Below are 57,671 nucleotides of genomic sequence, written 5' to 3'. Positions count from 1 at the left end.
ATGGCCGCTTATTTAAAAGGTGTGCGTGATTACAACGATGCCTTTATTAAAGGAGAAGGCAAAGAGGAAGTCATTAATATCATGACCAAACATACGGCATTGAAAGACCCTGATCTGTGGGAAAAAGTAGCTATTACCGGACTTGATCCTAATGGCCGGATGTTTACAGAGGATATTAAGAAACAGTATGAAATGTATAAAGAGAATGGCGCCATACGCGGCGAGTTCGATTTTGAAACCTCAATAGATACATCTATGACTGAAAAAGCGGTCGAAGTGCTTGGAGAATATAAGTAAATAGCTGAAATGAGAGGAGATCTCCTCTCATTTTTTGCTTTATAAGATAAGACATCCTTTATCGATTCCCTTATAATGGATCATACAGAGAGGTAGAAAGGAGAGAATCTAATGACGTTACAAAAGCTGACCGATTTTAAAGCATTCACTGATCTTTGCGGCCGCTGTTATCCAGGAATGAAGCTCGATTCCGAGGAGGCGAAAGAAAATCATAGCAAACGGCAGAAGAAGTTGGACAAAGAAGCCAATGTCCAGCATTTTGGTCTTTATCAAAATAACCGGTTAGTCGGAGGGTATGTCCAATATGATCATACCTTGAACCTCTATTCCCGGAAAATGGATGCCCGCGGCGTAGGTATGGTAGCTGTGGACCTGCCTTATAAAAAGCAAGGATTCGCCAAGCAAATTATTCAAGCCTTTATTAAAGATGCCCGTAACCAGGGCATACCGCTCGTGCAGCTCTATCCTTTCCAGCCTTCTTTTTATAGAAAGATGGGCTTTGGACTAGGACCATTTTTACATACATTTCATTTCCATCCTTCACAGCTTCCTGTTTTTCCGAAAAGTTCATCCGTTACTATGCTTGATCCAGCTGATAAGTATGAGATGACCTCTTGCTATCACCTGTGGGCTGAGCAAACGCATGGATCATGTGAGAAGCCATTGTACGAATTTAGATCATTGGAAACGGATGGTTATCATGTGGTTGGTTTGAAAAAAGAAGGGAAATTAGACGGGTACATGGTTTTCCAGTTCAAGCAGGCTCCAGGGGGCCACATGCTTCTGAATGATTTACATATTGTTGAATTTATCGCATGTACAACCGAAGCCTATCAATCGCTGCTTCAATTCTTGCATAATCAGAAGGATCAGGTGCGCTCCGTTTATTTCCCTACCTTCAACCAGCAATTCTCTTATATGCTGGAAAACCCTTGTCATACAGATGACGCACTTATCTTCAGGATCTATCATAAAATAAGTGAGCAGGGGCAAGGGCTGATGTACCGGATTGTGAATGTCCCATTATTCTTGGAAAATCTTAGCCACCATTCTTTTGGAAAGGAATCTATTCGAATCGGATGGAAGATATCCGATAGCTTTATGGACGAACAGCTTTCCTATGTATGGGAATTTACGGAGGGGGTTCCGAGGGCAACGGATCAGCTGGCTGACGTAGAGATACACCTTGGAATAGCTGAATTTTCATCACTTATGATGGGATGTGTAACCTTGGACAATCTTCTGCTGGCAGGTTATGCAGAAGCGGAACCAGGAGAGTGCCTTGATCAGGCTGTTACGCTATTTCAAAACCCTAAACCACCAGAAAGCTGGAGTTTCTTTTAGATGAACGAATGGACTCCCTTTTCTGTGGATACATGCGGGAAGGGAAAGCGGGGTCTGCCCGTCAATCCGGTTAATTATTCGAATTCAGGGAAAAATCAGGATAGAATGATTTCTGTCATGGAGGTGCTTCAATGGATAAGAAAGCAGGAAAAACTTTATTCGAATGGGTGGAGAGTCTTCCCTTATTAGATAAAGTTATGAAATGTGAGCCCGTGTTTTGGATCAATACATCTGCCTTGGAGATGGATAAGGTACCTGAGTTTGCGGTAACTAAAGATGACATCTATGAAGCGGAACAACTGTGGAAACGGTTTGCCCCTTTTCTTAAGAAGGCGTTTGCAGGAACGAAAGATGGGGCAATTGAGTCGCCTGTAATACCAATAAAAGAAATGAAAAAAGACCTGAGCGCCTATTATGGTCAGCCATTTGAAGGAGAGTATTATTTAAAATGTGACCATGATCTTCCTATATCGGGATCTATTAAAGCACGTGGCGGGGTGTTTGAAGTCCTGAGCTATGCAGAGAAGCTGGCGCTTGAAAATAATATGGTCTCAAAGGAAGATAACTATGAAGTGTTTCTTGATCCTTCTTTCAAAAAGTTCTTCAGTCAGTACACGATCGGAGTGGGATCGACAGGGAATCTTGCGCTGAGTATCGGCACCATTAGTGCTAAACTCGGATTTACGGTAGAGGTGCACATGTCGGCTGATGCAAAGCAGTGGAAGAAGGATCTGCTCCGGGAAAAAGGGGCCAAAGTTTACGAGTATAAAGGAGACTTCAGTGAAGCCATTACGCAAGGGCGTTCGATTACGATGGACGATCCTCTTGGCTATTTTGTAGATGATGAGGACTCAAAGGCCTTATTCCTGGGATATAGTGTAGCTGCCCTTGAATTAAAAAGACAGTTGGATGAAGAGGGGATTATGGTAGATAAGGATCATCCGCTGTTCGTTTATCTTCCGTGCGGCGTAGGAGGATCTCCGGGAGGGATTACATTTGGTTTGAAGAAAGTGTTCGGGGATGATGTCCACTGCCTGTTCGTAGAACCTACGCATTCTCCGTCCGTACTGCTCGGGGTAATGACTGGAGAACACGAAAAAGTGTCCGTTCAGGATTTTGGTCTTGATAATCTTACAGAGGCAGATGGGCTGGCGGTTGGACGTCCTTCCAGGTTTGCGACAGAAATCAGTCAGTATTTGGTTAGCGGTTTTTATACTATGGAAGATGATGAAATGTACCGTCTGCTTGCATTGCTGGCTGATTCAGAAAACGTGTACGTAGAACCATCCGCAGCTTCGGGACTTTCCGGACCGTTAAGACTTAAAGAGTCGGGCATGCTCGAAGAAAAAGGTTGGCAGGACAAAATGGGCCGTTCGGTTCATTTAACCTGGTCCACCGGCGGTTCCCTGGTGCCGGAACAGGATAGAGAAAGATATTATCAAAAAGGAAAATCACTGCTCACACCCATAACCGAATCCTGATTAAAAGGAATAAATATCCACCTCAGGTCATCCAAAATATGGATGACCTGAGGTGGTATTTTTTTACATGTTCATAGGAGTGACTCGGCGCCGTCGATGAACACCTCGGTCCCTGTAATGTGGGAAGAAGCATCAGACAGCAGGAAGTGTACCAGATCGGCCACTTGTTCAGGTGATCCTACTTCTTCATTCAGTGGTGAGCCTTCTACTTCTTTTTTTACTGGTATATCAATTTTTTCAAGCTCCTGCTCATCGGGACGCGTGTTTTCACCAATATTGGTATCGATGAAACCAGGGCACATAATGTTAACGCGAATTCCCTGGGAAGCAAGCTCCACAGCAGCCATCTTGCCGAAGGCCATAATCCCGGCCTTAGAAGAACTGTACGCAGAAAAACCTTTATTCGTAAAGGTACGGTTACCATTAATAGAACTGGTAAGTACCACACTTCCTCCTTTTTCCTTCATGTGGGGGATGGCATATTTCAGAGTCAGGAAAGACCCCTTTAAATTGTTTTCAATGGTATGGTCCCATTCTTCTGGAGGCATGTCTTCGATAGGCATAACTTTACCGTTGACTCCGGCATTGGCGAATACCCCATCAATTCGGCCCCAGTGTTCTTGGACCATATCTATACTTTTTTTCACCTCTTCCGGAGAAGACAAATCAGTGGTCAGGGACAGCGTGCGATTGGCTCTGACTTGAAGCTGCTGTTCAGCTTCTTTTAATCGATCTTCATTAATATCTAATAGGGCTACATTTGCCTGTTCATTTACAAGTCTGCGAGCAGCCGCATATCCCATACCGGAAGCAGCGCCTGTAACGATGAATACTTTATCCTGTACAGTTGTCAAACCTTCCACCTCTTTCTATTGTCATACTTCTCTTTATCCAGAAAACCTCTATAAAAAACCTGTTCATTCCTTAAAATTCCATAAAATGGATGACCTGAGGTGACAATAAATGGGATTATTTAAGGGGGGTGGTGTCGATTTCTACCTTGGCTTCCAAATCTATGATAGAATTTGTTAATATATGAGAATATTCTTGCAATACTAACAAATTTGGATGGGAGGCATCATAATGCAGGAACAATCCGGAATAAAAAATTTCTGGAACTGGATGTGGCAGTTGCATGATCAAGCCAAAGATTTAATGAGCTTTGCTGTGACGGGAAATCCTGAGAAAGTGAAACCGAAAGAAAACGATCGTAAGCAGGCGGGGAATGATTCGGAATCGAATCAGCCGGAAAATGGGAGCGGCGGCTCCGGTTCTTCCTTTGATACCCGTCAAAAAGTTGGTATCATCTTAGGCCCTCTTTTATTTATTGTGACCCTTTTATTCTTTGATCCAGAGGGACTTTCCGGCAGTGCAGTAGCGATTCTTGCAAGTACCCTTTGGATTGCTACGTGGTGGATCACCGAGGCTGTACCGATTCCAGCTACGTCTTTATTACCTTTAATTTTGTTTCCGCTTACAGGAGGGCTCTCCGGTGATGCAGCGGCATCATCTTATGGAGATAACACCATTTTCTTATTTATGGGTGGTTTCCTTATTGCCCTTGCGATGCAGAAGTGGAACTTACATAAACGCATCGCCTTGTTTATCATTTCACTGGTAGGGACAAGCACTGAGATGATTGTGCTTGGATTTATGCTTGCGACCGGACTGCTTTCTATGTGGATTTCCAATACAGCCACTTCTATGATGATGGTACCGATCGGCCTTGCGGTTATTTACCAGGCATCTGAACAATTAAAGAAGGAGGGGGAAGGTCAAGTCGATCACTCTTCCTTTAACTTTGGAAAAGTCATTATGCTTGGAATAGCCTACAGTGCTTCGATAGGAGGTCTTGCCACGTTAATTGGTACACCTCCGAATACTATCTTTGCAGCTGTCGTTTCAGAAACGTATGGGCTTGAGATCTCCTTTGCCCGGTGGATGATGTTTGGTGTACCATTAGCTCTTCTTTTCTTAGGAATTGCCTGGATATATCTTGTGAAAGTAGCCTTTCCTATGAAAATTAAGCAGCTTCCGGGAGGAAAAGAAGTTATTAATAACGAGCGTCAAACGCTTGGTGATATGTCGACTGAAGAGAAAATTGTGCTTTCTGTCTTCAGCTTAACGGCTCTTGCCTGGATTTTAAGGTCATTTGTTTTAGTTCCTTATGTGAATGAGAACATTAATGATACCGTTATTGCCATGAGTGCCGCCATCATTCTTTTCCTCATTCCATCAATCAGTAAAAAGGGAGACTTCATACTGGATTGGAACACGGCGAAAGGGCTCCCGTGGGGCATATTACTACTTTTCGGTGCAGGTCTTGCAATTGCAGCAGGCTTCCAGGAAACTGGACTTGCAGAATGGATCGGTAACCAATTAACTATCTTAGAAGGGGTCAGCTTGTTCCTGATTCTCGCATGCGTCATTGCTATGGTTATTTTCCTGACCGAAATCACGTCAAATACGGCTACAGCCACCATGATGTTCCCGATTATGGCTTCGCTTGCTTCTGCACTATCTGTGCACCCGTACAGCCTGATGATTGGGGCAGGAGTTGCAGCCAGCTGTGCGTTCATGCTGCCTGTCGCCACACCGCCTAACGCGGTTGTGTTTGGATCAGGATATTTACGTATACCAGATATGGCTAAGGCCGGGTTTTTGCTAAACGTCTTTGCCATTGTACTGGTCACCTTGGCTATTTATTTCTATTTACCATTCGCATGGGATATCGATCTAACTACGTTCCCTCAAAAATTCAGCCAATAAGTAAAGGATGAACACCATGGATTCAAGTCAGCCGGCTATTAAGCCCTATACCCCGGACGAGTCCGGATTCTGGCGCGTTACAATAGCTTTAATGCTTGCGTCCTTACTCGTCTTTTCAACTTTGTATGTATTTCAGCCGCTACTGCCTATTTTTGTAAATGAATTTCAAGTATCGGCTACCGAGTCCAGTTTTCTTATGTCTGCTGCTGTTATCGCGATGGTTGTTGGGCTTTTCCTTCTTGGCTTTGCAGCGGATCGTTACGGACGAATGCGGCTGATGCAAATATCTCTTGGAGTGACGGTATTGCTGCTTGTAGCAATGCCGTTTACTTCTTCTTTTGAATGGCTGGTAGTATTACGATTGCTGCAAGGCTTCTTCCTGGCCGGAATTCCTGCAGCAGCTATGGGCTATTTAGGAGAAGAAGTAGACCCTAATCATTTAGGTATGGCTATGACGCTGTATATATCCAGCAACGCACTTGGCGGTATGGGAGGGAGAGTGGCCGGGGGTTATTTAACCGATGTATTTGGGTGGGAGAAAACCTTGTTCATACTCTCTGCATTTGGTTTAACTGCTGCTTTTCTTTTCTTCTTACTGCTGCCTGCCGAACGTTACTTTACAAAAGGAGACCAGCCGCTTCGGGAGGATTTTCAGGGAATGCTTGTCCACTTGAAAGATCGCTATATGCTAGTGTTGTTCTTAATGGGATTGCTACTTCAAATTGTTTTTACAGCAATATGGACATATATCCCTTTCTACTTGCAATCAGACCCATATCAGTGGCCGTTAAAATGGATATCCTTTACGTATTTTGCTTATGTTCTAGGGGTGCTTGCTCCTCCACTTGCCGGCCGTCTGTCTAATCTGTTTGGTTTAACAAAAGTGATGTTCTCTGGATTATTTATTCTGATTGCAGGAGCTGGTTTCACCTCTTTACAATCGGTATCATGGATTATGGCAGGGCTCGGTGTTCTTTGTTCCGGCTTTTTTATTGCTCATTCCATGGCTGCTGCTCTTGTGAGTAAATCAGCGAACCATCACAGAAGCGGAGCCTCAAGTTTTTACTTGATCAGTTATTATGTAGGTGTTGCAGTAGGAAGTACAGCTGTCGGAACCTTATGGGAGACATGGGGCTGGCTGGGCGTGATCAGTACCGCTCTTGTCTTTATCTTAATTTTTATCTCTTTGCCGGTATTTAAAAGGAATCAGGAGGGTAAGTATGAACAGAATTAAGGTGAAAGGCACAGGTGTAGATGAACATACGCGATGTGCACATTATCATAGTAACGTCGACATCGTCGCGGTCAAATTCTACTGCTGTCAGGAATATTATGGATGCTACTATTGCCACAAAGAAAAAGCGGATCATAGTGCGAGGAAATGGCCTGAGGATCATTGGGAAGAAAAAGCAATTTTGTGCGGAAATTGCTGGACTGAATTTTCTATTCAAACATATATGAAGGTGCATCAATGTCCAGAATGTACCCATCCCTTTAACGAAAAATGCAGCTACCACTATCCATTATATTTTGAAGGAGTATAAGAGTAAGCTTTACTCAACAATATGGCCGATTAGTTGAAGACTCAGTTTGGAGATAACTTGGGTCCGTTGCCTAAAATTGATGAGGGCAGCTGCGGAAACAACTCGCTTTCCTACGGGGGAACTGGCAAGCCTCCTCGGTCGCTTCACTCCCTGTGGGGTCTCGCCTAGCTCCTTCTCCCGTGGGAGTCTCGTCGTTTCCTCCGCCACCCCAACAATATCTGGTCAACGGACCCTTCTATAGGCGGTGGAGAGGTGTTTGGATCTGCCGCAAATGCTTCTATAGCGGGAATTATCCACCCATGTACGCTTATTTTTAATAGTTAATCTCCACCATAAACCGGTGCGTTTCGAACAAGATTTCGAGCTCCATATATCGCAAGGTCCGGAGGGGGACGATGAAGACTCCCAGGTTAAAAGCGGAAGCACCTCGGTCAGCGGCGTATGGACTGGACTGAGCTGGCGGAGATAAAGAAAACACGAAGAGCGGAGCGATTTTATGTTGCCTTATCGTACAGAAGTGAGGGAAGTCTCACTAGCCGCTAGGTGCTGGAGCTGGATAGCATTACATGTCGTTTAGGGCATAATTGACATTTGCAACTTACTAAAGGGTAAGCAGGGATGAACATGATCGGTAAGATCCCGGAAGGCGAAGCCTGAGGAAGCTTACCACATATACGAAGTTCGACTAAGATCGCCACGTCCTGTGACAACGTCGAACGACCCTGCATCGTGCAGGGCCGAAAAGCGAAATCGTCCCCCGCAGGACCTTCCCCCTCTTCAAATATCTCGAAACTGAGTCTTCCACAAACGGAAGCTTTAGTTTAGGATTATGAAATTATAAGAACCTACACAAAAACGGAGCCTGGAAGGCTCCGTTTTTTATGATCAAGTTGCACCCATGCCGCCATCAACACGGTACTGGCTGCCGGTAACAAATCGGCTGTCGTCAGAAGCAAGGAAAAGGACGACTTTTGCGATGTCTTCCGTTTCACCATAACGATTCAATGGAATGGCGCTAGTCTGTTCCTCTTTAGCTGCTTCTGCATTTTTAGGGCTGAATCCCTTTTCAAGAGAACGCATCATACGAGTGTTAACAGGAGATGGGTGAACGGAATTAACCCGCACACTGGACGGTGCCGCTTCTAAAGAGGCTACTTTTGTCAGTCCAACTACTCCATGCTTGGAAGTGACGTAAGGGGCCACTCCTGGAGAACCCATTAAGCCGGCAACCGATGACATATTAATGATACTGCCATCCTGCTTTTCAGTCATCACAGGCATCACATGCTTCAAGCCAAGGAAAACTCCTCTTACGTTTACATTCATGACTTTATCAAAATCTTCGACTCGCTGCTCGGTAATCGGACGAACCTCTCCTTCAATTCCTGCATTATTAAAGAAGATATCGATTGTACCAAATTGGTCGAGCGTCTTTTCTACATAATTTTGTACATCTTTTTCATCCGTGACGTCAGCGGTGATGGTAATCAATTCACCATAGGAGTCAAGTTCAGATTTTGCATCCTTCAAAGCCTCTTCATTGACGTCTACGAGTGATACTTTGGCTCCTTCTTGTAAGAACAAGCGCGCCGTGGTCTTTCCGATGCCGCCGCTTCCACCAGTAATAACAGCAGTTTGGCCATCTAATCGACCCATGCTAGAACCTCTCCTTATGAAGTATTTGTAGAAAGGCAAACGAAGTAAAACGTTTGTCAGAAATCTTCTTCCACTTTATCCCAGTAGTTAAACAGAAGGAGAAAATAAACTGGTTCTTGATCAGATGCTTAACAAAGATAAGTCTTCAAAAATGAGGAGATTGGATGTTTACTGGTTGAATACATAATAACGGGTTTTATTCATTCCTGACTTTTCAGAGGCTACTTCATTTAATATTTGAAGAGCTGCCGTACTGGAGTCAAGCTTAAGAAAGGCGCAGGCCTGCTGGTTCGTAATTCGTTCACCGAAAAGAAACTGGTAGTCTTTTAAAGCTTCTACATGAGCATTTCTTGATGTATGATGACAGGCTTTACAATACCATCGTCCGTGAAGTCTTTTCATTGGAAGAGCACTACATTCCGGACAGATAACACCTTGCAGGACATCTGCTTTTTTAAGATGAAACCGGTCTAAAATAAACGGCTGATAGGGGACATCTCCGGTTACCAGCTGATCGCACAATCGGTTTAACTCAGATTCTTCTAAGGGAGAGGAAGTGTAGACTTTATTAAGTGAATGGTAGGCTGTTAACAACTGGTCTAAATGTACCACCTGACTGTTACATCCATAAGATGGATGGCTGTAGGAGGCTGGACTGGTTAAAACGACAAAATAGTTGATTGGTAAACTTTGAAATTCGGTCCTTGATAACCAGTATGTTAATTGATGGGCCTGAAGTTCTGCCTGAGACAGAGGGTCTGGCATCCTTGCTTCCATCCGTTCGTTTACATGCATAAATCTGTAGTCCTTTGGCAAGCTTTGTAAAGGTGAATGGTTTACTTCTAAAATAAGGGCAAAATTTCGAGTGATAATAAGTACATCGATCTGACAATAGGAGTGATCAGGAAGCGGGAGACGCAGGTCAAAAAATATGCGGGATTCTTTGGAGGGTATATGGGTCAATACAGGTAAAATCTTTTTTTCCCCATAGAAATTGGAGGATAAATGGGTTCGCCAATGTACAATTTCTGAATGTTTATGATGAGTCATCGCGATGCGTCTGGAAGCAGATTCCAATTGATCGAGATAATAAGGTTTTGATAGATGTTTAGTAAACAAAAACATCAACTCCATTCAAAATGTTTATTTCTATATTCCATGAGGTTCATGGAAACTCCTTCCTGTAGTACAAAGTTCTAATTTTTCCACTTTTTATATTGAATTTCTGCAATTTTATCAAACATTTATATGTAAATTACTTAAATTGGTATAGACAACTATATAACATAGTGATATTCTCTAATTATAAAGCGGTTACAAAATCGACAACTTAAATATAGAGGAGGAAGAAACATGTTAAGTTTTCTGCAACGAATTGGGAAGTCATTAATGTTTCCAATCGCTACACTGCCGGCTGCCGCGTTACTTGTTCGATTAGGTATGGAGGATTTGTTTAATATTCCGTTTATGACTGCAGCCGGAAATGGGATCCTTACTAACCTGTCCATTATTTTTGCCATAGGTATTGCGATGGGGTTTGCTAAAGATGGAAGCGGAGGAGCAGCTTTATCCGGAGCAATTGGAGTTCTTGTTCTGGAAGAAGGAATTAAGGCGATTAATAGTGATATTGATATGGGAGTCTTTTCGGGAATAATTGCCGGCGTGATTGCCGGAATGCTTTATAATCGCTTCTATGATATTAAATTTCCAGAGTTCCTGTCTTTCTTTGGAGGGAAGCGATTTGTGCCAATCATAACCTCGCTGACTATGGTCGCTCTTTCTTTTGTGCTCGGGTACTTATGGGTTTATCCCCAGTACGTTCTTGACGCTACGGCGAATTGGATATTAAATGCTGGAGAATTGGGAGTAGGAGTGTACGGCGTACTTAACCGGCTGCTCATCCCTGTTGGGCTGCACCATGTGTTGAACACCCTTATTTGGTTTGACTTTGGCTCCTTTACGACGGAGTCAGGGGAAGTTGTGAAAGGTGAAATTAACCGGTTCTTAAATGGAGATCCGGACGCAGGTTATTTTTTAGCCGGATTCTATCCTGTCATGATGATAGGCCTTCCCGCAGCTTGTCTGGCCATGTACGCGGCTGCGAAAAAGCACCGGAAATCGATGGTGGGCGGGATGTTCTTAAGTATCGCCCTGACCTCTTTCCTGACAGGTGTTACAGAACCTATTGAATTTTCATTTATGTTCTTATCGCCGCTCTTGTATGTGGTACACTCCGTTTTGACTGGAGTGTCTATGGTGGCAGCCTATATGCTTGATATTCGCCACGGGTTTGGCTTTTCAGCTGGACTTATTGACTATTCCTTAAACTATGGAATTGCACAGAATCCTCTAATGCTCATTCCAATCGGACTGGTCCTTGGTTTTATCTATTTCCTAGTCTTCTACTTTCTAATTATTAAACTGGACTTGAAGACTCCGGGACGTGAAGATGAGGATGAAGATTTTGTAGAAGAAACCCAGGAAGTCGGTCAGCCCTCTTATGAATCGGAGAATGATTATGACCGCAAAGCTTCAGACTACTTGAAAGCTCTCGGCGGTGCGGAGAATATTAAATCACTGGATTATTGTACCACTCGCTTACGTTTACAAATGGTAGACCGGGAACAGGCAGATGAAAATGCTCTGAAACGATCCGGCGCACGCGGAGTGATGAAAGTAGGCGGACAAAACTTGCAAGTGGTTGTAGGAACGTCTGTAGAGTTTCTAGCTGAAGCGATCCGAAAGAGAATGGATCAAAGAGATACCGACAAACGTCATTAATAGATCCTTGTACTTCAAACGATACAAAAATGGGGCTTTAAACAAAAATGGTTTTGTATGGAATCGGAAGGAGTTGGGGTTTCGTTTGAAGAAGTACCAGTTAGGTTTTTCAAAGAGTACGGACAATAAATGGACCAAAAAGATGCGTGATTTTACGACAGAATAAAGGGGGGGGATCTTCTCCCCCTGAATTCTTACGAAGGAGTGAAAGCCCATGGCGGAAAGTGTAGAGATAATTAACGTAACTATCGTTTGTCATAATGAAGTTATTCCCTCTGGTTCGGTGTACCTTAAGGATGGCTTGATTGAATCTGTTGCTGAGAATCCTGTTGGCGGAGCGGAAAAAGTTATCGATGGTAAAGGGGAAAGGTGGACCCTTGTCCCTGGATTTATAGATATGCATATCCACGGAGCAGATGGTCACGATGTAATGGACGGTACGAATGAAGCACTGACAGGAATGGCACGCAGTCTGCCAGCGGAAGGCACCACCAGTTTTTTGGCGACGACCATGACTCAGTCCCCCGAGAGTATTACCAGGGCCTTAAAGAACGTTAGAGGATATATGAGCAATAAAAGAACAGGCAGCCAGGCGGAGATACTTGGTATCCATCTGGAAGGACCTTTCCTATCGATAAATAAAGCAGGCGCTCAGCCGCATGAACACATTCTTCCTCCTTCACCCGAACAGTTTGATCGCTGGCAGGACGAAAGCGGTGGCCAGATTCGTTTAGTTACTTTAGCTCCAGAAATTCCCGGGGGCTTGAATTTTATTAAGCACTTAACCGACCAGGGAGTGATTGCCTCTATCGGTCATAGTGAAGCGACATTCGATCAGGTAGAAGAAGCGGTGGACGCTGGAGCACGTCACATTACTCATTTATACAACCAGATGAGCGGATTTCATCACCGCGATCCTGGTGTGGTTGGAGCTGCTTTGCTGAATAAACACCTCAAAGTGGAAATGATTGTGGATCATGTACATGCGAGACCGGAAGCAGTGCAACTGGCTTATCATCATACTAAAGCTGAAAGGACCATTCTAATCACGGACGCCATGAGAGCTAAATGTCTTCCCGAGGGGAGGTACGATTTGGGTGGTCAACAGGTAGATGTAAAAGGTGGAGAGGCTCGATTAGACGATGGTACACTCGCGGGCAGTGTACTGACTCTTCAGGAAGCCCTGAAAAACATGCGTCAACATACGGAGGTACCGTGGGAAGACCTTGTGCGGATTTCCTCTCTCAATGCAGCAGAACAATTAGGACTTGAACAAAAAGGGAAAATTGAGAAAGGGAAAGATGCGGACCTTGTCCTGTTAGACGAAAATCTGGAAGTGGTAACAACCGTTTGTAACGGTGAGATAGCCTATCAACGAGAGGAGAGTTAACCGTGGAAATATGGGTCTCTCAAGACTACCAATCTTTAAGTCAGAAAGCCGGCGGGATGATAGAAGATGAGGTGACTCGCAATCCTGCAGCCGTTCTTGGACTGGCTACTGGAAGTACCCCTCTTCAAACCTATCGCGAAATGGTGGAAGGTTATAAGAGAAGATCGGTGGATTACCGTCAAATCTCGACGATCAATTTAGATGAATATGTGGGTCTTGGCGAAAATGATCCGCAAAGCTACCATTTTTTTATGAAAAAGCATTTATTTGATAAGATTAATATCAATCCAGTCTGCACGTATATTCCTAATGGGCTGGCTGAAGATTTGGAAGACGAGTGCAGCCGTTATGAGCAGTTGATTGACCATATTGGACCACCTGATCTACAGATTTTAGGGATCGGGCAGAATGGACACATTGGATTTAACGAACCCCATACGTCATTTAAAAGTGAAACCCATGTGATCGAACTTGCTGAATCCACAAGAAAAGCCAATGCCAGATTCTTTGAATCGCTCGATAATGTTCCAAAGAAAGCCATAACTATGGGGATTCAGTCCATTTTAAAAAGCAAAAAAATTCTCCTGCTTGCTTCTGGAGAAAATAAAGCGGAAGCTATAAGAAGTTTATTAGAAGATCCGCCGAGTGAAGAAATGCCAGCGTCTGCCCTTTGCTTTCATGAAAATGTTACGTTACTCGTAGATGAAGAAGCTTATAAAAAGGTAGAGTACCTGAGAGGAGACGAATAGAGTCATGATTGATAAGAAGTCGCCGCTTCCGATTTATTACCAAATTGAAGAAAATATTAAACAGAGGATTTCAAATGGGGAGTATCAGCCCAACGATATGATTCCATCTGAACGTATTCTGTCAGAAAACTACGCTGTCAGCCGAATGACGGTCAGGCAAGCGATTACCAATCTGGTCAATGAAGGAGTTCTTTACAGAGAAAAAGGAAGAGGAACATTCATAGCCGAGAACAAAATTGAACAATCTCTAAAAGGTTTAACAAGTTTTACAGAGGACATGAAAACAAGAGGAATGACAGCCAGCAGTAAGCTGCTGGATTTTGAGAAAGTCACGGCAAGCGTAGAGATTTCCCGCAAACTGGAAATCGAAGAGAATGCAGAGATCTATCGTCTTCAAAGAATAAGATATGCTGATCAAAAGCCTATGGCTATTGAAACCAACTTCCTGCCAGTGACTATGTTTCCTGATCTGAAAAAAGAAGATGTACAGGGCTCCCTCTATGATTATGTAGAGAAAAATAAACGGCAGAAAATAGGAAAGGCCAGTCAAATCATTGAAGCAACCATTGCCAATGAAGATCAGGCTACCCTACTTGAAATCCCTCCTGGCTCTGCAGTTCTTCATATAGAAAGACATAGCTTTCTTGAAGATGGCACGCCATTTGAAGTAGTTAAATCGTCTTATCGTGCGGACCGTTATAAATTCTCAAGTGATATTACCCGCGGTTAAGGAGAGGCTGGTTATGACTTATTTATTACAAGCAGCGGAACTATTGGAACGTTTGGATAGAGAGACAGGCAATCAACTGAATGCCATGAGTAGAGAGATCGCTCATCGTCTGAAGGATAAAGGAATTATTCATGTGTTTGGCTGCGGCCACTCCAGTCTTATCGCACAGGAACCGTATTACAGAGCTGGTGGTCTGGTGCCGGTTCGTCCTATAATTGTAGAGCCGCTGATGCTTCATGAAGGAGCAGTGAAATCCAGTCAATATGAGAAGCAGCCAGGCTTTATTCAAAGTTATTTAGAAAAAGAGGATATTCGTGAAGGAGATATTTTTCTTGTTATCTCAACATCTGGCCGTAACCCCGCTCCCATAGACGCGGCCATTTATGCACGGGAGAAAGGGGCTTATGTGATCGGGATGTTATCTATGGATTACGCCAATAACTTTCCTTCCCGGCACCCGTCAGGTAAACGACTGGAAGAATACGTTGAGGAAGTTGTGGATACTCACATACGGGCAGGAGACACATCGCAGGAAGCAGAAGGCGTGCCTCATGCCTTTGCCCCTATGTCATCCGTCATCGGAGCCGCTTTACTGCAGGATTTGTTAGCCAGAGTAATACTTAGTTTCAGGGATATTGGAGAAACCCCGCCCATCTTTAAGAGCGGTAACGTAGAAGGTGTACAAGAACATAATACTGCCCTTGTAGAAAGATATAAGGATAGAATCCAATTTTAAATTTCTCTCCACTCACCATATTGTTTACAGAAACCTTTGCGGATAACAGGCAGAGGTTTTTTTACTGGCTAAAAAAATAAAAAGAGTTATAATAAATATATAGACCGATTGGTATAATTTAAAAGGTGGTACGTTTATGAATAAGAAGGGAAATTCCCGGACTAAGTTAATTCAAGCTGCTTCAAGGTTATTTCAGCTTCAGGGCTATCACGGCACCGGTTTGAATCAGATTACAAAAGAGAGTGGTGCACCTAAAGGATCGTTGTATTATTATTTTCCAAATGGAAAAGAGCAGCTGGCGATTGAAGCCGTTCATCTTACAGCAGCTAAAGTAACGGATAGGATTGAAAGGGGGCTTGAAAAGCAGGATGATCCTGTTGAAGCAATTCAGCACCTGATAAAAGATTTGGCGGATCAAGCCGTGAAGGATGGAGAGACGAGCGGTGTCCCAGTAGCCGCCGTTGCTCTTGAAACCACACACGCAAGCGAGCCGATCAGGCAGGCTTGTCAGGCCGCTTATGAGCAATTCCAACACGCGTTTGCAAAAAAACTAAAGGTCAATGGCTATCCAGAAAAAAGGGCAGAGGAACTGGGTATTCTGATTAACTCTATGATTGAAGGAGCTTTTCTCGTGTCGTTCACAACAAAAAGTAAAAATCCTTTACGGTTAGTGGCAGAACAGATACCGGTGCTGCTGAAGTAATGAGGATATTTTGACTTGATAGAAGGGCGTGGATACTATGACTATTTTGGTAACAGGTTTTACAGGAAAGGTAGGACAGGAGGTAGCTAAAAAGCTGAAAGTCTTCGAGTTATCTATTCGATGTGCCGTTCGAAATGTGGAAAAAGCTACGAAACAATATGAGGACGAATATGATTTCGTAGAGCTGGATTTATCAAGGCCCGAAACCTTTCAAGTCGCCCTTAGGGGGATAGATCGCCTATTTCTTATGTATCCTCCTGGAGAAGGCATCCAATTTGAACAGTTTGTAGAAGCTGCACGTCAGAATCATATCCAGCATATCGTCTATCTTTCTTTAAAGGACGTCCAGTACATGCCTTTTGTTCCTCATTATAAGAATGAAAAGACGATCAAGAAATCTGGAATTCCGTACACCTTTGTGCGAGCCGGATATTTTATGCAGAATCTTAACGATTTTCTTCGCACTGAACTCAGGGAAAATCACCGAGTCTTTGTACCAGCAGGAAAAGGAAAAACCAGTTTTGTAGATGCACGGGATGTGGCTCATATAGCCGCTATTTCCCTTAACGATTCTGATGAACATCGCTTTCAGAAATATGTGGTTACTGGAACTGAGTCTCTTACTTTTTTTGAAGTTGCTTCCCAAATGACTCAAATACTGAAAGTTCCGATTCATTATGAGAACCCTACAGTTAAACAATTTAAGAAGACGATGCTGAGCCGAGGCGTTGATGAAAAGTTTGTAAACATAGTTGTTGGTGTGCATGCTCCGACTAAATTAGGACTTGCAGGAGGAATTAAACGCGATTATGAAAAAGTAACCCACCAGCAGCCTGCCTCTTTACGTCGATATATCATGGATTATCAATCTGAATGGATTACGAAGGAGGAACATTCATGAAAATAATCATCTTTGGAGCGAGCGGCCGTACGGGGCATCCCTTAGTCAGCCAGGCACTTGAAAGAGGCCACGAGGTTACAGCTTTTGTAAGAGGAAAGCACAAACTGGTTATTCCTTATTCGGAAAATCTTCGTATACTGGAAGGAAGTGTTCTTACGTACGAAGATGTAGAGCGGGCTATAGAGGGACAGGATGCAGTTTTAAGTGTGCTGGGACATACCAAAAACAGCCCTAAAGATTTGCTCACTCAGTCTTCGGCCAACATGATAAGAGCGATGCAAGCACACGGCATCAATCGGATTATAAGCTTAACGGGGGCTGGAGTTACTGTCGAACAGGATGTGAAACAGGGAGTAGTGAGCCGGCTGTTTGGAAGAGCCCTAAGGTGGGTGGCTAGAGATCTATGGAAGGATTCTGTAAACCAGAAGAATTACTTGGCGCAGACGGAATTAGACTGGACCATTGTTAGAGCGCCTAGGCTGACAGAAGGTGAACTCACTACAGAGTATCAAACGGGTTATTTTAAATTTACCAAGCCGATGGTTTCCCGGGAAGATGTAGCACACTTTATGCTGGATGAATTGGAAAATCCTCAATATGTAAAAGAATATCCGCTGATTGGTTCCAAATAGATAAGCGATCTCCGTCTAATAACGGGGATTTTTTTATGCTCTGGTACTGATTAATTGTATTGTAAGATCTAAGTTGTAAGAATTATCGATTGTCGACTCCTCTGCATGCTGTAAAACATTTGTGTGTCAAAAGGGAGTCATGAATGGAGTGAAATAATACATATTTTATTAGATTCTGGTAAAAAACTACTAATTTCTTCACAAAACGATAACTTTTTTTTACAACAATGTCATAGAATATTAGTTTTCTGTTAATATTTAGGCACTATCATGAAAAATGTAAGAAAATTCTAATCTGGAGGGATCAATTTGAAGAACGGTTTAGCGAAAAAAGTATTGTCGGTGACGGCTCTGTCAGTTCTATTCTTTGGGTCAAGTGCAGGGGTCGACGCAAATTACATAAGTGCCTCTGAGCATGAGGAGAAAGATGTAAAAAATGTAATCTTTATGGTTGGAGATGGCATGGGTCCTTCTTATACCACGGCTTATCGCTATCTAAAGGATAATCCAGAAACCATAAAAATGGAAGATACGGCCTTTGATCCTCATTTAGCAGGTATGCAATCTGTCTATTCAGCGGACCCTTATCACGATGGCGGTGAAGATGACGAGAAAGAAAATATCCCTGACTCTGCAGCTACAGCTACTTCTATGTCTTCCGGTGAAAAAACATATAATGGAGCTATTGCGGTAGATTTGGAGAAAGAAAAAACGAAAACAGTTTTAGAAGGTGCTAAAGAAGAGGGGTTGGCTACCGGTCTTGTCGCGACTTCTCAGATTAATCACGCGACTCCAGCAGCCTTTGGAACACATGATGAAGACCGAAATAACTATAATGATATTGCCGATGATTATTATGATGACATGATTCAGGGAGAACATAAAGTAGATGTGCTGTTGGGCGGAGGAACAGACTTTTTTGAAAGAGATGACCGTGATTTGACGAAGGAGTTCCAGAAAGATGGGTACGATTATGTAACATCTACGAACGAGCTTATGAATACATCAAGCGATCAAATCCTTGGCTTATTCGCTCCTGTCGGCTTAGAGAAAGCTATTGATCGTCCGGAAGAGCAGCCTTCCCTTGAACAAATGACAGAAACAGCTCTTGAAACGCTTAGCAAGGACGAAGACGGATTCTTTCTAATGGTAGAAGGAAGCCAAATAGACTGGGCTGGTCACGATAATGATATCGTAAGCGCCATGAGTGAAATGGAAGATTTCGATAAAGCTTTCCAAAAAGCGATTGAATTTGCTAAACAGGATGAAGAAACTCTCGTAGTAACTACAGCTGACCACTCTACGGGCGGCTTCTCCATTGGAGAAGGCGGACCTTACAAGTGGGATCCGGAAGCCATCAAGGCAGCGAAACATACCCCGGACTATATGGCTCGCCAGATTGTTGAAGAAGGCGCAGAGGTAGAAGCGGTTCTTCAAGATAATGTAGAGTTTGAATTGAAAGATAAAGAGATTCAATCCGTGAAAGATGCTATGAAAAATGCGGCTGAAGAAGAGAAAATGGTAGAAGTTGATAATGCCATTGAAGCGATCTTTAATGAGCGCTCCGGCACTGGGTGGACTACGAGTGGACACACGGGTGTAGACGTACCTGTATATGCGTATGGGCCTGGAGCTGACATGTTCTCTGGTTTTATTGATAATACAGACAACGCTGAGAACATCTTTAAACTTCTAGGTCTTTCTAAAACGGAAGATGGAGCTCCCCTGGCGGACACAAGTACTTCTAATCCAGCTGGCATGCTTGCAGGTGCTTTGATCGCTGCCGGCGGTGCTGCGCTACTAGTGTTCAGAAGAAAGAAAGCTAAAAACTAGTCCACCAGGTGCAGGTTAAAGGAGCTTTTTCCAATGATAAAAAAATTGAGCATCCTCCTAATAGGATTGGGTATGATCGTAACAGCTTGGAATGCGGTGGAGTGGTGGAATCAAAGCCGAGTGGTATCTTATGAACCGGAATTGAAAAATGAGGTTCATAAAACATCACCAGTGTCTGCAGATGTACAAAAACCGCCACCAGTTCCTGATAGCGTTTCAGCTGAAACCTTTGCGGGGTATGAAAAAGGTGAAAATATTGGAGAACTTACTATTCCTAAACTTGGGAAACGCTATCCAGTGTACTACGGATCAGATGAGGATACGCTTACTAAAGGAGTAGGGATGTATGATACTCCTTACACGAATCTCCCGTCTGAAGGAGGCCATACCGCACTCGCTGGACACAGGGAAACGACATTTGTGGGGTTGGATCAATTGTCTGAAGGAGACTCGATCTACCTAACGGAAAACGAGGTGGAGTACGAATATGTCATTCAATCGACCTGGATCACAGATGCGGAGGACAGATCAGTCATTGTGCCTGAAACGTCATCGACGCTTACACTAACCACATGTTACCCTTTTGATTTTATTGGATCAGCCCCTGATCGGTTTATTGTACAAGCTGAACTTGCAGCCCAAAAGGAATGAAAGAAAGTATTTTAAAAAAGTCCGCCTCGGAATAGGAGGCGGACTTTTTCATAGGCTTATAGATGTTTTTTAAGCAGGTTCATTTCTTCCAAAATAGTCTCCCATGCTTGAGAGGTAGTATCCGTAAGCGTAAAATGTTCATCTTCAGGAAGTTCTACATACTTAATAAAATCTCCTGAATTTTCCGCCATCTGGTAGTAGTGATCACTAATACCTACGGGAACGTTAATGTCCATAGAACCATGTACAATGACTTGAGGTACATTAAGGGGCAGAAGTTCTAAAGGATTGGCTTCCTTAAATCGTTTCGGGTATTCATCGGGAGTGCCTCCAAGCAGGTCCGCTGTTGGATTGGCAGGTTGCAGGGAAAGAGAAGAGTCTCTTCTATGATGAACCTCAAACATGCTGCGTAAGTCATTTACCCCTGCTAAACTGACAGCGGCAGCGATAGGCAGGGGCGAAGTGCTTGTAACAAGTTCGCTATCTTCTGGCAGACGAGGTCTTCCTGCAAGCCAAAGAGCCAGGTGCCCTCCTGCCGAGTGACCGATGGTTATTACTTTATTGAGATCAAGAGAATGAGAATCGGATAGCTGAAGAAGGTAGTCGCAGGCTTCTGCGGCATCCTTAAGAGTTCCAGGCCAACCTCCTCCCTCCTGACCTACCCGTCGATATTCAATGTTCCATGTGGCAAAACCGTGTGAAGTTAAACTTTCAGCGACATCCTTCACAATATCGAGACCGAAATGCTCTTTCCAAAAACCACCGTGGATGACTACAGCCACTGGGTGTGGTCCGTCACTCTCTGGGAGGCGCAATTCTCCAAACTGGTTTTCGTTTGTTCCATAAGCTATTCTTTCCATAGTTACACTCCTTTTAAATGGACTGCTCTAAAATACAAGCGAAACTAGTATGATCTATTAGTAGTTTATTCCATCCTGGTATAAACTACAAAAGTTTTATAGAAAGCGATGTCCATGAAAGATGGAATTCCATCAGGCTATGATAAAATGAACGAAATCGAATAGAAGGGGAGAAAAAGGATGTATGAATTAAAAACCAAGGAAAATGATGAAAGTGTGCTAGCGTTTATTGGAACTGTAGAGAAGCAAAAAAAACGTGAAGATGCTTACCGGCTGCTGGATATTTTTGCGGAAACCACTGGGTATGAAGCGAAGATGTGGGGGAGTAGTATTATTGGGTTTGGATCTTATCATTACAAATACGCCTCTGGTCATGAAGGTGATGCTCCGCTTGTAGGATTTTCCCCTCGTAAGGCGAAAATCAGTTTATACTTTTCACCTGAAGAGCCCCTGCGGGAAGAACTTTTAAAGAAATTTGGCAAGCATACGACTGGGAAAGCCTGTGTGTATATTAATAAAGTGGAGGACATTAACGAGGAAGTATTAAAAGAGTTGATTCGTGCTTCAATCAATCACCTGCAAAGCCTTTATTCTAATGAATAACCGTTCTTATAATATTGGGCGCTTATCCGAATAAATACTATAAATCTTAAAGCCGTCTATCCCGGTAGTTTTCGGTATAAGAGAAAAAGATTTGATTTATATACTTGAGGCTATGTATGAGGAATAGAATTATTTGGCTATTAATCAGAGAGTTGGAGAGTAGTAAAGTTCAAAAATAACGAGATAACACTTGGAGGAGCATCCAGTCATTATCTCGCTTTTGAATCGGCTATTTCATTTTGAAATGAGCGTTAATCTGTCCCCGCAGCATACGCTCAATTACCTTTTCCTTGTCACCGGCACGCTGCATATCCTTTCTAATCTCATACGTTTGAACGCCTTCTTCGCGCTTGTCTGCAATTTGAAGCAGAACTTCCACATCAGCAAAAGAATACTTTCGAGTACCTCTTTTAGTTCTTTCAGGGAAGATTAACTCTCGTTCCTCGTAGTATCGTATCTGCCGGAGGGATAAGCCCGTTAATTCATTCACCGTCCCTATAGAGATTACTTTCTTATCTTTGTAAGAAGACATCTTTTCTCCTCCTTGACCGTTTCTAAACAAAGGCCTGCTGCTGTGAATTCAGGGACGTGGCTGGTCGAGGCGTTTTACTAGCGCTTCCAGCTGAGTTAATGTCAGCGTCTGTAAAGCCTCATCTGTAGACTGAACCACCCCTGAATGAATTAACCTCTGGATATAATGCTCTTTCATGGTTTCTACTGCATCACGTAAATGATTTTTCATAAGGCCCACCTCAACATTCAAATTTGGAATATTTTTTAAAAGCTTTACGGTTGAAAAGAAACAGTAAATAATTGAAGATTAATACTGCTTTCTTTTCGTGAATTATCCTTAGGATAAAACATTAATGCCCTTTTGTCACTTAATGTGTCAGAAAACCTAACATTAATTATAAGATGTGTTAGAAAAAATGACATACCATAAATGGCACTCCATCACTAACCATACTTTTCAATTATCGTTCTAACCATTTTTTATTAAAAAAACATAATTTCTGAAAAGAACCTCAAAAAAATAGGGTTCTTTTAAATTTAGCTGTTTATCTCGGCCTGAATTAGTGAATGTGTTAAAGGAAGATATACTAGTAAAATGTTAGGAGAGTGCCTATGTGGATTAAACATCCTTTTTTCAAATATTTAACCGCTATTATACTAGTGTTAATATGTATATTCTTTTTGAATTTGTTAGAATTCTTTAAACCGATCCGAACCGTGATCGGAACTCTTTTCTACCCATTTCTAATTGCCGGATTTTTGTTTTATCTGATACGTCCGCTGGTAGAATTATTATCAAAAAGTAAATTTCTCCCTCGGCCTGTTTCTATTCTTACGGTTTTTGCAGGAATAGCAGGGATTCTCTATGCGGCTTATGTTTTACTTGCGGGAACATTAAAAAAACAAGTAAACAACATCTCTCAATTGCCTGACAAGATGAAAAGTGCTGCCAAAGAGGCTGAACAAAAGATTCAGGAGAATGATATGGGGATGCTTTCCGGTCAATCTCTCACCCATAAGGCCAATCAATTCTTTGGGGATATGATTCAAGGAATCCTGGATAATATTACGGGGATTGTGTCTGCAGTCACGGGTGCGGCAACAGTTTTGATCATTGTGCCTTTCGTTCTGTTCTTTTTATTGAAGGATGGTCATAAATTAATCCCGTTTATTGGAAACAGACTTCCGAAAGGGCATCAAAAAGAAGGGAAAGGTCTGCTAAGGGACGTGGATCGAACACTCGCAGCTTACATTATAGGGCAGGTGACCGTAGCTCTGGTGGATGGTATTCTCTCTTACATTGGATATTTAATTATTGGACTTGACTATGCGCTAATACTGGGTATTTTTGTTACTGTAACAGCCATTGTGCCATTTATTGGTCCGATAATAGGTGCGATTCCGGCAATAGTTGTTGCGCTTATGCAGGATCCACAGATGGCCATATATGTTATTCTCACGTTAATCATCGTACAGCAGCTTGAAGGAAATCTTGTGGCCCCTATCGTACTTGGCAGCCGGCTTCACATCCATCCTTTAACGATTATTCTGCTGCTGGTTGTAGCAGCCCCATTGTATGGGTTTATAGGAATGCTGATCGCTGTTCCGTTGTACTCAGTAGTTAAAGTTGTAATAAAAGACCTCTATAAGTTCTATAAAGTAGACAAAGGACTTAAAGCATAGGGTTTGTTGGTAATCTTCATAGAAGACTTATTAAGCAAAAGGGCCAGTTACTGTAAAACTCCGTTTCGAGATAACTTAGGTTCGTTGCTCATTTAGAGAGGAGGTTGGCTTCGGCCCTGCGTCGTGCAGGGCCGGAAAGCGAAATCGACCCCCGAAGGACGTCCCACATAACCTAATATCTCGAAATCAAGTCTTCAAGTAACGGGAGCTTATCTTTGAATGAAACGCGGAAATTTAATAGAGCGAATGCATGAAATAAGCCCGGCTTCCTTATCAAGGAACCCGGGCTTATTTTTATTGGCGGTGGACGTTTTTAATGACGAATCCACTTTTCGGCAAGGCTGGCATTTTTCTTAAACTGTAGCTGTAATCCTGTTTTGGTACCTCATAATCCAGGTGATTCGTCATATAACGAAAACTGGTTTTTAAAATTTCTATTGTCGGTTGCTCTCCTGGGCAACGGTGGCCTTTATAATAGTCACCGCCTCCTTGAGGAATGAGATCATATAAGCCTCCATTCCAATTCAGAAAACGATCTGGATTAAACTCATCAGGATTTTCCCATAATCGAGGATCGTGGTTTGTCCCGTAAATATCAATCATAACGAGCTGCCCTTGTTTAAAATCATACTGCTGCCATGTAAAATCATGATCTACTCTTGCGCCGAGGAAAGGCACGAAAGGATAATAACGACGGACCTCCTGAGTAAATCTTAAGAGATAGTCATCCTCATTGGCTGCTTTTGCAATAGTTTGAGGAAATTGATAGAAAGCCAGGGCCCCAAAAGCAATGAATTTGGAAATTGCAACCAGAGGACGGATCACGTTGATTAATTCTATGGCAGCCATTCGAGCATCCAGAGGATTTCCGTGCAAGTCCTTGTGCATAGCCATCTCGTAGATAGCTGTCCCTTTTTGGGCTTGCTGTTTTCCTTCACGAACGTTGAGAATTAAATCTTCAATCCATTTCTCCGTACGTTTTCGTGCTCTTCGACTTTCTATATGTTTAGGCCCGACGGCGCTAAAACCATCAATCATGTTACTTAAATCGCGGGTTCGTTTTTCCACTTCCTTTTCCTTTAAAGGCACACCCGCCCATTCACAAGCTGTACGGCATAGAAGCTCTCGAGTTTCATCGTACAGTACTACTTTTTTCTTACCTTCCCATTTGCTGGCGAACTCATCCCAATGTTTTTTTGTGATAACTTTTAAAGAAGCGAGTGCTTCAGGGGTCATTAAGGACATAAACAAAAGCTTACGGTGAGTATGGGCTTTTCCATCCATTGTCTGAATAGCGTCTTCTCCAAAAAGAGTTTTTAGAACGCGCCCTGGAAGAGCATTTTTACGGTTCATTCGATTAGTATCGTAGAAGAGCTTAGCTCCTTCTTCACCACTTAGAAGGGCGACCTTTTCCCCTAGAACCCTTGTTTCGTAAACATCCAGATGATTGTTTTGAACGCGTTTAGAAATAAATTCATATCCATCCTTGAATATCGCGAGTGTATTATCTATTGTTCTGTCTTTCGGTACTTTTACCGTCATATGTAGTCTCCTTTTCGATAAGGTGTAATTATAAGGATTCCTTTTTAACAGACAGAGTAAACCAGTTAAGAGACTAATTTGTTAAAAAGTGGAGTAGTAGAGTTCAATATCTTGACTATGAGTAAGATTACATTTAAAATCGTAATCGTTACTATTTAATAACTGTATCAGGAAGCCTGGGTCGTACCAGGTGGCCAAAGTTAAAATGATTAATCTAATAGAAATCACTTATTAAAAGAAAGGATGAATAAACCATATGGCTAAGAAATCCAAAATCGCTAAAGAGAAAAAGCGTGAAGAGATGGTAGCGTTTTATGCTGAGAAGCGACAGGAGCTTAAAGAAAAAGGGGATTATGAAGCCCTGCGTAAGCTTCCTCGTGATTCATCGCCAACCCGTGTGAAAAGACGGTGTGAACTATCGGGCCGTCCTAAAGGGTATATGAGAAAGTTTGATATGTCTCGTATTGCTTTCAGAGAACTGGCTCACAAAGGTCAAATTCCTGGTGTTAAAAAAGCCAGCTGGTAATTGCGATGCATTTCTCTGAAGGAAAGATGAGAGGCAGACGCGGTCTCATCCGCGCCTGCCTCTATACATAGCCTTTATTAACCTGCTGTTGTATTAATTGGGGAAATCTCCATATCATTCTGTTCCTTACGTTCGGTTTTTGAGAATAGGCGATACACAGCAGGGATAAGCACCAGGGTAATGATGTGATGGTAGCAAAAAGTAATCCGTAAATAATGACCGTAGCCATAGGTGCCTGATAGTTACCAGCAGACCCTGTAGCGAGAGCGAGAGGGAGCATACCGCCTGCCGTGGTGAGGCTGGTCATAAATATGGGACGTATACGATTTTTCCTGCTTCTATAAGAGATTCTTCAACTTCATACCCTTTTCCGCGAAGCTGATTGGTGCGATCAATGTATAGGATTGAGTTATTCAGAACGATCCCAATCAGCATCACAACTCCCATTCCTGACATGACGCTAAGTTCTCGCTGGGTTAAGAAAAGGCCGAGAATGACACCAACAATGGTCATCGGAATGACAGACATCACGAAGAGCGGTTTATGTCTTGATTGGCTGGATGGAACAAGACGAGCTATTTCCTCATCACCCTTTCTCCACATACTGATACGGCCCCAAATTATCTCAAAACTTAGTCTTACAGGAACCCCCACTATTGTTTAATAAGGCTCCTTTAAAAAATAAGCAGCTTCGTTTAACCATAACTAATTGAAAAGTTGAACATAAAAAATCCCAGGCAAACTTGTTTATGCTTACCTGGGAGAGAATATGAAGAGGCTTAAGAAGTAGCACTCATTTTTTTAGATGAAGTTTTTTTCTTTTCGCCGGCTGTCTCCTGCCGGGCTGCTTTGAAGAAGGAGGCCCCCATCATGAGCAGAACAATAGAGAAGGGCAGAGCGGCTATGATTAACATATTTTGCAGTCCCTGTGTCCCTCCGAAATAAATAATGATAGCAGCCATACCGGAAAGAGCCAGCCCCCAAGTGATTTTAACTATTCCTGAAGGGTTAAGCGCTCCTGAAGTGGATAACATACCTAATACAAAGGTAGCAGAATCGGCAGATGTTATAAAGAAAATGGCGATAACAAAAATCGTAATAAACGACATAAGTACACCTAAAGGATACTCTTGTAAAACAGCGAAAGTAGCTGTTTCCAATGAATAATCCGAGATTGTGGCTATACCATACTGTTCAAGGTTAAGCGCCGAGACACCGAAGACCGTAAAGAAGACAAAACAGATCAGCGAAGGCACCAGCAGCACTCCTGTCATGAATTCCCGAATGGTACGTCCGCGTGATATTCTTGCAATAAAGATGCCCACAAATGGTGACCAAGAAATCCACCAGGCCCAGTAAAAGATGGTCCAGCTATTAATCCATGTGCGGTTTCCTTCATTAAGAGGAGCCACATTGAAACTCATGGAAACGAAATTGGTAATATAACCGCCAAGCGTATTGGTGAACATATTCAAAATATACTGAGTTGGTCCCACTATAAATAACAAGATTAATAAAGCTACCGCAAGAACCATGTTGATGTTACTTAAGTATTTTATACCTTTACTGATTCCGCTCCAGGCAGAGAAAATAAATAAAGCGGTAGAGATCGTAAGGATAATTAACTGAACTGTAAAGTTTGCAGGTACATTAAATAAGAAGGAAAGTCCCTGATTAATTTGAGCGGTACCAAAACCAAGTGTAGCCGCAACACCGAATACAGTAGCTACTACAGCTAACGTATCAATGGTTTTACCCGGTATGCCTTTCATGCTTTTTTCACCAAGCAAGGGAATAAGAGTAGCACTTACGAGACCAGGAAACCCTTTATGAAATTTAAAATAGGCGAGCACAAGTGCTACTAAACCATAAACGGCCCAAGCGCTAATACCCCAATGGAAAAAAGAATATTGCAGTGCTTCCTTTATGGCTTCATCTGAACCCAATTCAGCTTCAGGCGCACTTTTAAAGGCATGTGCAATAGGTTCAGAAGTTGTCCAGAATACGAGCCCCATACCCATTCCTGCACTAAAGAGCATAGCGAACCAGGTAGGGAGAGGAAATTCTGGTTTTTCATTCTTCTTTCCTAATTTCAGGTGTCCAATTTTAGAGAAAGTTAAATAGACACAAAATAGAAAAATGACCATAACAATTAATAAATAGTACCAGCCGAACCGTTCAGAAATAAAGGTAGTGGTTTCAGTTGTTACCGACTCTAAGTTGCCAGGAGCTACGGAACCCCATCCTACTACCAGTGCACATATAGCCAGCGCACTCCAAAATACAGTCGTTACGTTTTTCATATCGTCACCTCGTATGTAGGGTATTGGTAAGTGTATAAATCTAGCCCTAATATTATATAAGTATATCTATCGCTTCCCTAACGACCTCCTAATCAAACCATTTATTAGTCGGTGAAGACTGGTAGATGAAGGAGGAATTTCGTGTTACATTAAAAAAAGTTACAGTTCCATATTTTGGGAGGTGCCTGAAGTGCTTGAAACCGTCCAACTCGTAAATATCAAAAAATCTCATTTGCAGTCTATGTACTTATGGGAGCTTGATAAAGAGATCCAAATGAATACCGGGATTGAACACCCGAGAACATATGAACTTTTTTTAAATTCTTTTGCGAAATACTTTCGTGGAGAGAAGCCCCAATTTTTTATAAAAGCAGTGGAAGTCAATGGTGAACTTCTTGGAAAAATTGAGCTTTTTTTTGATGGAGATAAGCATTACCTTGGAATTGTACTAGCTTCTAAGAGAGATCAGGGTATTGGGACCCGAGCTCTGAATCAATTCTTAAAAGAAGTTAAAAAGCAAAAGTACGTAGACCGTGTGTATGTGGAAGTCTATGATGATAATGAAAGGAGTTTACATTTCTTTCAAAAGAATAGATTCCTCTATACAGGAGAATCTTCGGATGAATGGTACAAAAATCAGCTGAGGAAATTAGTGACTCTTGTGCGCGATCTATAAAAATTAAGCTCTGGCTCATGTACCGGTTGCATGGGCCAGAGCATTTTTCATTTCGACAGGTTCAGTTCTTGCAAATCAACCCGTCTGTTTCTTTTTTGTGATAAAGCTGCTCCCTGGTTGATTAAAGTTAAATTCCAAGCATCAGTTCTAGTGATGGAAGGGGTGGTGTTTTCTTCAATTGCTGCTGCCCATTGATGGATAGGGAGGGGGAGGTCCGGAGCTGTGGCGGGCTTCGTCCATTCTTCTGTCTCCAGTTTTGTACTCTTAATTCGGATTTCTTTGTTCTCAACCATAAGCGTACCTTCCGTTCCATATAACTCCAACTGGAACGGACTTTTTGAAGAAACAAAACTGGTTTCAAGAATAGCCATAGCCTGATTAGAATATTCAACTATAGCTACCGATTGATCATCGACACCCCGTTCTGTTAATTGCTGGAGACGTCCAGTAACCGCGGAAGGCGTACCTAATAATCGATTTGCTAAATAAATAGGATGGGCACCAAGGTCAATCATTGCTCCACCTCCACATTGAGTAAAGTTGAAGAATGTTTCAGGAAGCCAGCCTGTGGGAGAAGTTTCAGTTGGGACAGCTCCATTGTGAGCTGCACGGCATCTTACCATCGTTAATTGTCCGAGGAGTCCCTGATTCACGGCTTGCTCTGCGTAAATAAAATAATCTTCAGCCAAACGAGGTAGGGAGACCATCAATTCAACACCTGCAGCATCTACTGCGGAGAAGATTTGTTCACAGTCTGCTATTGTAAAAGCCAATACTTTTTCTGTGAATATGTGCTTACCATGTTTAGCAGCCGCTAAAATCAGGTTTTTGTGCTGGTTCGTAGGAGATGCGATAATCACCGCATCAATGCTTGAATCAGAAAGAAGGGTTGTAAGATCCTGAACGAAAGGAACTTCCAATTCGTCTGCCCATTCTTTCCCTCGAGTGGGATCTTCATCCCAGACGGATGAGATTATAATATTGGGATTTTCCTGAGCTTGCGCCGCATAATCGACAGCGTGTACATGCCATTTACTTAATAGAGCTACTCGCAACATACTTTCCCCTCCTTACACTTCAGAACTAACTTAATCTGCCTGGTTTATTGCTTCAAGCGCCTGGCGCAGGTCGCTGTATGTTTCCAACTGATCAAAATTCATTCCTGCCTGAATGGCTGCCATCGCCATTTCTGTTCGGATGCCTGTCAATACCGTACGTGTCCCTAGAAGTTCAATGGTCCTGGTTAGATTGAACAGATCATTAATAAAGATGGTGTCAAAGTCCGCAATACCGGAAAAATCGATGAAAAGGATATGAAGACTGTGCTCTTTAACTTTATGTAACGTTTGATCCATGACTACCTCGAACCTGTCTTGTGAAAATTCTCCAACCAGAGGAAGGACAGCCTGATGATGGTTGATTAGAACTACCGGAGTAGAGATCGCATTCAGATGTTTTTCCATCTTAGCGTGTTCTTCTTCTTTTGTCTTATTATAATTTTCGGTAGTTGCTCGGATTGCTGCATCAAAAGCGTACACTATTTGTTCCGATACCATGAAACCTTCTTCCACTCTTCCTTCATTAACCAAATCGGTTTTACGCATATGTTTGAGTAATGATAAGCGGAAAACGCTGAGGACATCGATGGTTTGTTTTAGTAAGACACCTTTTGAGTAGAAATAATTTTCAGAGTCATAACCGATCTCTGCAGCTGTTGTTTCTTCATCCGTTCTAAGTAAACTTTTGGCTACACGGTCTAACAATCTGCGAAGCATATCAAAGTGGTAATTTAAATCTCTTTCCGAATAGTCAATTTCAAGCTGATCAAGTGTGCGAGGTAAAAGTTCGTTGACGAGTATAGTTTGATGTTCTTTGAAATAATCGGCCATTTTTTCATTTAAATTTGCCATGTCGTTTTCCTCCCGTTTGTAAATAAAATAAGTTACTGATGCAGAGGTGAAAAGGGGAGGATTATCTCCCTTTCACACCAGGTACAGCAGCATACTGATTATGAAGAAGCAGTTCGAATTGTCCATTTTTAAAAGCTAAAGGTGTTTGAATCAGGCCGAGCTGGTCGGCGCTATACCTGCCGATGAGTCGCTGCAAAGCATAGAGTTCATATACACCGTTGCCGTCAAAATCAATGGGATAGAGTTGATTCAACCCCGATACCCAACCGTTCAAAGGCTGTTTTAATGTTCCGTTTTCGTTATAGATTTCTGCTAAGTATGCTGAATCACGATTACTTAGGTCAATTAAATAAGATAGCTCAAGAGTTTGATTCACAATCTCTACTTGGTATTGATCCTTGTAGGTAACGGTATATTCAAACCATTCATTAAACTTCTCGTAATCAAACAGCAGGACGGCTTGATTATTTACGAAGGAATACAGGTAGAAATAACCGAATCCTCCGCTGCCGCCAGAGTTCATACTTATTAAAATATCGTCTATTCCATTACCTGTGAAATCTCCAAGGAAAATCCTGGGCTGGTAACCCTGACTGGTTGAGAGGGGAATGTAGTAAAGCTGGTTTGAAAACCCGTCCTGAATCACTAAAGTAATGTGGGTAACATAAGGGCTGTCTTTTAACTTTTGTCCTGTCAGGTAGATGTGATCCTGGATATTATCACCATTCACATCCCCCTGGGCATGAGCTGCGATAAAATATCCGTATCCTGACCGCCATTCACTATGGTTATACACGTGTTTATTCATATGCTCCTCCATTTTTTGGGCTTTACGGAATGTAGAATAGTGTATGCCCAAGATTATGGAAGTGCTATTTTTCCGGGCAGACATGCCCTCAGTTTCAAATACCCATCTTACAGGCGGCTGAATCCTTCTTGCTCTAAAAAGTTAACGGCTTCTTCGTAAGAGTTGAAGGTACCTTCAAGCTGTTCTTCTGCGTAGACGTTATACCCGTCTTCTTCTCTCATAAGTACGAGAGCCTGATCGTGCTGATTTAACCATTCTTCCATGACTGGGTTTTTCTCTGCCTGACTCATCGCGAGGGAGTCAATGGATTGCCGGATAATGGCTCTTAAGTCTTCTGCTTCAAAATCTTTAATATTGGTCATGCCTTTTTGGTCTGTCGGATAATCTTCTAATTCTCCGGTATATACAAAACCATTTCCATTGGGGTGAAGACGGTAAACGACAATTTTTTTATCATATTTACTTTCTTCGAAATGATAATTTAAACGTCCTAATGAAACTTCTTTTCTATCCAATTCATCAAATTCTTCGATAATGGATACTTTTTCTTCAAATGTTAGCATGAGAGCCTCCTGAACCTTTATTAATTTGTTTAGTATAGCATATGAGATGGTGTTAAAGCACGGCTATTGTCATATTCGGTGATCAGTGGTATAGTAGTTATGCGATGAGCTGTTTGCGTAAGACGGAGTATAAGCTTTAATGCTAAACGACGAATGTGGTCGTCGGTATATTCGCAGCAATATATCAGAAAAGCCTTCCCATTTTGAATGGGAAGGCTTTTTTAATGTTTATTTTCTTTTACCGAAGCTCATATGCTCGTAGCGTCCTCGAATAATCTGGTAAACTCCGTAAAGAATTAATCCTGCAGCTACTACACCCAGTATCCATTGACCAAACGGGTTTGAAGCTACTTCAGAAAGAGCACCGTCAAGCCCCTTTGCCTGATCTGGATCGGAAGTAATGGCCGTCTGTACAAAGAAATACCCGATGAGACCCAGGACAGATCCGCGCGCGATCAGTCCTACTGTACCGGAGTTTTTAGCAACTTTGTATTCGTGGTGATCCATTTCGCCCGTTCTGAATTTCTTTAGGAACTTTTGTGTAGCCCCGCCAATAAATTCATAAAGACCATATCCAATAATAATAACTCCAATAGCTCCTATGATCCAGGCCCCAAATGGCTGAGCCAGCAGTTTGGCAGACATTGTCTGCTTGGAACCTCCACCGCTGCTGCTTCCAGCATTGGACGCAATTTTAATTGCGTTGAGTGCAAGGGCTCCATATACGACACCGCTCACCATATAACCGATTCTGGAAATAATTCCTTTGGCACCTGTGCCTTCATTTGTAGGGTCTTTGATGGCCTTTATAAAAACCCAGACAATATAACATATAAGTCCAATTCCAATAATCCATAAAATGATGTTGCCTGAAGGTACCCCTGCTAAGGATCTCAGCATGCCGGAGGTACCGGTCGTCTTACCGCCCACGCCGATAGCAGCCATAAAGGCAAGGATTCCTACGAGGGCATAAACAACACCTTTAGCCATATAACCGAATCGTGCCAGCCGTCGGATCCACGGTTTTATTTCCTCTTTAGCATCTTTAGCTTTCTGCGCATTTGAAGATGCAGTAGTACTCATGATCGAACACCTCACTTAGTAATTTTTCTATGGTTTCAAATAAGAGTTTCCCTATTATTGTAATATAGAAACTAAAAAGGGTGATAAAATAATAATCTAATATTTGCCATTGAATCATACCTGCTAATGTAAATGGATGTCCTGCAAAGGAGATGCATTCTAAAGGGGATTCCGTCCAAACTGCTGCATTGTGCTGAGATAAAAAGACACGGAACCGTTTTTCAAAAAAGAGTGGGAGAGGGTTATGGTTTATCGTTTGATGCCTTATAATAAAAGGAGAGAAAAGAAGGTGTAAAAGTGTATTTAACCCTAACAGAAACAGCCGAATTTTTAGATTTACCAGAGGAATATGTGTTAAAGATGATCAGGGGGAATAAAATCCGAGCCGTTTATGATGGTGAACAGTATCTTGTTAATAAAAGTCAATTTAGTACTCATATTGAACAGATGGAGAAATACAGGGAAATGATTCAAGATTATTTAAATGAACCTATTCCAGAAGACCCTGATGTAAAAGATGAGGATTAAAAAAGCAGAGCTTTCAGAGCTCTGCTTTTGCTTTATGGACGGGATGCTATAGCTTCAATTTCTACTTTAGCCCCTTTAGGAAGTCGACTGACTTCTACGGCAGCACGCGCCGGATAAGGCTCACTTAAATAACTTGCATAGATGTCATTGACTGTTGCGAAGTCATCCATTGAATCCAGGTAAATATTCATCTTAACTAAATTTTTATAAGACAGTCCAGCTTCTTCAAGGATTGCTCCAACATTCTTCATTACCTGATGAGTCTGATCCTTAACGTCATCTGAGACAAATTCCATAGAAACAGGATCAAGAGGAATCTGTCCTGAAATAAATACTAAATTACCAAGGTCACTAGCTTGTGAATATGGACCAATTGCGGCGGGCGCATGATCTGTCTGAATGGGCTTAAACATAAAAGTCACTCCTATACTGTAAAGATGAATCTATCCTAACACGAGTTGAAAAAAATCAGAAATAGATCTATTTATTACCTGGGCAATAATCGACAAATTTCACGTTTGCGGCAAAGTATCATTTGCAATCATTTCTTAATATAAAATCGTACAATAGGAAGTTTAAGGGGAAGGCGCTGGGGAAAATTAATTTCAGGAAGGGAGTGGAAGTTTGGACTACAAAGCCCGTTTAGAGAAACAGATTGAAGAACTTAGAATTCGTATGTATGAAATTTATAATCAGAATCCTACCGACGATGAGCTTGTTGAAATCTCGCAAGAGCTGGATGATTTATTAAATAAATTCGGAAAATACAAACGCAATCTTCCAACCAATCAAGAGTAGGAAACATTCCTTGCCTAATAAGCTTGATGTACAGAATGAGCTGTGGTAGGTTTAGGTTAATGCCACTTCAATGGTCGTATAAAAACGACTGCGGGAAACTTAACCATTTTCCATTGAAGTGGCAGTTTCTTTATTTATCGACAAAACCTTTCCAGTCTGGAAAGGTTCTTTTTTATGAGTAACTCCGAAATAATTATAGTGTTCCTGTTTATAAAAGGAGGTACTGAAAAATCCCAACCTTGATTTATAGAAAATCTCCCATTACTTGAAGACTTGATTTCGAGATACTTAGGTTGAGAGGACAGTCCTTTGGGGGATGATTTCGCTTTCCGGTCCTGCAAGACGCAGGGTCGTTCGACGTTGCCGCAGGAAGAGGCGATCTTAGTCAAACTTCCTATATGTGGTAACCTTCCTCAGGCTCCGCCTTCCGTGATCTTACCGACCATGTTCATCCCACAGGAGTCTCCATCATCCCCCTCCGCAGCCGCCCTCATCGATTTTAGGCAACGGACCCAAGTTATCTTGAAACGGAGTCTTACACAATTCGGCCCTATTGCGTAATAAGTATTCTCTAAGCAATCAACAACGTTTACCTGAGACAGAAAGTAAGAAAATGAAAAAATTTTTGAAAGTAAGAAGCTTTCTTAGGTGAATATTAAGAGTATTAGTTCATAAACTAATAAAATTTACACATCTTCATTCCTTATATGACAGCAATTTTTAATGCAAACGCTTTAATGATAAGAAAAAAAAGAGAAAAAAATAAATTTTCGGAATTTGGGTTGTCTTTGTCACTTGGTCTCGCTAGAATACTCCTTACATTCATTTTTGAAAGGAGGCTCAGCGATGGTCACATTTATCGCTTCCATCTTATTACTTATTGTCGGTTACATAGTTTATGCGAAGGTGGTGGAGCGAATCTTTGGTATAAATGATCAGCAGGAAACTCCTGCTTATACCAAAAATGACGGCTTCGATTTTATGCCTATGAGCTGGTGGAAAGCGAGCTTAATCCAACTGCTTAATATTGCTGGACTTGGCCCTATTTTTGGCGCTGTATTAGGCGCATTGTACGGCCCTGTAGCATTTATATGGATTGTTATAGGTTCCATATTTGCAGGGGCAGTGCACGATTACTTCTCCGGGATGCTTTCCCTTCGCCATAAAGGCGCTCAATATCCGGAATTAGTCGGTAAATATTTAGGCAAGCCGGTAAAAACAGTCATTAATTTACTTTCCATCGCACTAATGGTGCTCGTCGCTGCAGCCTTTACGGCAGGACCTGCCCAGTTAATGGCGGAGGTTACGCCCCTTGGATTCTTTACATCGATCATTATTATCTTTGCTTATTTCCTGGTAGCTACCGTGCTGCCTGTTAATAAAGTTATTGGAAAGGTATATCCGATCTTTGGTGCAGTTTTAATCTTTATGGCTGTTTCGATAGGCATCGGGATTTTCTTTTTTGACCAATCGATTCCTAACCTTACCCTAAGTAACTTGCATCCTCAGGAACTGCCGGTCTGGCCAATGCTGATGGTTACAATTTCCTGCGGGGCTATCTCCGGTTTTCATAGTACGCAAAGTCCAATCCTTGCCCGTACATTGAAAAAAGAAAGCGAAGGACGTAAAGTTTTCTTTGGAGCCATGATTGCTGAAGGAATTATAGCCCTTATATGGGCTGCAGCTGGAATGACGTTTTTCGGAAGTACAGGTGCCCTGCAAGCAGCGCTTGATGCAGGCGGACCAGCCGGTGTCGTGAACGAGATCAGCAGTACTACACTTGGAACCTTTGGGGGAGTTCTTGCCGTGCTTGGTGTGATTATTCTTCCGATCACTACAGGAGATACCGCTCTGCGTTCTTCAAGGATGATGCTTGTAGATGCGGTAAGACCTCTTCTTAGCAAGGAACTGAATGGGAAATGGGTACCGATTTTATTTGCCATTCCTGTAGCTATTCCAGCTTTCTTATTAACTCAGATGGATTACAGCTTTCTTTGGCGCTATGTAGGATGGTCGAATCAGGTTGTAGCTACAGTAATGCTATGGACAGGTGCTATGTATTTACTCAATAATCATAAATTTCATTGGATCTGCAGTGTACCTGCTTTTTTCATGACAGCCGTCGTGAGTTCCTACATTTTCTATGCACCGGAAGGTTTTGGGCTTGCTTACTCCACTTCCATGATTATCGGTGCAGTTATATGGACGGCTGTGGCCTTATGGTTCGTTAGACAGCTAATTAAACAGAAACAAACGATAAATGAAGAAGTGGTGGCTAAAAAAGCCGGATAATCTTAACAAAGAGCCGTTCCTATCCAATAGGAACGGCTCTTTTTATGGAATATTTTCACTTTAGGTTTTTTCTTATATTATTTAGATAAGAACTCCTTTCCCATAACGGAAGGCAGTGTAAAATCCGGAATTTGTTTGTTTAAGTTCATTGGACTCATGATTGGCTCTCCTTATTGGATCTAATTGACACCCCTTCTTACAGAGCCTAACACAAGGTTTGTTATAAAATGGAAGTGGGAATGTGTAGTAAAGATTAAGAAAGAAGGAGGAATAATGATGAGTAAACTAAAAGCTTTGTTTATTAATACTTCTTTAAAGAAGTCGGAAGAACCATCCAATACACAAGCCTTGTGGGAAGAAGTAGAGAAAATCTATGATAAAAAAGACGTAGAATATGAATCTCTTCGCTTGGCGGACTACCATATACCACCAGGTATCAGCGCGGATTTAGGCGGTGGAGATGAGTGGCCGCAAGTTTTAGAAAAGATAAAAGCCTCAGATATTTTAGTCGTTGGATCTCCTATTTGGCTGGGGCAGCAAAGCAGCATTGCCACCACTTTAATTGAAAGACTAAACGGCAGTGGAAGTGAAACCAATGAAAAGGGTCAGCCTATTTTCTATAACAAAGTAGCTGGAATAGTTATTACGGGAAATGAAGACGGTGCTAAGAAGGTAGCCGAAAGCATTCTTTACCGGCTTGCAGCTCTTGGGTTTACCATACCGCCAAATGTGGATGCTTACTGGGTAGGGGAAGCAGGTCCAGGACCATCATATATGGAAGCGGAAGGTATACAAAATGACTTTACTAAAAGCCGAGTTAAAATGCTTGGATACAACACCACTCACCTGGCTGAAATCTACCGGAATCATCCTATTCCCGCAGAAGGGAACACAACAGAATAAGCTTTAGAGAAAAGCAGTTCCGTAAAAGTGTCCATTATATAATGGACACGCTGCTACGGAGCTGCTATTTTTTGGACGCTTCTCTAGATACGGAAGAATTTTACCGTGTTTTGCTGAATGATGTGGTACACCATTTGCAAAGGCAGACCTTTAATTTCACTGATTTTAGCGATCGAGTCGTGCATCATGGCAGGATGAGTCATCTTGTCTTTGAAAGGTCCTTTAAACGGCCAGGGACCATCCGTTTCAACCATAATCCGGTTCAAAGGATATACATCGATCAACTTCTGAATTTTAGGTTTGTAAACACACTCAGGGGTCACAGATATATAATGGTCATTTTCTATTAAAGTCTGGGTTGTAGCAGCACTTCCTTTAAACCAGTGGAAGTGGGCATTTCTGATATTATGTTTTTTTAACAAATCGCAGACGATTTCAGCATCCTGATAGATAGCATGTAAAACAATAGGCTTGTTTAACTCTGCCGCAAGCTTAATAAAATGTTCAAGTAAGTTCACATAAGCTTCCACATCTATAGATGGATCTTCTTTTCTGGAGTAGTAGGGAAGTCCAACTTCTCCAATGGCAGAGATGCTGCTGCTATATCTTCGAGCGAGTGAAGTAATACCCTCGATTTCCTCCTTTGAAGGAAGCGGCTGCTCGGGATGGTAACCAAGCGCCGGCTTAATTCTCTTATCATCTTGAGCGATCATAAGATTCTTGATTCCCGATGTGAGGTGGCTGGACACAGTAACCATGGATTCTATCCTATTTGCTTCGAGACTTTTAAGGATTTTTCTTCGGTCTTCTTCTTGATAAAGATCAAAATGAATATGGGCATCTACGATGGAAGCGTTCATACCAACACCTTCAATTCTTCAAAAATCTCTTTCTTCCAGTTTAAAAATTCACGGGTCAGCATAAGAGAAGAATTCCGGGGTCTGGCGAACGGGATCTTGAACTCCCTCTGGACCTTAGCCGGACGGTCTGATAATACAATGACCCGGTCTGATAGAAAGATAGCTTCTTCAATGTTGTGGGTAACAAATAAAATCGACCTCTGATGTTCTGTCCAAATCGACAGCAGCCATTCCTGCATATCCATCCTGGTAAACTCATCTAAAGCGGAAAAAGGCTCATCTAAACAAATTAAGGATTGCGGACTTAGTAAGCTTCTGATGAAGGAAGCCCTTTGCTTCATCCCACCGGATAATTGGGAGGGATAGGCCTGTTCATACCCTTCAAGTCCCGCCTGTTGAATCATTTTGAGAGCTTCTGCTTTATTTGGCTTTTCGATAATTTCACTGCCAAGGATCACGTTCTCCATAATAGTGCGCCAGGGGAGGAGAGAAGGACTTTGCGGCATATAACTAATTTTGCCTTTTTCGCCCGTAGTCCGTTCTCCATTAATATAAATATCTCCTGAGTCGGGCGGGTAGAGACCACCGATCAAATGAAACAGCGTACTTTTTCCACTTCCGGAAGGACCCAGTATGGAAACGAATTCTCCCTCTTGAATAGAGAAGCTTACATTTTGAAGAATAATAGAGGAATCAAATGATTTTGTGAGCTGGTCGACTACTAGTTTATTCATGAGCACCACCTCCTTTTCTTTGCCAGCTGGTCATTTTATTTTCCAGTAAATTAATAAGAAGAAAAAAAAGCAGACTTAAGCTCATTATCAAAAAAATGGCCACAAAAACCCGGTCTGTCCGGAAAGAAGAAGAAGCGAGCGTCATATAGACGCCTATCCCTTTATTCGCTCCCAGCCATTCTGAAATCACAGCACCCATGACACTATAGGCTGCTGATATTTTCACCCCTGAAAAAATAGACGGCAGGGCGTTGGGCCATTCCAGTTTCCTGAAAATCTGTCCTTTCGTAGCCCCTGCCATTTTCATATAATGCATCCATTCAGGGTTTGTCTGACGAAGACCATCCATGGCAGCTATCGCAATAGGAAAGAAGCATACTAGTACAATAATAATCAATTTAGGTAAAGCCCCGAATCCAAACCATATGACAAGTAAGGGGGCAAGAACGATGATCGGGATGTTTTGTGACAAGATGAGTAAGGGATATAAAGCCTCTCTTACGGATGGAAGCAGGTGAAGAAAGACCGCGAGTAATAACCCGAACATAACCCCAATCATAAATCCTGTAAATGTTAAACGAATAGTTGAAAAAAGGTGGGGAGCATAATCCGACCAGCTGTTGATGCCGGTTTCCATAATTAAAGTCGGAGGTGGTAAAAGCCATTCCGGTATGTCAAACCAGCGGCTGCAGAGCTCCCATAAAAGAATGAAAAGGAGGAGAACCGCAACGGGCCTCCATCCTTTGATGAATCTTTGAGTCATGCTCGATATTTCGATGTTAAGTCATCCATCGAAGCTCCTGATGGCTGATAAAGAACTTTAATTTGAGATATGACGTTGCTGCACCCTTTTTCAACCATAGCCACGTTCATTGTTTCGATTAACTCAAAAATTGTCGAAAGCTCTCCTTCGATCGTTGTTTCCAGAGGATGGACTTCGTACTTCAGCCCCGATTGTTGAATGAGTGAAATCGCATGATCCACATAAGGGATAACATCCTCGTTCTTCTCCGTTTTGGGAATGATTTGAATACTGACAAGTGAATTAGACAACACTTTTTCCTCCTTTATTCTGGTAAGAATTCGTTCGTAAATGCCTCTTCAGCCTTTAATTTTTCTTCAAGCAAGTCATGATTGTACATCCACTCGGCGTAGCTGCTCCAAACTTCTTCTTTTTGAAGACCCCACTGATCTGCATCATCTTTATATTTAGGTGACAGCCATTCTTGACTGGCTTTTACCAGCTCTGGGTCGAGGTCCGGCACAGCTTCGATGAGAATATCAGCTGCCTGGTCGGGTTTTTCGATTGCATATTCATATCCTTTTGCTGCAGCATCCATAAATGCTTGTACGGTTTCAGGGTTCTCATTTATCATCATTTCGCTCGTCGTTAATACTGGCGTATAATAATCCAGTTTCTCCGAGTAGTCCGTTAGGTATTGCATATTAAGCTCTTGTCCTCGAAGTTCTGCTTCCACTCCTGTCCAACCGTAATAAATCCAGGCAAAATCGATATCCCGTTCCACGGCCGTAAAAAAGTCGGTATTTCCCATATTTACAATTTCAACCTCAGAAACATCTGCATTTTCTTTCTGCATGAGAGAAGAAAGGACTGCTTCTTCTACAGGAGCTCCCCAGCCTCCGTAAGTTTTTCCTTCGTAATCAGCTGGAGAGGTGATGCCTTTATTCGTAGGTGAGGCAAAACCTGAGGTGTTATGCTGAATGATAGCCCCGATCGACACCACAGGAATGTCCTGTATACGAGCTTCTGTCAATGTTTCTTGAGCGCTGATCCCAAATTCTGCTTTTTGGGAGGCGACAAGCTGATCGGCACCCGCTTCACCTGGAAGCATAATTTCCACATCCAGTCCTTGCTCCTTAAAAAAACCTTCTGCCTGAGCCACATAAATTCCGGTGTGATTGGTGTTAGGAGTCCAGTCGAGTACCAATTTAACCGAGTTCGTTTCCTCTTGCTTGGCTGAAGTTTCTTCACTTTTTCCGGCATTGGATGAGCACCCCGTTACCACTAAAGCGGTCATGAATAGGATGATTATTTTTTTCAATTGATTCCCTCCCGATTATATGTTCATCAGAGAGATTAATAGAGTATAGGGGTGAACCGGCGTAAGAAATTTTAGAGTTTTATCCATACAAAAAAGCACCCTGGTACCATAACCTAGGGTGCATATATAGTAATCGATCAGATATATCGGCTACTTATGTTTCCTACGCTGGTATCAACCAGTTCAGGTTCTAAGGGTCAGTATCATAAAAGGATACAATCTCAACCAGCTACACTGGTCCCCCTACATTCAAACTATTCAATTTGATGAACAACGTTATAATTTTACTGTGCCATAACGAAATAGATTTAGCAAGTACTAGAATCTTATTCCTAGTAAACAGATAGGCTTTTTATGTTAAGATAAAGGAAATCGTTATTACAGAAAGGGAGTTCCTTTTTATGAGCAAAATTTATGTACTCCACGAGAACGACGAGTGGACCGTTCACTTAACGGAACGTTTAAAAGAGTTAGAACTGCCATTTGAATTATGGCATCTGGATCAAGGTACATTAGACTTAACAGAAGAGCCACCGGAAGGGATTTTCTATAATCGGATCAGCGCCTCCTCTCACACGAGAAACCATCGCTATGCTCCTGAGTTTGCAGGGGCAGTCCTTTCCTGGCTGGAACGCCACGGCAGGACGGTCGTAAATGGAACATCTGCACTAAACCTTGAAATAAGTAAAGTGAATCAATATATGGCACTGAATCAACAAGGAATCCGTACTCCAAAAACGATCTCCGCTGTCGGGAAAGAGAATATTTTACAAGCTGCAGATAAACTGGGAATGAATTCATTTATTACAAAGCACAACCGCGCTGGTAAAGGGCAGGGCGTGCAGTTGTTTCATTCTAAAGAAGCACTTCAGGAATATGTGGAAGGAGCTGAATTTGAAGAACCTGTCGACGGTATCACTTTAATTCAGCAGTATATTGAGGCTCCCGAACCGTATATCGTACGTCATGAGTTCGTAAACGGGGAGTTTCTCTATGGAGTGAAAGTGGACACGTCGGAAGGGTTTGAGTTATGTCCGGCTGATGCCTGCTCAATTGAAGACCAGTTCTGCCCAACCGATGCAGAAGAATCACAGGAAAAAGCAAAATTTGAAATTCTGGAAAATTATCGTCCAGCCATTATTGACGACTTCGAAGCCTTTCTACAGGCGAATCATATTCAAGTTGCCGCTATTGAAGCTATTCAAGATCAAGAAGGGAACTTATACGCTTATGATGTGAACACAAATACCAATTATAATACGGATGCGGAAGAAAAAGCCGGTGTGTACGGGATGCTTGAACTTGCTAAGTATTTAGGGCGCCTGCTGGATCCAGTCCGCGTTTAATAAGAAAAGCCATTTTCCTCTTTGGAAAATGGCTTTCTTTTATAGAATTCTGCACGGGTGAAGAGATGAACTCTTCACGACACGAGAAAATTAATGGCGTTTACTTAACCAGAGAACTCCTGATTTAGCAAGCCTAGGTAAAACTCCGGTCATTGGTTTTTGAAGCATATTGCCAAATCCGTCGTTCTTACCGAGAGAGCCTAAGGCGCCTTTAAGTTTAACCTCGCCTGGAGGAACCGGAACACGATTTTTAAGAAAGGCCAATATGACTTCCGCCACTTTCTCTCCTTGCTGACCTGCTAATTGAGCACTTGGAGAATGTTCGGCAGATGCGCAGTCCCCGACCACGTAAACATTTTGGTGGCTTGGAACCTGGTAATAGTCATTAACGATAATCTTATTTTGGACATCTTTATCAAAAGGGAGCTCTCTAACTAAGTAATTTGGCTGAACTCCCGCTGTCCAGACCGTGACGTCATTCATATAGCAGAGACCGTTATTACATACACCGTCTCTTTCAACGTATTCTACATTTGCGTTGTGAATGACCTCCACATCATGTTCGTGGAACCATTTTTCTACATACTTCTGAATTTTATGGTCGAATGCTTTCAGTACAGTTTCACCACGATCGAGTAAACGAATGTTTAAATCAGCACGGCTTTCCCGTACTTCGGAAGCCACTTCGATACCGCTTAATCCTGCACCAACAATCGTTATTTTTCCATAGGCTCCCAAGTTATTAATGGAGTAGCCGGCACTTCTGGCTTGGGAAAAAGATTGTACACTTTCCGTAAACTCCCTGGCGCCTTCAATTCCGTGATAATTGTCCTCGCATCCAAGCCCGATTACAAGATAATCATACTCGATATCATAGGCGAAATTTTTCATGAGTACCTTTTCGTTTTCTACATCAATTTTTTCGATCTCGTCGAATACATACTCCACTTGATCATGTTCAGGAAAATCTACACGAGCATGACGATCTGATTCTGTACCGGCAGCGATCGTGTAAAATTCTGTTTTTAGTGAATGGTAAGGGTTACGGTCAACGACAACGATATGTACATCTTTTGGTAAATCTTCTAAAAGACCATGTAATATATTGAGACCACCATACCCGCCCCCTAATATAACTAACCGTTTCATGCATCAACACCACCTTTTTAAATTCATTCTCAGCTGCTCACATTCAGGTGCATCACCGATTTATGTCGAAAACGCTTACGGTTTTCTCACTATTTTAAGATTATCAAAATTCTGCCTGAAAAACTAGAAGAAGTGAGCAATTCGTGACAAGTTTCACGAGTTCCTCCTATTTTGTGAGAATTTCTCTAAAAATATCATCGTTATAATCAAGATTTATTAAGTCACAATACGATCGTCCCTATCTCGTGTAGGGCCGCAGGAAAGTGTTCAAATGTGGAATCACCCCGAAAGACACGACCAGCATATGCCTACTATCAAAAGGATTGCGGTTTTTCAATCCGTTGATGAGCGGCTTATGTCTCGAGTGTCTGGGTGATGGAACAAGGCGAGTTGTTTCCGTAGCCAGCCCCTCTCTATATCAGCAGCGGATCTAAGATATATCGAAACGGAGTCTTTCAGCCTCGGCCCTTTAGTACAAGAACTACTTCTATTACAGCTAATTTTTTCTTTGACCAGATATGGTGCAAATATCTTTATGGTAGTGAAAGGAAAATGGTAAGGTTATTACATAAAACCACCGTAGAAAGGGATTCTGCATGAAACACGTACATAGTGACATTATACAATTTCGGGGCAGTCATTATAGTTTTGGCTATCATCAGGGTGAATTATTACGAAATTCCTGGTCTGTGAAAAATAGAGAAAAGCAATGGAAAGTGAGAAAACCTCGTTTTACCGTAGAAGAGCAAGAAGTGAAAGAAGCGATCACGCGTTTTGCTCCTGGTCTATGGGAGGAACTTCTTGGACTTAGAGATGCTCTCGGCTGGCCTATGGAAAGAATTATGAAGGAGTTTGGCGGGTATCGAATTGATTACAAACGGTCTGGTTGTTCCATCATGACAGGGGAAGGATATTTCATTCGAAATTACGATTATATGCCAAAAACCTATGAAGGTCGCTATTCTCTTTTTCAGCCTTTAGATCAAGGATATGCGATTATCGGACCGACTCAAAGAATTACAGGACGCATGGACGGTATGAATGAAAAAGGGCTTGTACTCGGCTATAATTTCATGCACAGGAAACGTCCGGGGGACGGGTTTATATGTTGTGCAATCGGCCGTATGATACTCGAATCCTGTGCCACTGTTGAAGAAGCGGTGGGTATGCTTAAAGAAATTCCTCACCGTCATTCATTCAGCTATACCGTTTTTGACCGAAGTAACCAAACCTTCGTGGTGGAAGCATCACCTAGAGGAGTAGAGGTGAGGCAGTCGAATGTCTGCACCAATCACTTTGAGATTTTGACCAAAGAAAATCGGAACCACCTTGTTGATTCTAAGAAGCGGGAAAGTGCGATCCATACAAACCGCAGTTCCTTACAGAATGCGGAAGAAGCATTTGAATTCATGAATGGAACTACAAGAGGCGTGTTTTCTAAACTATACAGCAGCTGGGCCGGTACCATCCATACGGCGGGGTACCTTCCACAGGAAATGAAAGCCTGGTTTTCCCTTGGAGGAGACCAGCCGCCAGTAGAATTTGATTTTAACCAATGGCTGCGAGGGCAAGACATTCAACTGGAAAAGATAACAGGACTTGTCGATACGGATATTCCGTTCGCCCATATGGAAGACGGGGCTTACTGGACAGGTAAAAAATAAGGAAAACCTTCTGCTTACACGAGCAGAAGGTTTTTTATAATATCTTCATCCGCTAAACTTAAAGAAAGTGTAAAAGGAGAGAGTTTATGAAGAATATAATGGTCTCCTGGAGCGGAGGTAAGGACAGCTCCCTTGCGCTGTTTAAAGTGCTGAATGACCCAAATTGTATAGTCAAAGGTTTATTTTCTACCGTTTCTTCTGAAAGCCACCGCCTGCCAATGCATGAAGTCAAGCGAACCTGGCTTACAAGGCAGGCGGAAGCCATTGGTCTGCCTCACTACGAATTAGAATTGCCCTCCCAGGCATCAAATGAAATTTATGAGAGAGAGCTCCATAAGCAGTTTGATCAATTTAAAAAACTAGGAGTTACGTCTATTGTGTATGCTGATCTATTTCTAGATGATATAAAGAACTACCGTGATGAACTAATGAAAAGGATGGCGATGCAAGGCGTTTACCCACTCTGGGGTACAGATTCCGGGGAAATCGCACATGAATTTCTAAGGCAAGGGTTTAAGGCTGTGATTACGACGGTAGATACTGACCAGCTTTCTGGAGAGTTTGTGGGTCATATGTACAATGAAGATTTCTTAAGACAGCTTCCAGTATCCGTGGATCCTTGCGGTGAATATGGAGAATTTCATACATTTGTTTTCGACGGACCTATATTTAATCAACCGATCTCTATAAAAACAGGGGATTCTTTTTTGACTATGAATGAGCGGTTTGTTCATATAGAGCTGAAGGAATAATGTAATCAACTCTTAAGAAGGGAGCAATCTGATCACAATTGTGTCTTTCATTACCGGTTTGTCCTATTATTTTTATTATTGGTAAGATAATAGCGGTATATAAACTATGATAGGATGGTAATGATATCAGTTATTAATCACTTTATTATGGAGGTTACTATGGAAGATTTATTAAAAATGACAGGTAAGAATGTAGTGATCATGGGTGTAGCGAATAACCGCAGTTTGGCCTGGGGTGTCGCCCAGTCCCTTTATAAAGCAGGGGCAAACCTCATCTTTACATATAGAAAAGATCGTTCTTATTCAAAGCTGAAGAAGCTGCTGGAAGAGAATGATATGGCAGCGGCAGCGGTCGTTTCCTGTGATGTAAACAATGATGAAAGTATCCAGGAAGCTTTTCAGACGATTGGAGAAAAAGTGGATTGTATTCACGGTGTGGTACATTCTATTGCTTTTGCCCACGCGGAGGACTTAAAAGGTGATTTTCTTAATACGTCAAGAAGCGGTTTTGCCTTTGCACAGGATACGAGCGCCTATTCCCTGATTGCCGTGGCCAAAGCAGCTCATCCGTATATGAAAGAAGGCGGCGCGATAACAGCCATGAGCTATCTCGGAGCTGAGCGCGTAGTAGAGGGCTACAATGTAATGGGAGTGGCAAAAGCATCGCTTGAATCTACTGTAAAATATTTAGCCGCAGATTTAGGAAAGCATAACATCCGTGTGAACGCCCTTTCAGCAGGAGCGATCCGCACGCTTGCAGCTAAAGGGGTCCCTTCATTTAACGAAATACTCCATAAGATTGAAGAGACTGCCCCGCTTCGCAAAAATGTAACCAAGGAAGAAGTTGGAGATATGACGCTTGCCATGATGAGCCATCTTTCCAGAGGGGTTACAGGTGAAATTGTATATGTAGATTCAGGTTATAACATACTTGGATAGCTTGTAAAAAAGTCCGATTCTCCAATGAGAATCGGACTTTTTTGAGTTTAAGAGGTTCTGAATCCAGAAGGTTTATAACACTCATAATTAATTACAAAAATAAAACTTCCGTGTGTGTAGGGCTCAGTTTTAAAGTTGAATGGCTCTGGTATGTGAAAGGGCGTGAAACTTCAGTAAAAAATAGCCAGGTTATACATAATGGGAAGTTATTTCTTGGAAAGAAAACGTTTCATACTTCTAAATTAGGGAAAGAAAAACATTAGACAAGGAAATATGACGCAGGACAAAAAGTACAGAATGGAGGATCAGTAAGATGCAAAAACAACAGACCATTATTGAAGAATCAATGAAAGCTTTAATGGAAGATGAATCATTCCTGCCTGATCTTCAGGCGCAGACACGCGAACAGGCGTTTAAATCACTAGTAGCTTTACTTTCCACCCCCAATCATATACATAAATCCTTTTTGAGGGTGACGCTGGATGACAACACCATTGTGCGTATTCCCGCATTCCGTGTCCAGCACAGTGATACAGTAGGGCCATATAAAGGCGGAGTACGATTCCACGAATCCGTAAATGAAGGAGAAGTGTCGAACCTGGCCAAGCTTATGACCTTGAAAAACGCACTCCATGAGCTTCCTTTTGGCGGAGGTAAAGGCGGGGTCGTTATTAAACCTCAGGAGTACAACATTAAAGAACTCAATCTGATATGTAAGAAGTATGTACAGTATTTCGATGATATACTAGGTCCTGATAAAGACATCCCTGCTCCAGACGTAGGAACCGGTGAGCGTGAAATGGACTGGATGATGGGAGAATTCAAAAACATTCATCCTGGTGAACCTTACCGCAACAGCTTTACAGGAAAGAGTGTAGTTAACGGCGGATCACTAGGAAGACGTGAAGCTACCGGTAAGGGTGTATACTTCACATTCCGTTATATGATGCACAACTTCTTAAATGAAAATAAAAAGTGGTTATCGGAAACTGATAATGTTTTCGCTAATACGGCTTTAAATCATCATGATCAGAAGCTGAGTATGGCTATACAGGGATTTGGAAACCTCGGCTCTGTAGCTGCTCTTGAGGCCTATCAGTGCGATTATCTTCAGAATAAAATTGTAGCAGTCAGTGATCACAATGTTATGCTTCACAATAATGACGGGCTTGATATCCCTGCCCTCATCAAGTTCACGGAAGAGTCAGATGGGGATCTGCCAACAACGGAAGAAGAGTTGGAAGAGCATGAAATAAAAGCAGACATTAGAGAGCGTGACGAACTGCTGGAAATGGATTGTGACGTTCTTCTGCTTGCTGCACTTGAGGATCAGATTCATGAAGATAATATGGAACGGATTCAGGCTTCTATGATCATAGAAGGAGCAAATGGTCCAATTACAGAAGATGCTGATCGGTATCTTGCTGACAAAGGTGTATTAATTGTACCGGATATCCTTGCGAACGCAGGAGGGGTTATCGTTTCGTACTATGAATGGATTCAAGGCCGTGAAGCGCAATTTATGACAGAGGACCAGGTTTTTGAGCGTTTATTTGATAAAATGAAATATACAATGGACACAATTCTACCACAGTTCTTTGGGGATCCATTCCCGCTTAGACAGAACTGTTACATTCACTCGGTCATGAAATTATCTACGATTATGTATCGTCAAGGAAAACTGTATTAATCAGGAAAAACCAGCCAATCTATTTGGCTGGTTTTTTTATAAAACTGAAACTTATAGACCGGGGGAGACGTATAACTATTTAGAACGTTAGGAATAACCTGCCAGGTTTCGAACGACTTGAAATTTTACGGATTCCTATAGAATAGAATATAGTTAGTCTATAGGATCTTTTGGCTCACTGCTTTACAGGGGAGGTAGGTCCCGAATAGACTTGGAGGAGGAGAAAGTTGGATAAACAGACAAATAACATTCGACCACTGCAGAATAAGAAACAAAAGAAGTACCTCGGCTTAGCAGGGAAAATTTTTGGAGTTTTGATCGTACTTGCTTTTCTGCTATGGCTTACCCTAAGTTGGATTACCGATTACATCTGGATGGATTCATTGGGATTTCAATCGGTGTACACCACCATATTCAGCACTAAGATCTTACTTGGTATTATAGGATTCATTGTTTATTTCGCACTGACATATGTAACGCTTTCATTAATCAGAAAAGGATACATCCGTTATTTTGAAAGGGATGAACTGCCATCCGTAATCCGGGATAAGAAGTGGGGACGCCTCATCAGTCTCGGGGTTTCGGCATTGGTTGGTTTGTTTGGAAGCAGTATCGTTCAAAGTGTAGGCTGGGAACTGTGGCTGAAGTTTTTAAATCATTCTTCTTTTGGAGTAAATGATCCTCACTTCTCCATGGATATATCCTTTTACATGTTTGAACTTCCCTTTATTAATTTTGCCTTAAATACTCTGATGGGCTTAGGGATTTTCTTGCTTCTTGTGGAGATCGGCTTTTACTCCGCATTTAATATGTATCGAAAAAGCCGTTTTGCTCAGCTGCATATGGGGGGGACTCTGGCAGTAATTGCGCTGCTTTTAGCTATGGAGCATGTACTAGCTCCATTCGGTACGCTCCTTACCAATGAAGTCAATATCTTTCAAACCAGCGTGGTGCACGGATTAAGTTATACGGATGATGTCGTAAATATCCCCGCTTCTTATGCGTTAGCAGGCGCAGCCATTATCGGGGCTGTCTGGATGATAATTGCTTTGATGCGTGGTAAATATAGAGCTATGCTTATTCCTGTAATTGCTTATATAGGAATAGTCCTGCTGAGCCAGGGGGCTTCTCTTATCGTCCAGAACTATGTAGTATCTCCAAATGAGTTCTCAAAAGAAAGTCCTTATCTTGAACACAATTTGAATTTTACTCGTACCGCTTATGATCTGGAATCGATTGATGAACGGCAGCATCCAGGAAATGAAACACTTGATCAATCGTTGATTGAAAGCAATCAATTGACCATTAACAATGTTCGAATTAACGATGCTAGACCAATTCTTGACATTTATAACCAGCTTCAAACATTTAGGACTTACTATGAATTTAATGATATCGACATCGACAGGTACCAGGTAGATGGAGAATATCAACAGGTATTCCTTGGAGCCAGAGAATTGAACACGGAGGATCTGCCTTCTCAGGCTAAAACGTGGGTGAACGAGAACTTAAGATATACACATGGTTACGGTATAGCTATGAGTGATGTTAATGAAATTACGGCTCAGGGACAGCCGGAGTATATGCTCAAAAACCTGCCTTCCCAAGGTGTAATGGATATTTCACGACCGCAAATTTACTTTGGTGAAGAAAATTATCAAAATGTGATCGTAAATAGTGGAGTGGATGAATTTGACTATCCATCCGGTGAGGAGAATAAGTCCACACGTTTTGAAGCGGACACTGGCATTCCGCTATCAGGGCTTAATCGGGCACTTTTCAGTTTAGAAGCTGGATCCTTTCGGATGTTTGTTTCCGATCAAGTGACAGGGGACAGTCAACTGCTGGCTGAACGAAATATTATGGACAGAGTCGAAAAAATCGCTCCTTTTCTAAATTACGATGAGGATCCATATATCTTTGTTCGTGAAGACGGCAGTCTTTCGTGGATGATTGATGCATACTTAACAGCCGAACGGTATCCTTACTCAGAGCCGCATAAAGGGGAAGAAAATTATGTCCGGAACTCTGTAAAGGTAACAATTGACGCTTACACGGGTGAAGTAGACTTTTACGCTGTTGATTCTGATGAACCCCTGCTTCAAACGTATCAGAAAATGTTTCCGGACCTCTTTACAGAAGACATACCGGCTGATATCCAGTCCCACTTCCGTTACCCGGTGGATTTGTTTAAAATACAAGCATCCATGTATGGTACGTACCACATGACCAACCTGGAAGTATTTTATAACCGGGAAGACTACTGGGAATTTCCTACTGAAAAGTACTTTGATGAGGATATAGAGATGGAGCCATATTACATCACGATGAAGCTTCCTGAAAGTGATGAGGAAGAATTTGTACTCATGACTCCTTATACACCAAGGAACAGGCAGAATATGATTGCCTGGATGGGTGTAAGGAACGATGGCGACAACTATGGGGAAACATTTGTCTACCGTTTCCCTAAACAAGAGAATGTCTATGGTCCGCAGCAAATTGAAAATCGAATTAACCAGGACAGTAACATTTCTCAGCAATTGAATCTCTGGTCTCAGGGCGGTTCGGAAGTTATTCGAGGAAATCTGCTTGTCATACCGATTCAGGATACGGTATTATACGCTGAACCAATCTACATTGAATCTTCCAACGAAACGTCCCTGCCAGAAGTGAAGCAGATTATTCTGGCTTACGGGGATCAGATTGTAATGGAACCTACATTTGACAAGGCGATTGAAAGTCTCCTTGCTCGTACCGATCCAGATGTTGAGCCGAGTGAAGGGGAAGAAGAGCAGCCTGCAGGAAATGAAAATACTCAGGACTTATTGGAATCCGAACAAAAACTTCAGGAGCTTTCAACTTTATTTGAAGATTATCAAAGCGCGTTATCCAATGGAAATTGGGAAGAAGCGGGCACGATTATGAGTGAAATAGAAAGTATGCTAGGTGAAACGGATTAACAATTTATAACATAAGAAAAGGTGCTTTCCACGTTAAAGGGAAAGCACCTTTTTCTATTCATTGCGTGCATGCTTCATATTTCTAATGAACAATTTGGAGAATTAGAAAATCCCATTCAACTAATCTTCTCCTCGGGATGGTTTTTATAAAACTGCCAGTTCACTCCGTCCTGCCATAAATCCTCAAACACTGAACACAGCTGCTGTCCCATCCTTTCATCATCTACTCGAAGAAGGATTTCATCATTTTTTCTTTCGGCATTATAAGTGAAATTGTAAGAGCCCACTAAAGCATGCATATGATCCGAGATCAGCATTTTAATATGCATCGTTCCGTCGTGGGTGTTAGTACGGACGGCAACCCCGTTGTCCGTGAGTTCCTTAATATTTTTGATCTGAGCTCCGAACGATTTTAGCTGTTCCCTGTCAGTAAATACGCGCACTTTAACGCCTCGTTTCGCCGCTTGAATCAGCTCAGCAGCTATATTGTTGTTGGAAAAAAGAAAAATGGCTACATCAATGGTTTTCTCAGCATTTTGAATGGTTTCAATGATCTCTTTTAAAGGAGAGCGCTTCGTTTTGGATAGAAAATATGAAAGGGAATACGTCTCTTTCTTTTGCCTAATTGTCCACCTATACGTAATATAAGAGCTTGCCAGGATGGAGCATCCGGCGGTTATTAGGATTTCCATAGAGTTCCTCCTATCCTTAATCCATATTTATGTGAAGCCATTTTTGTCCTATTCAATCCGTCTGGAGGGTGCAGATGAATTTATATAGCCCTTTAGGAGAATAAATTCAACCTAGTACACTCAAGTTAATAAAAAAGGAGGAAGAGTTCATGTCGAAGGATTCACAAAACGTTCACTCTGAGGTTTCACCACACCCTGATGGGGAGAGGGAAGGAATAATCAATGATTCCAAAGGATTGCAGGCGGGGGTTACTGTGGATGCGAAGCGGACTTGGAAAGGTAAGGAAAAAGAATTGAACTTGCAGCCTGATGAAAAAATAAAAGAGTTTAAACAGCACATGGAAAATATAACGGGTAAGAAAAACTAATGTCCAGATATGCTAAAGAGCCCACAGCTTATCGCTGTGGGCTCTTTCTATCGGGCATAATGTTTTTTTAATCAGCCTGTGTTACGCAGACCAGCTGCAATACCACTGATGGTCAGCAGGACTTCGGTGAGCAGGTCATCATCTTGATCTTCCGATGCGCGCAGCTCTTTAATCAGTTCCACTTGAAGGAAATTCAGCGGATCGACATAAGGGTTACGCAGACGTACGGATTCTTTGATCGTCGGCTGATGAGTGAGTAATTCTTCATCACCTGAGATCTTCAGAAGAATGTCTTTAGTTCGCTCGTATTCGTCGACGATGTTATTAAAGATTCGTTCGCCAAGCTCCTGGTCATTAACCAGCTGTGTATATTCCTGCGCTGTTTGAATATCCGCTTTGGTAAGAGCCATCTGTAAGTTGTTGATGGTGGAGCGGAAGAACGGCCAGTTCATATACATCTGCTTAAGCTGTTCAAGTCTGTTATTATCATTTTCAACATAACTCGCAAGACCTGAACCTGCTGCATACCAGGCAGGGATCAGCTGACGGTTCTGGGACCATGCGAATACCCAAGGGATTGCACGCAGATTCTCAAACTTGGAACTGTCCTTACGCTTCATTGGTCGTGAGCCAATGTTCAGTTCACTGATTTCTTTTAGTGGTGTTGCTTCATTGAAATAGGTCAGGAAGTCTTTATCTCCGAATACCAGGGATTGATATTTCTTAAGAGAAATCTCGGCGATTTCTTCCATCGCCTGTTCCCAAGCGTCTTCACGATTATGCGCTTGTTCTGATTCCTGGGAAACGTTGGCTGCCCCTTCGAGTAAGGTGGATGCACCTTGCTCCAGGCTGCGGTAAGCAATATCTTTTATCAAATAACGTGAAGATAATACTTCGCCTTGTTCGGTAATTTTCACACCGTCACCCAGTGTTTCTTCAGGCTGGGAAAGGAGGCTGCGGTTGAGAGGACCGCCACCGCGGCCCAATGAACCGCCGCGCCCGTGGAAGAACTTCAGGCCGATGTTATACTCGCGGGCCATTGTATGAATTTCCTGCTGGGCTTTGTATAATCTCCAGTTAGCTGTTAATGTACCGCCATCTTTACTGCCGTCTGAATAACCCAGCATGATTTCCTGGTGGTTATTACGGTGCTCAAGATGTTTGGCATATACATCCATCTCAAATAACGTCTTCAGGATTTCAGGTCCAGCTACAAGGTCATCAACGGTTTCAAGTAATGGAGCTACGTTAATATTACTTTCCACCGTTCCGTCAGCATGCAGACGGTAAATACCAGCTTCTTTAGCAAGAACGAGCACTTCTAACAGGTCACTTGCGGATTCTGTCATACTGATCAGGTAAACTTCAATGGAACGCTTCCCGAACTCGATATGTGCATTTCGGATCATTTGGAAGACGGTAAGCATTTCTTGCGTACTGTCCGAATAATCTTCGTTTAATAATGAAATAGGACGTGGATCCTTCAATACGCTTTGCAGAACCTCAATTTTCTTGTCTTCTGAAAGCTCGCTGTAGTTGTCTTCAATACTTACTTTGCGCAACAGCTCGTCCACAGCTGATTCGTGCTCACCGCTATGGTTCCGTATATCGAGAGTTGCTAAGTGGAAGCCGAACAATTCAACCTGTCGGATCAGTTTGCGCAGTTTCTTCAATTCGCGTCGAGCCGGCTGATGAGTTTTGGCGCTTGTTTGGATTTGATGTAGATCCTCAAGCAGCTCATCCGCATAATTATAGCCAAGATCTGATTGACCGACCTGGCGCAAACGTTCCAGGACGATAGCGAATTTACGGCGATAAACTTCTTTTTCCACACGCCATTTCTTTCCTTTAGGAAGCATTGGTTCTTCTTTCTCTATGGATGCCATTAAGTCGTCTGTAACGGTTACTTGAGCAGAAGAATGACTGAAACGTTTCATTAGCTCTACAAGCACTTCTTCATACTTGTTCAGGACAAGGTTACGCTGTTTTTGTAAAGTCTGCCACGTAATATCAGGGGTTACGTTCGGATTTCCGTCACGGTCGCCACCAATCCAGGAACCGAAACGAAGGAAGTTAGGCACATCCCAATCTTCTTCCGGATAGTTCTCCTCGAGACAATATTCCAGTTCCTGATGGATTTCTGGAAGCACATCGAAAAGCGTTTCGTCAAAGTAATAGAGGCCATTTCGCACCTCATCCATTACAGTCGGTTTACGATCACGCAATTCATCCGTCTGCCATAGAACGCTGACTTCGTTTTGAAGACTATCCCTCAGGCTGTCTCTTTCATTTTTAGTAAGTAGAGGATTATCCAGTTTCTGCAGAATAGTAGCGATTCTCTTCTGGATTTCCAGCACGGTTCTTTTGGTAGCTTCTGTTGGGTGTGCGGTAATGATTAGTTCAAGAGAGAGATGATCCAGCACCTTTTGAATCACGTCTTTTGAAAAATTATTATTCTTTAAATTTAGTACGGCGCTTTCTAGTGAGAAAGGCTGAGCTCCGTGGTCTTCTCTTAGTTGATACTCTCGGCGTCTGCGGATACGGTGGTTTTGTTCAGCTATGTTAACGAGGTGGAAATAAATTGAGAAAGCCCGGATCACCTGGGATCGCATAGGAGGCTTGAGGTTTTGAATTTCTTCTTTCAGTTGATTATAAGTAGATGTACTATGATTGTTTCGAAGATCTTTCGTCAATTGACGAATGGTTTCAACTTTGTTTAATAACTCTTCTCCGCCGTGATGGACAAGTAAATTACCGAGCATTTTACCAAGTTCATTAATGTCCCGGCGTAAGGGAGTTGTATGATCGTTTGTTTTTGGCTGATTAGTCACACTTTCACCTTCCTGTAATTACATTTATTTTATAGTTACTTGAAAGTTACCTTATGTTTTCATAATGTTATCAGAATAATGTGCATAGTCAAATACTTTGAACCGTAACGATGACAGCGGATGGAGTAATTTTAGACAGGCTTAAATTGGTAAGAGTATAGAATATAAGTGATGTAAGCGTTATCTTTTGAGCGGAGGGAAGAAGGACCTATTTCTGTAATTTTTTTTAAGAATGAGTTACAAATGGTTTGCTTACCGTTAAAAAAAGGAAAGAAATGTTATTATAGTAAGCAATTAAATTTTAGGAGGATCTCCATGTCTGTACAATTAGTACTTGATTCCAAGTCAACATTAGGTGAAGGTCCAAGCTGGGACTCAGAAAAGGAAGTTCTGTATTGGGTAGATATTGTCGGCAAGAAGATTCACCGATATGATCCCGTCCAGCATGAAAATACGACGGTAGAATTGGAGCAGTATCCTGGTACCATTCAACCGCGGGAGGATGGCGAAGTCATTCTTGCGCTTCAAAATGGCTTTTACTTTTATAACTGGATGTCAGAAACTCTGGAACCTATAACCGATCCAGAAAACCACTTGCCAGGTAATCGGTTTAATGATGGCAAATGTGATCCAGCAGGAAGATTTTGGGCAGGAACTATGAATTTAGAGGAGAAGCAGGACAAAGGAGCGCTCTACAGGCTGGATACGAATCTTGAAGTTACTGAGAAGCTGAATGGTCTCAGCATATCCAATGGTCTCGCATGGTCACCTGATCATAATTATATGTATCATATTGATACGCCCACCAAACAAGTGATGAGATACGACTTTAATATGGAGACAGGGGAAATTACCAATCCGAAAACCGTGGTAACCATTCCAGAGAATCAAGGGTCGCCGGATGGCATGACTATTGATGAAGAAGGGATGCTATGGATTGCTCATTTTGGCGGAGCAGGCGTTTCCAGATGGGACCCTGAAAAAGGAGAATGTGTAGAATTTATCGATGTTCCTGCTGCAAACGTCACGTGTTGTGTATTTGGCGGTAAGGATATGAATGAACTCTACATTACGACAGCCAGAAAAGATATGAGCGATGAGGACCTGGAGAAGTACCCGGAAGCAGGTGGACTGTTTAAATTAAAAACAAAAGTCCGTGGACTTCCGTCTTATCCATTTAAAGGGTGAAGTCTAGAGATTAATAAAAAGGGAAGCTTCCTAGTATGAGGAAGCTTCCCTTTTTTGGTTGTGCGAGAAGTACGGATCCCATTCTGTTCGCAACAGACTCATTTCTAATAGGTTCCAAAATGATCCGTTAACTTTCCGGTGGTCTCTAAGCAGTCCATCTTTTTGAAAACCGGCCTTTTCATAGCAGCGTATCGCTGGCTGATTAAAATCAAAGACCCCAAGGGCCACTTTATGAAGCTTGAGATCCTCAAAAGCAATAGCTGTAACCTGGGCAATCATTTGTTCTCCGATTCCACGGTTTTGATGTTCTGGACTTACCAGTACTTTACCGATTCGGGCAGATTCATTTTTATTATCAATTCTCCCTAAAGAAATGTGCCCGACCACTTCTTTAGCTTTAGAATCCCATGCTTTATATACGATACGGTCTGGCCGAGTCGTATAGGAGTCCAGCTGGTTGTGGTCCAGGGGGAATTGAAAAATTGGACCTCCCCATTTCATTAAGAAAGCAGCTGTAGGGATCCAGCCAATCAGCTGATCATAATCTTCGTTCGAGAAGTGCTGTAATTCAATCAACTTGTTCCACCTCTAACTTGTTGTATTTCCTTCCTTTTCTTGCTTTTTTAAATCCCTCAAATATATCAATT

Annotated in this window: 55 protein-coding genes, 2 pseudogenes and 1 riboswitch (2 of these 58 only partly in view); of the genes and pseudogenes, 32 read left to right on the top strand and 25 right to left on the bottom strand. The window is 42.2% G+C overall.

Translation table 11 applies throughout. From position 1 onward, the window contains the following. From LCM11_RS06350 to LCM11_RS06340, 3 genes are all read left to right on the top strand, one after another. Positions 1 to 297, top strand: the 3' end of a protein-coding gene (locus LCM11_RS06350) for an ABC transporter substrate-binding protein (RefSeq protein WP_224893402.1). It extends 792 nt beyond the left edge of the window; 297 of the gene's 1,089 nt are visible here — the last part of the coding sequence; its start codon lies beyond the left edge, outside the window; its stop codon occupies positions 295 to 297. Positions 298 to 408: 111 nt separating this feature from the next. Beyond that, positions 409 to 1,641, top strand: coding sequence for an enhanced intracellular survival protein Eis (gene eis / locus LCM11_RS06345; protein ID WP_224893401.1), 1,233 nt, complete (start codon positions 409 to 411; stop codon positions 1,639 to 1,641). Between the two features lie 131 nt (positions 1,642 to 1,772). After that, positions 1,773 to 3,122: a D-serine ammonia-lyase gene (locus LCM11_RS06340; RefSeq protein WP_224893400.1), complete on the top strand. Its 1,350-nt coding sequence runs from the start codon at positions 1,773 to 1,775 to the stop codon at positions 3,120 to 3,122. Between the two features lie 71 nt (positions 3,123 to 3,193). Here LCM11_RS06340 and LCM11_RS06335 read toward each other — a convergent pair whose 3' ends face one another. Further along, positions 3,194 to 3,976: an SDR family NAD(P)-dependent oxidoreductase gene (locus LCM11_RS06335; protein ID WP_224893399.1), complete on the bottom strand. Its 783-nt coding sequence runs from the start codon at positions 3,974 to 3,976 to the stop codon at positions 3,194 to 3,196. A gap of 229 nt (positions 3,977 to 4,205) precedes the next feature. Between LCM11_RS06335 and LCM11_RS06330 the strand changes: the two genes are divergently transcribed. The 3 genes from LCM11_RS06330 to LCM11_RS06320 are packed head-to-tail and all read left to right on the top strand — an operon-like array spanning position 4,206 to position 7,435. Further along, the gene (locus LCM11_RS06330) at positions 4,206 to 5,891 is read left to right on the top strand and encodes an SLC13 family permease (protein ID WP_224893398.1); all 1,686 of its coding nucleotides are present in this window, start codon (positions 4,206 to 4,208) and stop codon (positions 5,889 to 5,891) included. Between the two features lie 16 nt (positions 5,892 to 5,907). Beyond that, on the top strand, positions 5,908 to 7,125 hold the full coding sequence (locus LCM11_RS06325) for an MFS transporter (protein ID WP_224893397.1): 1,218 nt from the start codon (positions 5,908 to 5,910) through the stop codon (positions 7,123 to 7,125). After that, positions 7,112 to 7,435 carry a CHY zinc finger protein gene (locus LCM11_RS06320; RefSeq protein WP_224893396.1) on the top strand — a complete coding sequence of 108 codons (324 nt, stop codon included), beginning with the start codon at positions 7,112 to 7,114 and terminating at the stop codon, positions 7,433 to 7,435. Before LCM11_RS06325 ends, LCM11_RS06320 begins: the two co-directional genes overlap by 14 nt. A gap of 885 nt (positions 7,436 to 8,320) precedes the next feature. Here LCM11_RS06320 and LCM11_RS06315 read toward each other — a convergent pair. Together LCM11_RS06315 and LCM11_RS06310 are read right to left on the bottom strand one after the other, a co-directional pair. Beyond that, positions 8,321 to 9,091, bottom strand: coding sequence for an SDR family NAD(P)-dependent oxidoreductase (locus LCM11_RS06315; protein WP_224893395.1), 771 nt, complete (start codon positions 9,089 to 9,091; stop codon positions 8,321 to 8,323). Positions 9,092 to 9,259: 168 nt separating this feature from the next. Further along, positions 9,260 to 10,210 carry a nuclease-related domain-containing protein gene (locus LCM11_RS06310; protein ID WP_224893394.1) on the bottom strand — a complete coding sequence of 317 codons (951 nt, stop codon included), beginning with the start codon at positions 10,208 to 10,210 and terminating at the stop codon, positions 9,260 to 9,262. A gap of 234 nt (positions 10,211 to 10,444) precedes the next feature. Here LCM11_RS06310 and nagE point away from each other — a divergent pair. From nagE to LCM11_RS06260, 10 genes and pseudogenes are all read left to right on the top strand, one after another. Further along, positions 10,445 to 11,842, top strand: a pseudogene (nagE, locus tag LCM11_RS06305) (N-acetylglucosamine-specific PTS transporter subunit IIBC); the annotation flags it as partial. Between the two features lie 244 nt (positions 11,843 to 12,086). Then, on the top strand, positions 12,087 to 13,262 hold the full coding sequence (gene nagA, locus LCM11_RS06300; RefSeq protein WP_224893393.1) for an N-acetylglucosamine-6-phosphate deacetylase: 1,176 nt from the start codon (positions 12,087 to 12,089) through the stop codon (positions 13,260 to 13,262). A 2-nt stretch (positions 13,263 to 13,264) separates the two neighbouring features. Next, on the top strand, positions 13,265 to 14,011 hold the full coding sequence (gene nagB / locus LCM11_RS06295; protein WP_224893392.1) for a glucosamine-6-phosphate deaminase: 747 nt from the start codon (positions 13,265 to 13,267) through the stop codon (positions 14,009 to 14,011). Between the two features lie 4 nt (positions 14,012 to 14,015). Further along, positions 14,016 to 14,741: a phosphonate metabolism transcriptional regulator PhnF gene (gene phnF / locus LCM11_RS06290; RefSeq protein ID WP_224893391.1), complete on the top strand. Its 726-nt coding sequence runs from the start codon at positions 14,016 to 14,018 to the stop codon at positions 14,739 to 14,741. Positions 14,742 to 14,754: 13 nt separating this feature from the next. Beyond that, positions 14,755 to 15,477 (top strand): sugar isomerase domain-containing protein, encoded by a 723-nt coding sequence (locus tag LCM11_RS06285; RefSeq protein ID WP_224893390.1) that lies wholly within the window; start codon positions 14,755 to 14,757, stop codon positions 15,475 to 15,477. 136 nt (positions 15,478 to 15,613) lie between these two features. Continuing rightward, positions 15,614 to 16,180, top strand: coding sequence for a TetR/AcrR family transcriptional regulator (locus LCM11_RS06280; protein WP_224893389.1), 567 nt, complete (start codon positions 15,614 to 15,616; stop codon positions 16,178 to 16,180). Positions 16,181 to 16,217: 37 nt separating this feature from the next. Continuing rightward, entirely contained in the window at positions 16,218 to 17,081 is an 864-nt protein-coding gene (locus LCM11_RS06275; protein WP_224893388.1) for an SDR family oxidoreductase, read from the top strand. Next, entirely contained in the window at positions 17,078 to 17,713 is a 636-nt protein-coding gene (locus tag LCM11_RS06270; RefSeq protein WP_224893387.1) for an NAD(P)-dependent oxidoreductase, read from the top strand. Before LCM11_RS06275 ends, LCM11_RS06270 begins: the two co-directional genes overlap by 4 nt. A 303-nt stretch (positions 17,714 to 18,016) precedes the next feature. Then, a complete protein-coding gene (locus LCM11_RS06265) occupies positions 18,017 to 19,546 on the top strand; it encodes an alkaline phosphatase (RefSeq protein ID WP_224893492.1) in 1,530 nt (509 codons plus the stop codon). Between the two features lie 33 nt (positions 19,547 to 19,579). Beyond that, the gene (locus tag LCM11_RS06260) at positions 19,580 to 20,197 is read left to right on the top strand and encodes a sortase (protein WP_224893386.1); all 618 of its coding nucleotides are present in this window, start codon (positions 19,580 to 19,582) and stop codon (positions 20,195 to 20,197) included. Positions 20,198 to 20,253: 56 nt separating this feature from the next. Here LCM11_RS06260 and LCM11_RS06255 read toward each other — a convergent pair whose 3' ends face one another. Next, entirely contained in the window at positions 20,254 to 21,057 is an 804-nt protein-coding gene (locus LCM11_RS06255) for an alpha/beta hydrolase family protein (protein ID WP_224893385.1), read from the bottom strand. Between the two features lie 180 nt (positions 21,058 to 21,237). On the opposite strand from LCM11_RS06255, the gene LCM11_RS06250 reads away from it, so the two are divergent. Next, positions 21,238 to 21,660 carry a DUF1801 domain-containing protein gene (locus LCM11_RS06250; RefSeq protein WP_224893384.1) on the top strand — a complete coding sequence of 141 codons (423 nt, stop codon included), beginning with the start codon at positions 21,238 to 21,240 and terminating at the stop codon, positions 21,658 to 21,660. 229 nt (positions 21,661 to 21,889) lie between these two features. On the opposite strand, the gene LCM11_RS06245 is transcribed toward LCM11_RS06250, so the two are convergent. Together LCM11_RS06245 and LCM11_RS06240 are read right to left on the bottom strand one after the other, a co-directional pair. Beyond that, positions 21,890 to 22,192 carry a MerR family transcriptional regulator gene (locus LCM11_RS06245; RefSeq protein ID WP_224893383.1) on the bottom strand — a complete coding sequence of 101 codons (303 nt, stop codon included), beginning with the start codon at positions 22,190 to 22,192 and terminating at the stop codon, positions 21,890 to 21,892. 48 nt (positions 22,193 to 22,240) lie between these two features. Then, positions 22,241 to 22,402, bottom strand: coding sequence for a Fur-regulated basic protein FbpA (locus LCM11_RS06240; RefSeq protein ID WP_224893382.1), 162 nt, complete (start codon positions 22,400 to 22,402; stop codon positions 22,241 to 22,243). Positions 22,403 to 22,785: 383 nt separating this feature from the next. Here LCM11_RS06240 and LCM11_RS06235 point away from each other — a divergent pair, with 383 nt between their 5' ends. Next, positions 22,786 to 23,856, top strand: a complete 1,071-nt coding sequence (locus LCM11_RS06235; RefSeq protein WP_224893381.1) for an AI-2E family transporter — start codon at positions 22,786 to 22,788, stop codon at positions 23,854 to 23,856. A 294-nt stretch (positions 23,857 to 24,150) separates the two neighbouring features. Here the strand turns inward: LCM11_RS06235 and LCM11_RS06230 are convergent, their stop codons facing one another. After that, complete coding sequence (locus LCM11_RS06230) at positions 24,151 to 25,398, bottom strand: cytochrome P450 (protein ID WP_224893380.1); 1,248 nt, start codon at positions 25,396 to 25,398, stop codon at positions 24,151 to 24,153. Positions 25,399 to 25,654: 256 nt separating this feature from the next. On the opposite strand from LCM11_RS06230, the gene rpsN reads away from it, so the two are divergent. Then, the gene (gene rpsN / locus LCM11_RS06225) at positions 25,655 to 25,924 is read left to right on the top strand and encodes a 30S ribosomal protein S14 (RefSeq protein ID WP_224893379.1); all 270 of its coding nucleotides are present in this window, start codon (positions 25,655 to 25,657) and stop codon (positions 25,922 to 25,924) included. Between the two features lie 61 nt (positions 25,925 to 25,985). Here the strand turns inward: rpsN and LCM11_RS06220 are convergent. Both LCM11_RS06220 and LCM11_RS06215 read right to left on the bottom strand, forming a co-directional pair. Next, positions 25,986 to 26,437, bottom strand: a pseudogene (locus tag LCM11_RS06220) (efflux RND transporter permease subunit). A gap of 266 nt (positions 26,438 to 26,703) precedes the next feature. Beyond that, positions 26,704 to 28,227, bottom strand: a complete 1,524-nt coding sequence (locus LCM11_RS06215) for a BCCT family transporter (RefSeq protein WP_224893378.1) — start codon at positions 28,225 to 28,227, stop codon at positions 26,704 to 26,706. Positions 28,228 to 28,417: 190 nt separating this feature from the next. On the opposite strand from LCM11_RS06215, the gene LCM11_RS06210 reads away from it, so the two are divergent. After that, positions 28,418 to 28,903 carry a GNAT family N-acetyltransferase gene (locus LCM11_RS06210; RefSeq protein WP_224893377.1) on the top strand — a complete coding sequence of 162 codons (486 nt, stop codon included), beginning with the start codon at positions 28,418 to 28,420 and terminating at the stop codon, positions 28,901 to 28,903. A gap of 47 nt (positions 28,904 to 28,950) precedes the next feature. On the opposite strand, the gene LCM11_RS06205 is transcribed toward LCM11_RS06210, so the two are convergent. The 5 genes from LCM11_RS06205 to LCM11_RS06185 all read right to left on the bottom strand — a co-directional run bounded on the left by LCM11_RS06205 (position 28,951) and on the right by LCM11_RS06185 (position 33,267). Continuing rightward, positions 28,951 to 29,961, bottom strand: coding sequence for a Gfo/Idh/MocA family protein (locus LCM11_RS06205; RefSeq protein WP_224893376.1), 1,011 nt, complete (start codon positions 29,959 to 29,961; stop codon positions 28,951 to 28,953). Positions 29,962 to 29,991: 30 nt separating this feature from the next. Next, positions 29,992 to 30,813 (bottom strand): STAS domain-containing protein, encoded by an 822-nt coding sequence (locus LCM11_RS06200; RefSeq protein WP_224893375.1) that lies wholly within the window; start codon positions 30,811 to 30,813, stop codon positions 29,992 to 29,994. 61 nt (positions 30,814 to 30,874) lie between these two features. Continuing rightward, positions 30,875 to 31,621: a VCBS repeat-containing protein gene (locus LCM11_RS06195; protein ID WP_224893374.1), complete on the bottom strand. Its 747-nt coding sequence runs from the start codon at positions 31,619 to 31,621 to the stop codon at positions 30,875 to 30,877. 107 nt (positions 31,622 to 31,728) lie between these two features. After that, on the bottom strand, positions 31,729 to 32,184 hold the full coding sequence (locus tag LCM11_RS06190; RefSeq protein ID WP_224893373.1) for a hypothetical protein: 456 nt from the start codon (positions 32,182 to 32,184) through the stop codon (positions 31,729 to 31,731). 228 nt (positions 32,185 to 32,412) lie between these two features. Further along, entirely contained in the window at positions 32,413 to 33,267 is an 855-nt protein-coding gene (locus tag LCM11_RS06185; RefSeq protein ID WP_224893372.1) for a DUF1206 domain-containing protein, read from the bottom strand. 297 nt (positions 33,268 to 33,564) lie between these two features. Here LCM11_RS06185 and LCM11_RS06180 point away from each other — a divergent pair, with 297 nt between their 5' ends. Beyond that, positions 33,565 to 33,795: an excisionase family DNA-binding protein gene (locus LCM11_RS06180; protein WP_224893371.1), complete on the top strand. Its 231-nt coding sequence runs from the start codon at positions 33,565 to 33,567 to the stop codon at positions 33,793 to 33,795. Between the two features lie 32 nt (positions 33,796 to 33,827). Here the strand turns inward: LCM11_RS06180 and LCM11_RS06175 are convergent, their stop codons facing one another. Then, entirely contained in the window at positions 33,828 to 34,208 is a 381-nt protein-coding gene (locus LCM11_RS06175; protein ID WP_224893370.1) for a RidA family protein, read from the bottom strand. A 211-nt stretch (positions 34,209 to 34,419) separates the two neighbouring features. On the opposite strand from LCM11_RS06175, the gene LCM11_RS06170 reads away from it, so the two are divergent. From LCM11_RS06170 to LCM11_RS06160, 3 genes are all read left to right on the top strand, one after another. Continuing rightward, entirely contained in the window at positions 34,420 to 34,593 is a 174-nt protein-coding gene (locus LCM11_RS06170; protein ID WP_224893369.1) for an aspartyl-phosphate phosphatase Spo0E family protein, read from the top strand. Between the two features lie 846 nt (positions 34,594 to 35,439). Continuing rightward, the gene (locus LCM11_RS06165) at positions 35,440 to 36,885 is read left to right on the top strand and encodes a carbon starvation protein A (RefSeq protein WP_224893368.1); all 1,446 of its coding nucleotides are present in this window, start codon (positions 35,440 to 35,442) and stop codon (positions 36,883 to 36,885) included. A 276-nt stretch (positions 36,886 to 37,161) separates the two neighbouring features. Next, the gene (locus tag LCM11_RS06160) at positions 37,162 to 37,788 is read left to right on the top strand and encodes a flavodoxin family protein (RefSeq protein ID WP_224893367.1); all 627 of its coding nucleotides are present in this window, start codon (positions 37,162 to 37,164) and stop codon (positions 37,786 to 37,788) included. Positions 37,789 to 37,871: 83 nt separating this feature from the next. On the opposite strand, the gene LCM11_RS06155 is transcribed toward LCM11_RS06160, so the two are convergent. From LCM11_RS06155 to LCM11_RS06135, 5 genes are read right to left on the bottom strand one after another with little or no spacing between them, the layout of a single operon-like run. Next, complete coding sequence (locus LCM11_RS06155; RefSeq protein WP_224893366.1) at positions 37,872 to 38,648, bottom strand: TatD family hydrolase; 777 nt, start codon at positions 38,646 to 38,648, stop codon at positions 37,872 to 37,874. Beyond that, a complete protein-coding gene (locus LCM11_RS06150) occupies positions 38,645 to 39,382 on the bottom strand; it encodes an ABC transporter ATP-binding protein (RefSeq protein ID WP_224893365.1) in 738 nt (245 codons plus the stop codon). Before LCM11_RS06150 ends, LCM11_RS06155 begins: the two co-directional genes overlap by 4 nt. Then, positions 39,375 to 40,145, bottom strand: a complete 771-nt coding sequence (locus tag LCM11_RS06145) for an ABC transporter permease (RefSeq protein WP_224893364.1) — start codon at positions 40,143 to 40,145, stop codon at positions 39,375 to 39,377. The genes LCM11_RS06150 and LCM11_RS06145 overlap by 8 nt, the downstream gene beginning before the upstream one ends. Further along, positions 40,142 to 40,435: an MTH1187 family thiamine-binding protein gene (locus LCM11_RS06140; protein ID WP_224893363.1), complete on the bottom strand. Its 294-nt coding sequence runs from the start codon at positions 40,433 to 40,435 to the stop codon at positions 40,142 to 40,144. Before LCM11_RS06140 ends, LCM11_RS06145 begins: the two co-directional genes overlap by 4 nt. A 14-nt stretch (positions 40,436 to 40,449) precedes the next feature. Continuing rightward, positions 40,450 to 41,445, bottom strand: a complete 996-nt coding sequence (locus tag LCM11_RS06135; RefSeq protein WP_224893362.1) for an ABC transporter substrate-binding protein — start codon at positions 41,443 to 41,445, stop codon at positions 40,450 to 40,452. A 143-nt stretch (positions 41,446 to 41,588) separates the two neighbouring features. After that, positions 41,589 to 41,700, bottom strand: a riboswitch (TPP riboswitch). A gap of 146 nt (positions 41,701 to 41,846) precedes the next feature. On the opposite strand from LCM11_RS06135, the gene LCM11_RS06130 reads away from it, so the two are divergent. Next, entirely contained in the window at positions 41,847 to 42,791 is a 945-nt protein-coding gene (locus LCM11_RS06130; RefSeq protein WP_224893361.1) for an ATP-grasp domain-containing protein, read from the top strand. Positions 42,792 to 42,881: 90 nt separating this feature from the next. On the opposite strand, the gene LCM11_RS06125 is transcribed toward LCM11_RS06130, so the two are convergent. Next, complete coding sequence (locus tag LCM11_RS06125) at positions 42,882 to 43,940, bottom strand: NAD(P)/FAD-dependent oxidoreductase (protein WP_224893360.1); 1,059 nt, start codon at positions 43,938 to 43,940, stop codon at positions 42,882 to 42,884. A gap of 596 nt (positions 43,941 to 44,536) precedes the next feature. Between LCM11_RS06125 and LCM11_RS06120 the strand changes: the two genes are divergently transcribed. The 5 genes from LCM11_RS06120 to LCM11_RS06100 all read left to right on the top strand — a co-directional run bounded on the left by LCM11_RS06120 (position 44,537) and on the right by LCM11_RS06100 (position 51,945). Next, positions 44,537 to 45,604 carry a C45 family autoproteolytic acyltransferase/hydolase gene (locus LCM11_RS06120; protein ID WP_224893359.1) on the top strand — a complete coding sequence of 356 codons (1,068 nt, stop codon included), beginning with the start codon at positions 44,537 to 44,539 and terminating at the stop codon, positions 45,602 to 45,604. 86 nt (positions 45,605 to 45,690) lie between these two features. Next, positions 45,691 to 46,356 (top strand): diphthine--ammonia ligase, encoded by a 666-nt coding sequence (locus LCM11_RS06115; protein ID WP_224893358.1) that lies wholly within the window; start codon positions 45,691 to 45,693, stop codon positions 46,354 to 46,356. A gap of 159 nt (positions 46,357 to 46,515) precedes the next feature. Further along, positions 46,516 to 47,295, top strand: a complete 780-nt coding sequence (gene fabI / locus LCM11_RS06110; protein WP_224893357.1) for an enoyl-ACP reductase FabI — start codon at positions 46,516 to 46,518, stop codon at positions 47,293 to 47,295. Positions 47,296 to 47,608: 313 nt separating this feature from the next. Then, positions 47,609 to 48,985 carry a Glu/Leu/Phe/Val family dehydrogenase gene (locus LCM11_RS06105; protein WP_224893356.1) on the top strand — a complete coding sequence of 459 codons (1,377 nt, stop codon included), beginning with the start codon at positions 47,609 to 47,611 and terminating at the stop codon, positions 48,983 to 48,985. Positions 48,986 to 49,212: 227 nt separating this feature from the next. After that, on the top strand, positions 49,213 to 51,945 hold the full coding sequence (locus tag LCM11_RS06100; RefSeq protein ID WP_224893355.1) for a UPF0182 family protein: 2,733 nt from the start codon (positions 49,213 to 49,215) through the stop codon (positions 51,943 to 51,945). Between the two features lie 116 nt (positions 51,946 to 52,061). Here LCM11_RS06100 and LCM11_RS06095 read toward each other — a convergent pair whose 3' ends face one another. Beyond that, entirely contained in the window at positions 52,062 to 52,637 is a 576-nt protein-coding gene (locus tag LCM11_RS06095) for a phospholipase D-like domain-containing protein (RefSeq protein ID WP_224893354.1), read from the bottom strand. A gap of 149 nt (positions 52,638 to 52,786) precedes the next feature. On the opposite strand from LCM11_RS06095, the gene LCM11_RS06090 reads away from it, so the two are divergent. Then, a complete protein-coding gene (locus LCM11_RS06090; RefSeq protein ID WP_224893353.1) occupies positions 52,787 to 53,005 on the top strand; it encodes a hypothetical protein in 219 nt (72 codons plus the stop codon). 71 nt (positions 53,006 to 53,076) lie between these two features. On the opposite strand, the gene ppc is transcribed toward LCM11_RS06090, so the two are convergent. After that, complete coding sequence (ppc, locus tag LCM11_RS06085; protein WP_224893352.1) at positions 53,077 to 55,836, bottom strand: phosphoenolpyruvate carboxylase; 2,760 nt, start codon at positions 55,834 to 55,836, stop codon at positions 53,077 to 53,079. A 315-nt stretch (positions 55,837 to 56,151) separates the two neighbouring features. On the opposite strand from ppc, the gene LCM11_RS06080 reads away from it, so the two are divergent. Beyond that, a complete protein-coding gene (locus LCM11_RS06080; protein WP_224893351.1) occupies positions 56,152 to 57,024 on the top strand; it encodes an SMP-30/gluconolactonase/LRE family protein in 873 nt (290 codons plus the stop codon). A gap of 30 nt (positions 57,025 to 57,054) precedes the next feature. Here the strand turns inward: LCM11_RS06080 and LCM11_RS06075 are convergent, their stop codons facing one another. Both LCM11_RS06075 and LCM11_RS06070 read right to left on the bottom strand, forming a co-directional pair. Next, complete coding sequence (locus LCM11_RS06075; protein WP_224893350.1) at positions 57,055 to 57,600, bottom strand: GNAT family N-acetyltransferase; 546 nt, start codon at positions 57,598 to 57,600, stop codon at positions 57,055 to 57,057. Continuing rightward, positions 57,593 to 57,671: the final stretch of an HAAS signaling domain-containing protein gene (locus tag LCM11_RS06070; protein ID WP_224893349.1), read on the bottom strand. Its footprint extends 947 nt past the window's final position; only the last 79 of its 1,026 coding nucleotides appear in the window; its start codon lies beyond the right edge, outside the window; it ends in the stop codon at positions 57,593 to 57,595. The genes LCM11_RS06075 and LCM11_RS06070 overlap by 8 nt, the downstream gene beginning before the upstream one ends.

This window comes from Halobacillus halophilus, assembly GCF_020171985.1.
GTDB classification, from domain to species: Bacteria; Bacillota; Bacilli; order Bacillales; family Halobacillaceae; genus Halobacillus; species Halobacillus halophilus_A.
Note: the sequence above shows the minus strand (reverse complement) of the source record. Positions and strands in the feature narration are given on the sequence as shown.

What these genes read in the sequence shown, in the direction of transcription:
- rpsN (WP_224893379.1), top strand. Translation starts at nt 25,655, where the DNA reads ATGGCTAAGAAATCCAAAATCGCTAAAGAGAAAAAGCGTGAAGAGATG.
- LCM11_RS06150 (WP_224893365.1), bottom strand. Translation starts at nt 39,382, where the DNA reads ATGAATAAACTAGTAGTCGACCAGCTCACAAAATCATTTGATTCCTCT.
- LCM11_RS06115 (WP_224893358.1), top strand. Translation starts at nt 45,691, where the DNA reads ATGAAGAATATAATGGTCTCCTGGAGCGGAGGTAAGGACAGCTCCCTT.
- LCM11_RS06120 (WP_224893359.1), top strand. Translation starts at nt 44,537, where the DNA reads ATGAAACACGTACATAGTGACATTATACAATTTCGGGGCAGTCATTAT.
- LCM11_RS06145 (WP_224893364.1), bottom strand. Translation starts at nt 40,145, where the DNA reads ATGACTCAAAGATTCATCAAAGGATGGAGGCCCGTTGCGGTTCTCCTC.
- LCM11_RS06190 (WP_224893373.1), bottom strand. Translation starts at nt 32,184, where the DNA reads ATGCTAACATTTGAAGAAAAAGTATCCATTATCGAAGAATTTGATGAA.
- nagA (WP_224893393.1), top strand. Translation starts at nt 12,087, where the DNA reads ATGGCGGAAAGTGTAGAGATAATTAACGTAACTATCGTTTGTCATAAT.
- LCM11_RS06155 (WP_224893366.1), bottom strand. Translation starts at nt 38,648, where the DNA reads ATGAACGCTTCCATCGTAGATGCCCATATTCATTTTGATCTTTATCAA.
- LCM11_RS06175 (WP_224893370.1), bottom strand. Translation starts at nt 34,208, where the DNA reads ATGTTTAAGCCCATTCAGACAGATCATGCGCCCGCCGCAATTGGTCCA.
- LCM11_RS06325 (WP_224893397.1), top strand. Translation starts at nt 5,908, where the DNA reads ATGGATTCAAGTCAGCCGGCTATTAAGCCCTATACCCCGGACGAGTCC.
- LCM11_RS06215 (WP_224893378.1), bottom strand. Translation starts at nt 28,227, where the DNA reads ATGAAAAACGTAACGACTGTATTTTGGAGTGCGCTGGCTATATGTGCA.
- LCM11_RS06185 (WP_224893372.1), bottom strand. Translation starts at nt 33,267, where the DNA reads ATGAGTACTACTGCATCTTCAAATGCGCAGAAAGCTAAAGATGCTAAA.
- LCM11_RS06330 (WP_224893398.1), top strand. Translation starts at nt 4,206, where the DNA reads ATGCAGGAACAATCCGGAATAAAAAATTTCTGGAACTGGATGTGGCAG.
- LCM11_RS06240 (WP_224893382.1), bottom strand. Translation starts at nt 22,402, where the DNA reads ATGAAAAATCATTTACGTGATGCAGTAGAAACCATGAAAGAGCATTAT.
- LCM11_RS06230 (WP_224893380.1), bottom strand. Translation starts at nt 25,398, where the DNA reads ATGACGGTAAAAGTACCGAAAGACAGAACAATAGATAATACACTCGCG.
- fabI (WP_224893357.1), top strand. Translation starts at nt 46,516, where the DNA reads ATGGAAGATTTATTAAAAATGACAGGTAAGAATGTAGTGATCATGGGT.
- LCM11_RS06125 (WP_224893360.1), bottom strand. Translation starts at nt 43,940, where the DNA reads ATGAAACGGTTAGTTATATTAGGGGGCGGGTATGGTGGTCTCAATATA.
- LCM11_RS06320 (WP_224893396.1), top strand. Translation starts at nt 7,112, where the DNA reads ATGAACAGAATTAAGGTGAAAGGCACAGGTGTAGATGAACATACGCGA.
- LCM11_RS06165 (WP_224893368.1), top strand. Translation starts at nt 35,440, where the DNA reads ATGGTCACATTTATCGCTTCCATCTTATTACTTATTGTCGGTTACATA.
- LCM11_RS06260 (WP_224893386.1), top strand. Translation starts at nt 19,580, where the DNA reads ATGATAAAAAAATTGAGCATCCTCCTAATAGGATTGGGTATGATCGTA.
- LCM11_RS06080 (WP_224893351.1), top strand. Translation starts at nt 56,152, where the DNA reads ATGTCTGTACAATTAGTACTTGATTCCAAGTCAACATTAGGTGAAGGT.
- LCM11_RS06200 (WP_224893375.1), bottom strand. Translation starts at nt 30,813, where the DNA reads ATGGCAAATTTAAATGAAAAAATGGCCGATTATTTCAAAGAACATCAA.
- LCM11_RS06090 (WP_224893353.1), top strand. Translation starts at nt 52,787, where the DNA reads ATGTCGAAGGATTCACAAAACGTTCACTCTGAGGTTTCACCACACCCT.
- eis (WP_224893401.1), top strand. Translation starts at nt 409, where the DNA reads ATGACGTTACAAAAGCTGACCGATTTTAAAGCATTCACTGATCTTTGC.
- LCM11_RS06270 (WP_224893387.1), top strand. Translation starts at nt 17,078, where the DNA reads ATGAAAATAATCATCTTTGGAGCGAGCGGCCGTACGGGGCATCCCTTA.
- LCM11_RS06105 (WP_224893356.1), top strand. Translation starts at nt 47,609, where the DNA reads ATGCAAAAACAACAGACCATTATTGAAGAATCAATGAAAGCTTTAATG.
- phnF (WP_224893391.1), top strand. Translation starts at nt 14,016, where the DNA reads ATGATTGATAAGAAGTCGCCGCTTCCGATTTATTACCAAATTGAAGAA.
- LCM11_RS06130 (WP_224893361.1), top strand. Translation starts at nt 41,847, where the DNA reads ATGAGCAAAATTTATGTACTCCACGAGAACGACGAGTGGACCGTTCAC.
- LCM11_RS06340 (WP_224893400.1), top strand. Translation starts at nt 1,773, where the DNA reads ATGGATAAGAAAGCAGGAAAAACTTTATTCGAATGGGTGGAGAGTCTT.
- LCM11_RS06235 (WP_224893381.1), top strand. Translation starts at nt 22,786, where the DNA reads ATGTGGATTAAACATCCTTTTTTCAAATATTTAACCGCTATTATACTA.
- LCM11_RS06315 (WP_224893395.1), bottom strand. Translation starts at nt 9,091, where the DNA reads ATGGGTCGATTAGATGGCCAAACTGCTGTTATTACTGGTGGAAGCGGC.
- LCM11_RS06255 (WP_224893385.1), bottom strand. Translation starts at nt 21,057, where the DNA reads ATGGAAAGAATAGCTTATGGAACAAACGAAAACCAGTTTGGAGAATTG.
- LCM11_RS06285 (WP_224893390.1), top strand. Translation starts at nt 14,755, where the DNA reads ATGACTTATTTATTACAAGCAGCGGAACTATTGGAACGTTTGGATAGA.
- LCM11_RS06160 (WP_224893367.1), top strand. Translation starts at nt 37,162, where the DNA reads ATGAGTAAACTAAAAGCTTTGTTTATTAATACTTCTTTAAAGAAGTCG.
- LCM11_RS06195 (WP_224893374.1), bottom strand. Translation starts at nt 31,621, where the DNA reads ATGAATAAACACGTGTATAACCATAGTGAATGGCGGTCAGGATACGGA.
- LCM11_RS06095 (WP_224893354.1), bottom strand. Translation starts at nt 52,637, where the DNA reads ATGGAAATCCTAATAACCGCCGGATGCTCCATCCTGGCAAGCTCTTAT.
- LCM11_RS06275 (WP_224893388.1), top strand. Translation starts at nt 16,218, where the DNA reads ATGACTATTTTGGTAACAGGTTTTACAGGAAAGGTAGGACAGGAGGTA.
- LCM11_RS06245 (WP_224893383.1), bottom strand. Translation starts at nt 22,192, where the DNA reads ATGTCTTCTTACAAAGATAAGAAAGTAATCTCTATAGGGACGGTGAAT.
- LCM11_RS06250 (WP_224893384.1), top strand. Translation starts at nt 21,238, where the DNA reads ATGTATGAATTAAAAACCAAGGAAAATGATGAAAGTGTGCTAGCGTTT.
- LCM11_RS06205 (WP_224893376.1), bottom strand. Translation starts at nt 29,961, where the DNA reads ATGTTGCGAGTAGCTCTATTAAGTAAATGGCATGTACACGCTGTCGAT.
- LCM11_RS06280 (WP_224893389.1), top strand. Translation starts at nt 15,614, where the DNA reads ATGAATAAGAAGGGAAATTCCCGGACTAAGTTAATTCAAGCTGCTTCA.